The following is a 56586-nucleotide window of genomic DNA, read 5'->3' as shown; positions in this document are numbered from 1 at the left end:
CGTCACATGCAGGCCGAGGCGGTCGGCACAGGCCTGGCTGCGGCAGCCTTCTTCGAGATAGGTCGACAGCGTTTCCAGATAGGGCGTGCCGTTCTCCCGGTCGTGTTCGGCAATGGCGCCGATGCTTTCACGGACGAAACTGCGCACGTCACCCACATCGGCGGCGGAAACCAGCATCGGCAGCGGACCGAAATCCTGTGTGGAGAGCGCGCCCGTCAGCCCGAACGAACGGCCGATGCGGATCATCCGGCTGCACCGCTCCCAGGCGGCGGGGTAGTCCTCCAGTCCGGCGCAGCGGTTTCCGGCAACGATGACCGGCGCCTCGTCGAAATAGCGGCCCAGTTCATCGGCCATGCGGCGCATGAGTTTTGTTGTGCGCTCCTGCTTTCGCCCCGCCTCATGCGGCACGAGGCAGACGACACCGCCATCGATGGCGACGAGGCTCGCTTCCAGCGACGCCTGCCGCAGGATGCGCGACAGCGTGTGCTCGACATCGACGGAACCGCCGCCGAAGGCCTTCGCCTTCTCCGGAAAATCGACGACGATCATCTGCTGCGGTGCGGAAAAATCGAGCCCGAGACGCGTAGCGCGCTGGGTGACATCCCCAGCATCGCGCCAGCGCCGCTCGACGACTTCAAAAAACAGTTCGCTTTGCGTGCGCGTCTCGAAACGAAAGCGCAGGAAGGAACGCATCATCTGCACGCTCAGCGCAAACTTGGCGCTGTCGAGCATCAACTGATCCAGCTCGCCCTCGGCGACCGCGCCGGGAAAGATGACGAGCGCGCCGACCAGCTGCCGGTCGACCGTCAGGGCTTCGATCCGCGCGGAGGCACGCAGCCGTCGCGTGCCGTCATCCAGCAGGATTGCCGCCGTTTCGAGGGTGCCGCGCTCGACGGCATCGCGGGCCGCCTTGATGAGCGTGCGGGAAAAGACCGTCGGGGCCGCGGCCTGCCATGCCGCATCGTCGAAGTCTGCGGTAAGCGGCGAGCGCCCGGCGATCACCTGGTTGACGGTGAAATCGACGACGACCAGCGGATTGGGCAGCAGCCTGCCGACCATGGCGGCAAGCGAGGAGACGGAGCCGTCGCTGAGCACATGTTCCAGCAGCGAGGTATGCGCCGTAAGCGCCCGGTCCAGCCGATCGGACGCCCGTTTTTCCGCAGCGAGGCGGTGCTGCTTTTCCACCGCGATCGCGCCGAGATGGATGATCGTTCCGAGAAAGGCGAGATCGTCTTCGGTGACCTCCGTCACCGTGCGGGCGATGACGCTCAGCACCATCGGCCGGCCTTCGGCGTCGGCGCAGTTCATCGGCATGACGAGCACGGTGCGGTAATCCCGCTCGAAGGCCTCCTTGCGGTAGCCGGGAAACTCGGCGCTTTCGCGCGCATCGCGCAGATAGACCGGCTCGTTGCGCTGGAGCGCGATCAGCGACGGGCTGGTCGCCAGTTCCCAGCGGTCGGGCAGGTCGCGCTGGATGAGCGTGGGATCATGCCGCACGATGACATGGGCATAACCATGCGCGGCATCGATGCCCATGATGGAGCCGAGCGCCCAGTTCGCATGCCGGCAGGCCGCGGCAATCAGATGCTGCAACACGGTCGTCAGGTCGCCGCCGCTGTTGATCTGGCTGGCAACGTCGCGAAGCGAAAGTATCCGTGATTTCTGGTCCAACCGGCCGCGCACTCCCATCCTAGGCTCGCGATAATGCGGCGCAAAGCCCGCGAATGCTACTTGTTTTCAGAGGAGCGGTGCCGCCCCGTTTCCTAGGAACGATAGGAAGATCGCGAGCCGCTGCACGCTAGGTTGAGCAAACGGTCAACAGACGGCGGAAAAGACATGGCGCTCGGCATCAGAAAGATCTGCACCTTCCTCGAGGAAACCCACATCGAGGGCGGCAAGGCCGCGCCGCGCCCCCTCAACATCGTCGTCGTCGCCGCCATCATCCAAAATCCCTGGGCCGGCAAGGGCTTCGTCGAGAACCTGCGGCCCGAGATCATCGACATTGCAGGGCCGTTGAGCGAGGAGATGACCCGGCGCCTGCTGGCGCAAATGCCCGCCGAAAAAATCGAGGCTTGCGGCAAGGCGGCCGCGGTCGGCGTCAACGGCGAAATCGAGCATGCCTCGGCGATGATCCACACGCTGCGTTTCGGCAATCCCTTCCGCAATGCGATCGGCGGCACGAACTATCTGGAATTCGCCAATACGCGCAACGCGCCCGGTGCCCTGCTCTCCCTGCCGATGATGCACAAGAGCGAGAACGGCAAGCGTTCCCACTTCCTCACCGCCAATTTCCAGATTGCCGACGCGCCGCATCCCGACGAGATCGTCATTGCCATCGCCGCCGCCGACGGCGGCCGCCCGCACGCCCGCATCGCCGACCGGTTCCAGGACATTGCGGAAATGGAGGCAGAGCTCGCACAGGGCTAAGGCTTGCGGCTTGAAACATGTAGTGTCGGAATCTCGTTTGGCTGATCGTCTTCAAGACGAACAGACCAGGGAGAACGACAATGACGATCACCATCACCGCCTTTGAAAGCTCGCCCGATCGCGGCAGGGGCCTGGCGCGCGACATGCGCGTTCGTTGGGCGCTTGAGGAAGTGGGCCTGCCTTACGAGGTGCGCCTTGTTTCGTTCAAGGCGATGAAGCAGCCTGCGCACTTGGCACTTCAGCCCTTCGGACAGATCCCGACCTATGAGGAAGGCGACCTGGCGCTGTTCGAATCCGGCGGTATCGTGCTCCACATCGCAGAGAACCATCCGGGCCTGCTGCCAGCAGATGCGGATGCCCGGGCGCGCGCCATCACATGGATGTTTGCCGCGCTCAGCACGGTGGAGCCGCCCATTGTCGAGCGTGAAGCCGCCCACTTTGCGGAGCGCGACAAGGCCTGGCACGAGGCGCGTCAGCCCATCCTCAAGGGCCGCATCCGTGAGCGGCTGGACCAGCTTTCCGACCGGCTCGGCGATGCCGACTGGCTCGACGGCGCATTCAGCGCCGCCGACCTCCTGATGGTGACGGTGCTGCGCCGGTTGGAAGGCTCGGATATCCTGGGCGCCTACCCAACCCTCTCCGCCTATATCGCCCGCGGCCAGGCGCGACCCGCCTACAAACGCGCTTTCGACGCTCAGTTGGCGGTGTTCACCGCCACGCAGAAATGACCTCACGCGGATAGCATATCCCTTACGCCTTGATCCCGCCGCAAAATCCCCTATAAACCGAATCGGTCTGCTTCCTACCGATTCGGTAGGCATGCAAAACGAGGGTCGGCCATGGGGCAAGGCAAAGGAATGACGATCTTACACGGCTCACTCTGTGCTGTCGGAAGGCACCTCCATGTCGCCGTCTCCGCGACGTTCGTGCCAGGCACGGGCGCCACGATGCGCCAACCCGAAATATAGTCCAATCTCGTCTGGCATTCGGCGCGCCCGCCCAGACGCATCCCCCAAAACCCACGAGGTCACCAAGCACATGGCCTGTGCTTGCGATGACGCGCGCCTATGAAAGGAACTTCCATGCAATCAAGACCCCTTCTCGCCCTCACACTTGCTGCGGCGGTGTTCGCTTCCGGCTGCCAGTCCAGATCCCAGTCCATGGACGAAGCCTACAATATCTGCGCCGACAGCGGCATGCGGCCGGGCGGCTGGCAGCACCAGCGCTGCACGCGCAACATCTATTCCGAAAATCGTCGCAAGTCCGATCAGGCGGCGGCCGCGGTTGCCGTCGGCGTTGCGGCAACGGCTGTCGGCGCCTATTCGATTTCGCAGGCCAACAAGGATAAACACAAGGATCGCGATCGCAGGGATCGTGGCTGGCAGCGGGATCGGCACGACCCATATTGGCCGAAGCGCGCCCGGTAATCGCCCTCGCCCGCACCATCGATTTTCTCTAGCCTCGGCCGGAAAACTCCGGCCGGGGTACTACGGCTGCCGATGGCCCAGCGCATCCATCGTTGCGGCGACCATGGAGGCGCGCCATTCCTTCGTCTGTTTCGTGCGCACCGCGAGATTGGCCGTAATCCCGAGGCCCGAAAAGGCGCAGGTCACGCGAATGATCCTGTCCAGTTCCAGTTTCTGAAGGTCGATGCCGATCGCCTCATACATGATGAAGCCGATCTCGTTCATCTCCTGATCGTTGGGATCGGGATCGAGCGCGATACGGTTGCCCAGCGCCGAAATGCCCGGCTGCTCGAAGGCGAAAGTGACGGAGGCCTCGACCACCGCGAGATCCCGCTCGCGCCCGACCGGCAATCCCTTCACGCTTTCCAGCATTTCTTCGGCATGCTCGCGCAGCGTCCGGATGCCGGCATCATAGATGGCCTGCTTGCTCGGGAAATGATGCAGCAGCCCGGCTTTCGAATAGCCGACGGCTTCGGCGATCTGCGAGAGCGAGGCATGCGCAAATCCGTGCTGGGCGAACAGGGCGGCCGCCCGGTCGATGATTCCGGCCTCTATTTCGGATTTTGTCGGCCTGAGCATGAACGGACCCAACGTTGATTGCCTCGTGCGGCGAGCTCTAGGCCTGCGGCACCCTCGCCCGCTATACGAAATGCGGCGATGTTTGTCTGTCTGCTTTTCGACGCAGGGCCGGGCGCAAGCCTCTCCACGCACAGATTTGGACAGGCTTACCCGGCGCGCTCGGTGGCGTCTCCCGCCGTCACCGGGGTTTCTTCCGGAGAGCGCGTGTTCCTGAAGAACTCCCACATGCGGCCGGTGGCGTCCCGTTCGGAGGTCACCTTGCCGTTCGCGTCGAAGGTTCGGAACAGCACACTACGGGCCGGCCAGTCGTGGGTGTTTTCCTTGAGAAGATAGGACGTGATGCGCGCACCGCTAGCGCAGGTGTCGAACGACAGCGCCGTCATCGCCGCATCGGTGAGGACGTCGCCCTTGGCCTCGCACTTGTCCAGCTCCGCCCAGCGCCGAAGCGCAGCTTCGCCACCATATTGCCAATAGGGCCTGCCGCCGCCAACGAAGGGGTTGGTGACGTCCTTCATGCCGGAGAAGGCGATGATTGAGATCGGATTGCCGGGATTGCAGGATGCGACGTCCGGCTGCCAGACACCATCGCGCTCCACCGGATAGCCGGCGCGCAGGCCCATGACGAAGCCGGCGGCTGCGAAGTCCGGATGGCCATTGCAGATATATTGGGAGAGCATGCGGCCGCCGCCGGAATAGCCGGAGGCGTAGATACGTGTCGGGTCGACGCAGAAGGTGTCCTTCACCGTCTTGATGGCATCCTTGATGTAGCGCTCGTCGTCGTGCGTGCCGCCCTTCGTCACGCCCGGCACGTTCCAGGCATGCGTGCCCTTGTACTGCCCGTCGAGGCTTCCCTGCAGCGCGATCGCCACGAAGCCTTCACGCTCGGCGACGGCATCCCAGCCGCTGCGGCGAAACTGGCCGGCCGGACCGGAATTGCTGCCGTGAAAATCGAAGACGACGGCGAGCTTTTTCTTCCCATCATAGGCAGCCGGAACATGGGCCAGCGCCGGCCGCTCGATGCCGCCAGTCTTTACCGTGAACTCCATCTGACCCGGCGCGATGGGCTGGCCGCAGCCTGCTGCAAAACCGGGGCCGGCAAGGCCGAGAGCGAGAAGCAGTCCCATCGCTGTCACGCGGATAGAACCTTCAGGCCGCACGCGGCCAAGCAGACGAAGTATATCCATCAAAACGCCCTGTGAGTGCTGGTCTGTATCGGCTGGCACTGTCGTTCCTAATACAGGAACAGTTTACGCAAGGTATTGATGGTGCTGCCGTTGCATGTGGATGCCGTGTCACCTCCGGCATGTCAAGGCGTTGACCTAGAATTCACTAGTGCGACCCCGCCCTCCTCTACGCATCCTTGCGCTTCAGCCTGATCGAGACAAGCAAACCGAGCACCAGGCCGAAGACGACGAGGTTGATCAGCGTCGAGAGCGCATAGAGTTCCGGCTTGACCCCGTATCGCAAGGCGCCCCAGGCGACGGACGGCATCGTTGGCGTTGCGCCCAGCAGATAGAAGGAGATGTCGAGACCGTTGAGCGACAGCACGAAGGCAGTGATGAGGCTGCCCATGATGGCCGGCCAGGTGATCGGCAGCATGATCTCCAGGAAGGAGCGCACGGGCGACGCGCCGCAGACGATGGCCGCCTCGTTCATCCGCCAATCATATTTGTAGAGCATGGCCGCCATGATGAGGAAGCAGAAGCTGAAACAATGCACGGCATTGGCGATGATCGCCGTCACCATGTTCCCCTGCAATTCGAACAGCAGATAGTAGAGCGCCATGCTGGAAATGCCGAGCATGATTTCCGACACGAAGAGCGGCGCGGCAAACAGGATGGCGTAGAACAGCGCCCTGCGGCCGCCGAACCGGAGCACGCCGATCGTGGCGAGGAACCCCAGCACCGTCGACAGCACCGCCGTGCAGGAGGCGAGCAGCAGGCTGTTCAGGAAGGCGCTCTGGTAGACGGTGTTGTTGGACAGCCGCACATAGCTCGCGAAGTTGAACTCCGGCGGATAGGGGAAGTTCGGCCGGCTCGACAGCGACGCGAAGAGGATGTGGACGATCGGCATATACAGGAAGGCGAAGACCAGGATCACGAAGGCTGCGAGCAGCCATTTGGCGATGGCATCGGAAACATGCGGGCTCATCTTACTGCCTCCCCATTCCGGTAAATCCGGTCCTTCGCAGATCGACGCCGAAGCTGAGGATCGCAAGCGCAAGCGCCGAAAACAAAAACAACACGACGCCCATGGCCGCACCCAGCGCCCAGGTGCCGGACTCGCCGAATTGCTGTGACATCGACATGCCGTAGAGGGTGCCGTTGGGTCCGCCGAGGAACCGGGGCACCAGCGAGGCCGACAGCGTCGGGATGAAGGCCAGCATAAAGCCGACGAGCGTGCCGGACAGGTTGAGCGGCCAGACGACCTCGGTGAACACCCGCAAGCGGTTTGCGCCGCAGGCATTGGCGGCGTGAGCGAGGCGGAAATCGAAATTGATCAGCGAAAGATAGACCGTTGTGACGACCAGCGGCAGGTAGAGATAAATGAAGGCGATGAACGAGGCGACATTCGAATACATGATGAGCCGCAGCGGCGCCGCCCCCATCCGCACCAGCATGCCGTTCACGAGGCCAGCCGGCCCCAGCATGCCCTGAAGCGCGATCAGCCGCAGCACTTCGCCGGAGAGGAACGGGATGACAAGCAGCAGCGACAGGATGATCCGGTAGCGGCCGCCATAACGCACGATGAAATAGGCGATCGGCCAGGCCATGACGACAAGGGTGACCGAAACGCCGACCGCCATCGCGAGCGACCGCAGGAAGAAGGTGATGTAGGCCCCCTCCGCCGCCAGCGTGACATAGTTGTTGAGCGTCAGTTCGCGCACGATCTTGTAGTTCTCGGTCTGCCAGAAGCTGAGCACGACGAGCGCGATGAGCGGGAAGACGAAGAAGAACAGCAGGAAGCCGCTCGGAACATAGAGCAGCAGGCGCTGGCGCAGCGAAACGTTTGGCATCGTCAGCTCCCCGCCTTGAAGATGTGGCAATCGGACGGCGCCCAGGAGAGCAAGACACGCTCCTGAATGGGCAGCGGGTCGTTGCGCTTCGGCTTGACGACGATCACCGTATCGCCGCGATCGGTCTCGAGGATATATTCGAGAAACGGCCCGCGCAGCACGATATCGGACACCGTGCAGACGATGCCGCTGCCGCCCTCGGATTTCGGGTTCAGGTCGAAGCGTTCGTTCTTCACGAACACGTCGAGCGCATCGCCGGGCTGGAAGCGGTTCTGCGGAGGCAGCGGGAATTCATGGTCGTAGCGGGCAAGCCGCACCGTCTTGCCGTCCGGCGTCACGGTGCCCTGGAATTTCGTCGACTTGCCGACGAAGCGGGCGACGAAGGGCGTCGGCGGATTGTCGTAGATCGCCTGGCGCACATCGAGCGCCTCCAGCCGGCCATTGTGGATGACCGCGATCCGGTCGCTCATGCTGAGCGCTTCTTCCTGGTTGTGCGTGACATAGATGAAGGGGATGCCGAGCTGCTTCTGGTAGCGGCGGATCTCGACCTCCATTTCCTGGCGCAGTTCACGGTCGAGATTGGCCAGCGGCTCGTCGAGCAGCAGCAAGGTCGGCCGGGCGATTAGGCCGCGGCCGAGCGCGACGCGCTGCTGCTGGCCGCCGGAAAGCTGGCTCGGATAACGATCGAGCAGCGTCGTCAGCGACAGGACGCCGGCCACCCATTCGAGCCGCTCGTCGATCACCGTTTGAGGTTCCCTGCGCATACGCAGCGGAAAGGCGAGGTTCTCGCGCACCGTCCGGTGCGGGAAGAGCAGGAACTCCTGGAACACCATGCCGATGCCGCGCTTGTGCGGCGGTAGCCCGGTGACGTCCTTGCCTTCGAAACTGATGTGCCCCTCGGTCGGCCGGTCGAGGCCGGCGATCAACCGGAGCAGCGTGCTCTTGCCCGAACCGCTCGGCCCGAGGATGGCGATGAACTCCTCCTTGGCGATGTCGAGGGTGACGCTGTCCAGCGCCTTTACCGCGCCGTAGCGGCGCGAAACATTGTCAATCCGGATATAGGAATCGCTTTGTCGCATGAAATGGACCTGTGCTCATGAGATGGGGGCCAGGGCGTGAAAGCCGCCCCGGCCGCCGTATCTGGGAGGATGGAATACGGGCAGGTCACGCCGCCTGTACGTTCGACCATACGCGTTCCCACTTTTCAGGGGAGGACGGCTGGTCGAACATGAAGAGGTCGGCGATCTCGCTCGAACGGTCCATGAGGAAGAGCTTGCGCTCGTCCTCCGTCGATATGGCGCGCAGGTCGACCGTGGTCGAGCAACCCGCCACTTCGCCGATCTTCTTCATCACCGGCGCCGAGATCATGATGTCGATGAAGTTGTAGCAGAGGTCGAGCTTCGGCCCGTCCTCGACACCGGACGTGACCAGCCAGGTATCGACCCAGCCGAGCCCGCCTTCCTTCATCTTCAAGGCATGCCGGAAGTCGACGGCCGGAGCGCCCTGGCTTTCCGCCGTCAGCAACTGGCGGAAGACCTGCGCGAATTCGGTCGCGGCAACCACGGCGCCGCTTTGCAGCAACTGGAAGAGCGTTGGGTTGTCCTGGTAGCGGGTGAGCAGCAAGGCCTTCTGCTGGACGAGCAGCTTCTCGATCTCGGCGAGCTCCTCGTCGGTCAGCACATAAGGATTGAACGGCTTGCCATCTGGCCGGGGCTTGGTGCGGCTGCCCAGGCGATCGGTGACCAGGAGAGCGGCAAGCGCGATGTTTTCCTCGAAGCGGGAGCTGGTCGACAGCATGCCGGAATAATCGGCATTGAACATGCATTCGAGCGTCTCGGTCTTCTCCGGCGCGACCTTGCCGGCATCGTAGGTGATGCCATAGGCGCCCCAGCAGAACGGAAAGCCGATCTTCCCGCCCGCTTCCGGCTCGGAGAGCACGTCGAAGGCCGCGGCCTGGAATTCCGGCAGGTAGCCGCCGGCATTCGGCACCTTGGCGTAATCGACCGTGCGCAGCAGTTTTTCGCGGTAGTAGAGCTGCGGCCAGAAACCGTCGGCCTGGACGAGGTCGAATTCCTTGGAGCCGCCGACGCGCAGCTTGTTATAGGCCTCGGAATTGCCGTCGAAGAAGGTCGGAACGAACTTGACCTTGTTGGTCTCCTCGAAGGCGGTGATCTGGTCGGGCAGAAGATAGGCCTCCCACATCAGCGCGCGAACCTGGTCGGGTGCCGCCCAGGACGGCCGGATGAAAGGCATGGCAAGCGCCGCCGTGGTGCCGGCGGCGAGAATGGATCGGCGTGTGAACTTCTTGTCGAACATTGTCGTGATCCCCTTTGTTGGTCTTGCTGAACAGCGTCGCGTGCTTTGGCACGTCTTGTCATTCCCAGTGTTTCTTACTTTCGGTGCTTCCGGCGGGCTTACCGCCGGAAGCTTTTGCGGGCTGCTCGCTCAGGCGATGCCATCCGCTTCGATCGAGCCCAGCACTTCGTCGAGAACGTCGAGCGCGTGGGCCATGTCCTCCATGGAGCAATCCAGCGGAGGCTTGACCTTGATCAGGTTGCCGAGGCCGGCATAGCGGCTTTCGCCGAACAGCACACCACGGTCGACACCGCGACGGTAGACCTCTGCGGCGGCAGCGCGCGCCGGCTCCTTGCTGTCGCGATCCTTGACCAGCTCGATCGACACGAAGAGGCCTGGCCCCCGGACATCGCCGATCAGCTTGCGGCGCCCTGCCATCTCGTGCAGGCGACCGGTGGCATATTCGCCGAGCGTATGCGCCTTGTCGCAGAGCCCGTCGCCGATGATCGCATCCACCGTGGCGACCGCGGCGGCCATCGCCACCGGGAAGGAGCCGAAGGTGAGCGCGTCCTCACCGGAATCGAACTTTTGCAGCTTGTCGCTGGCGAAGATGCCGGCCAGCGGGAAGCCGCCGCCGATGCCTTTGCCAAAGGTCATGATGTCGGGAACGATGCCGTAGAAATCGGCCGCGAACATCTTGCCGGTGCGGCCGAAGCAGCTCTGGATTTCATCCCAGATCAGCAGGATGCCACGACGGTCGCAGATCTCGCGAACGCCCTTCAGGTAGGAGTGCGGCAGCACGATATGGCCGCCATTGCCCATGATCGGCTCCATCATGATCGCAGCGACGCCGCCGTCGACGCCCCTGTCGATCGCATCTTCGAGCAGCGACAGGCAGAGCTGGACATCGGTCTCGGGATCGAGCCCGAGGCGCGGCCGGTAGGGATCGGGATGCGGCACGCGGGTGAAGCGCGGCGAAATCGGCAGGAAGGGATTGTTCGGATGCGGCCAGCTTGCCGCCATCGTGGTGATCGAGCGGCCGTGATAGGCATCCTGCAGGACGATCAGGTTCTGGGCGCCGGGGCGGTTCTTGAAGGCAAGCTTCATCGCCATTTCGACCGCGAGGCTGCCGTGAAGCGCATAACCGATGCGGTTGAGGTCGCCGGGCGAGATCTCGCGCAGCTTCGACGTCAGCGTCAAGAGCGGCCTGGTGTTGAAGTTCGGCCGCGCATGGGTGATTTCCCGGAGCTGGGCGATCGCCGCTTCGACGACGCGGGGATCGTTGGCGCCAAGATTGTTCGACCAGGCCTGCGAGGTGCAATCGAGGTAACGATTGCCCTTGTCGTCCCAGACATGGGAGCCGCGTGCCCGAACGAGCATGATCTTGGTGTTGTCCCCTTCGACCGGATCGTGGATCAGCGAGCGCTTTCCCTCCTCGATCCGATATTCGTCCGATTTTACAGCGGTTTGTGCGACATTCATGGGATGTTTCCTCTCACCTTCGATGAGCGCGATTACCCCATGAAAGCGCGTTGACAACAAGGACGATTAGCGAAAGGATTAATTCATGGCGCTTATGAATATCCAGCTTCGGCACGTCCGCTGCCTGCTTGCCGTCGCGGGCGAGAAGAGCTTTGCGCGCGCTGCCGAAAAGCTGGCGGTCTCGCAGCCGGCGCTCTCCCAAACCATCAGCCAGCTAGAGGAGACGCTGGGCTTCGAAATCTTCCAGCGGACGACGCGCAGCGTCACCCTAACGAAAGATGGCGAGGCGCTCTGCGAATATGCCCAGAAGCTCAACCGGGCGATGGAAAGTTTTTACCGGGATGTGAAGTCGCTCCAGCTCTCCGTGCACAATTCCCTGCGCGTCGGCTATCTCATTGGCACGGCTGTGGAATTCATCCCGAAGATCACCCAGGAGTTCGAGCGCCGTTTTCCCAATGCCACGCTGGAATTCATCGAATACGACTTCAACAATCCGGATGCGGGCCTTGCCACCGGCAGCGTGGATTGCGGCATCTTCCGCCCGCCGGTCGACACGACCAACATCAACATCGTCGAGATCGCGCGGGAACGGTGCGTCGCCTGCCTGCCCGACGGCCATCCGCTCAGCCTGCAGGAGACTGTCGAGGTGGAGCAGCTGCTCGACGAGCCCTTCATCGCGGCTCCAGGCTCAGGCATCTGGCGCGACTACTGGCTGGCCGGCCAGTACCGCAACGGGCGCGAGGCCCGCGTTGTTTTCGAAGCGGCGACGGTGGATTCAGAATTGCAGGCGGTCGCCATGCGCAAGGGCATCAGCATCACGGCGGAAAGCACCGCCCGCTTCTACGCCCGCCCCGGCGTCGCCTTCCGCACCATCACCAATATGGACGAATGCGTCATCGCCATCGGCTACAAACATCCGGCAAACCCGCTCGTCAGGGAACTTATCGACGTCGCGCGATCGGTCGCCCGCTAAGCCCAAATACGCGCAGCAATTCCCTATCTCGGAGCGAGGCCGTCGAGCAGGAAATCGAGTCCCTTGCGGAAAACGCCGTCCCAGTCGTCGTCCAACAGCAGGCCCGAGCGCTCGATCGTCGGGTAGTGATGCTCAACGCGCTGCTGGCCGGTCGCCCTGTCTGCATCCGAGAGGTCGAAGCTCGACCGGGTGATGGTGGCGCCCATCACATAGTTCCAGAGCGACCATATCGCGACGTTCAGGTCCGCGTCCGCCACACCGGCTCCGGAGAGCGTCTTGCTCAGCAGTTCGAGGCGGGCGAGGATGTTCGGCCCGAGTGCGCGGCGCGGCAGAAGCGACGCCGACCAGGGGTGGCGCAGCATGCTGGCGCGCCAGTCTTCGAGCATGTGGAGCACGTCCCCGCGCCAGTCTTCCGACCCGACTGTTCCGCGATATTCGAGCACGGAGTCGAGCGCCAGATCGAAGACATCCTCCTTGTTGTCGACGTGCCAATAGAGGCTCATCACGCCCGAGCCGAGGCGGTCGGCGAGCCGGCGCATCTTCAAGCCGTCGAGCCCTTCGGCATCCAGCAGCTCCACCGCCGTCGCCACGATCCGCTCCAGGGAGAGCGGCGGCTCTCCGCGTGGTTCGGGCACGGACGCACCCGTCCGTTGAGATCGTTTGCTGGATTTGGCTGCCATCCGTCTTCCCTGCTGATCAGAGCGCCGACTTAACCCGACGACGCGGCGAATGTCGATCCTGACCGGTTGACTCGTACGACGTACGATGCAATGAAATCGTACGTCGTACGAGTCAAAATATGAGCGGCACGTCGAAGTTCAACCCTGCGGCCGCGAGGACACGTTGCTCGCCGTCCCCGGAGCCGAGAGAAACCATGTCACGCGCAATCCAGCACCTGCTTATCGGAGGGCTCATCATCATGACCACGGGAGTTTCCACTGTGACGAAAGCGAGCGATCTCAAGCTGACCACCGTCAATCCGCAAAACCTCTACGACCCGACGCCGAATGGCTACAGCACCGCGGTGATCGTGCCGAGCAATGCGCGAATAGCCTACATTTCCGGACAGGGCGGGCAGGACGCCACGGGAGCCTTGTCGCCCGATTTCGCCGTCCAGGTGAAGCAGGCTTACGCCAATTTGCGCGCCGCCCTCGATGGTCTCGGCGCCAGGCCGGACCAGGTCGCCAAGCTCACGATCTTCGTGGTCGACCACGACATGTCCAAGCTTGAAGTGCTGACGCGGAACGTCAAGGAGATGTTCGGCGAGGCGCTGCCGGCGCAGACGCTTGTTCCCGTTCCCAAGCTTGCCATCGACCCCATGCTCTGCGAGGTCGAAGCCATCGTCATGCTGGAATAGCGGTTTCCGCTAGAACAAGAACTCGCCGATAGAGAGCTTCCTAAGTGCCACGGCGATATTGGCGACCAGCGCCTCCTTCTTCGGACCATGATCCGGATAGCGGGTCATGTTGTCGCCATTGTGCATGAAGACATAGCCGCCCCGGCCCGTTACCGTCGGATATTGCCAGATCCAGTCCGCCGGCTTCGGGTCGTGCGCGGGGCCGATGTCGGTGAGCCAGATCGCTCCGGGCGGCGGGTCGGTCCAGCCGCGGGCATACTGGCCGAAAACGCCTTGCCACCCGTCGAACCCCTCGCCGAGATCGGAGAAGATCCCGAAACGATCGTCGCGCAGGCGCACCTTGATGTTCGTGAAGGGACGCGGAGAGACGGCATGGAACGGCGCCATGAAGGGGAGCCATGGTTGGCACGGCTCCGCACACAGGATCAGGTTTCCGCCGTACTCCAGAAATGCCAGCAAGTCGTCGGCTCGGCTCTTCAGGAAAAACTCGTCATGGCTGCTGGGAATGTAGAGCGTGTCCGTCGCGCCGAGCAATTCCGGGCCGAGCTGGTAGAGGGGAGTGAACTGGGTCTCGAAACCCGCCTGCCCGAGGCTTTCCCCGATCCATTCGGGGCGCCACTCCGAGGGCACATGCGAGCATTGCAGATAGGTGAACCGGTTGCGCAGGGGCCGCTCGATGCCGAGTTCGCGGTTGAGCCAGGGATAGAAGGACTGCAAGAAACGCGTGGTGGCCGGCATGAAGCGCTGGCCGTTGTGCGAGTGCGGGTCCAGCGTCGTCAGCAGCAGGCGCCCGCCGCCCGGCAGCGATGGAAAGTCGAGGAACAGGCTGCCGCGTCCATCGTCGATCTCCAGTATCGAGCGCGCGCCGTCCGGAACATTGTAGGAGCCGCCCCAATGCCAGCTCATATGCGAAAGCGGCATGCTTTCGGTGATGGGATGGTGCGGCTCGGAGAACCGGACCTCCAGCTTTTCGCCCTTCGTCCACCACAGCCAGTCTCGGCAGTTGCCGGGCGTCCATTCCAGGCCCGGAATGTCGAGCCAGTCGGCGTGACCCTGGAGGCACACGACAAGAAACCCGCCGCCGTAGAGATAACCGTTCAACTGTTGCGCATGGGGGAGCGCTGCGGCCGCATCCATCGCGTCCGGCATGACCACCGCCGCATAGGACGACAGGTCGACCTTCGGCAGGTCGTGGATGTAGATGAGATCGTCGATATAGTGGCGAAAATCCTGGAAGCTCCTGAGCTGCCAGCTGTTGCCCCAGTGGATATAGGCGATGCGTTTGCCGGTCGCTTCAGCCATCGATCACCACTCCCTCATGGCGGAACACCGGTGCGTAGGTATGCTTGGCAAGCCCGGAAAAGTCCGCGCGCGCGATCGGCAGGTCGTAGAGCGCCGTCAGGTTTTCCGCATTGAGCGCATCCGCCGTCGGCCCGCAGACATAGCTGCTCCCGCTGGTCATCAGCAGCACGTCGCTGGCGATCTCCACCGCATGCTGCGGCATATGGGTGGAAAAGACGATCGTCATGGCGTGGCTGTCGCGCAGGTGTTCGAGCAGGCTCAAGACCTTGTCCTGGTTCTTGTAGTCGAGCGCGGCACACGGTTCGTCAAGCACCAGCAACTCACATTCCGAGGCGAGCGCCTGGGCGATCATCACCAGCTGGCGCTGGCCGCCGCTCAGCGAATTGAAAGTCTGCGGCTCGAACTCCTCGATGCCGAGCATGTGGAAATAGTGCCGCACGATCTCGTAGTCCCGCTTGCCGGGGGCGCCGAACAGGCCGAGATGGCGCGCCCTTCCCATGAGCGCGATATCGAGGGCGGAATAGGAGAACGGCACTTCGAAGAGCTGCGGCACGAAGCCCACCTGCCCGCCGATCGACAGCCGTCCGGACCTCGGTTTTATCAGGCCGATCAGCGTGTTGATGAGCGTGGTCTTGCCGACACCGTTGGCGCCGAGCACGGCCAGCGTCCGGCCGCGCTCCAGGCGGAGGCTGTAATCCCGAAGGATGATCCTGCCGCCGCGCTCGACGGTAAGGTCGCTTGCCTCAATCACTGGACCAGCCTCCCTTCGCATGCAACCGGCGCAGGATCACGGCGAAGACCGGAACGCCGATCAGCGCGGTGATGATGCCGAGCGGAATTTCGGCGGTCGTCACCGTGCGCGCCAGATTGTCGACCATCAGCAGGTAGATCGCGCCGAGCACGCCGGAGACCGGCAAGAGCCGCTGGTGATCGGCCCCGACAAGCGCGCGGGCGACATGCGGAATGACGAGGCCGACCCAGCCGATAATGCCGGACGTCGCGACCACACCCGCCGAGATGAGCGCCGAAGCGACCAGGATGATCCATTGCACCAGCACGACCCTCGTGCCGAGCGCGCGCGCCTTCTCCTCGCCAAGCGACATGATGTTGATCTGGAAGCGCAGCAGGTAGATCGCGATGGCGGACGGCACCACCGCCGCGGCGACCAGCAGCACGTCCAGATAGTTGCTGGAGGCGATGCTGCCCATCAGCCAGTAGGTAATCGCGGGCAGTTTCTGGAAGGGATCGGCCAGCAGCTTGGCAATCGAAATCGCCGCCGAAAAGAAGGCCGAGATGACGACACCCGCCAGAACCAGCGTCAGCATGCTGGTGCGGCCCCGCACCGTCGACAGCAGCTTGACGAGAAAGACGCTGCCGATGCCGAAGAAGAATGCCATGGCCAGCAGGAGATACCCCTGCCAGCCGATGAGGATCGCCAGCGTGCCGCCGAAGCCGGCGCCCGAGGTGACGCCGATGATGCCGGGATCGACCAGCGGATTGCGGAACAGCCCCTGGAGGGCAGCCCCCGAAACGGACAGGCCGAAACCGATGATGACGGCCGCCATGATGCGCGGCAGGCGGACCTGCTCGACGACCACCTCATGCACCGGATCCCAATAGGGCGCGACCAGCGGATGGACGTTGCCGATGAGGATATAGGTGACGTCGCGCACCGACAGGTCGTAGCGCCCGATCGTCACCGAATAGAGCACGACGGCAACCAGCAGGGTGATCAGCGCTGGAAGGATGGAAACCGAAGCCAGTTTCCGGCCAAGCCAGCCGGTTCTCACCTTGCCGGCCGGCGCCTCAGCCGAAGAGTTCGGCATATTTGTTCGCCGCGGCGTTGCTGTCGGATTCGAGGATCGCCTTCACCTGGTCGTCCGTCAGCTTGGCGCCGTAAAGGAGCTCATAGATGCCGGCGATCTGCTTCTTGAAATCCGGTGCGAAGTCGGCGCCATGCGCGATGGCCGCAAGCCATTCCGAGGTCAGGAAGATTTCCGGCGCATCCGGCGTGCGGGCGAAGACCGGCTGCTTATAGACCCGCTTTTCCTTGACCGCCTTCAAGCTCGCCAAAACCGGATTGTCGAAGAAATCCTTGGGGTTGAGGTCGTCGGCATAGGCGGGGATGATGATGATGTCGGGGTTCCAGACGAGCAGTTGCTCGAAATCGATGGTGCGCCACCATTCGCCGGTATTGTCCGCCGCCGGATTGCTCACTCCGCTCAGCGCAAGGTTCTGCGAGCCGTTGGCGATGACCTGAATCTGGTCAGCCACCTTGTCGATATGCAGGACGGTCGGAAGGGCTGCTGCATCGAGCTTGGCGACCTTACCGTCGAGCGTCTTCAACGTATCAGCCTGCGCCTTCAGGATCGCCTGCGCGCGGTCGTTGCGGCCGGTCATGTAGCCGGTAAGCGTGAGGTAGTCGAGGCGGTCCTGCTCCGTGCAGCATTGCCATCCGACCACAGTGAGGCCGACGCGCTCCAGCGGCTCGATGATCTTTTCGTCATGGGTCCACTGGATGACAGCATCCGGCTTCTGCGCGAGGATCGCCTCGACATTCGGCACGAAACCATCCTGGGCGGCGCTGGCATTGATCTTGGCCATTTCCGGCAGCATCTCGGCATAGATGCCCTTGGTGAAATAGCGCACCAGCGAATCCTTGTTCATGCCGGCAATGCTGTCCGCCTTCGCATCGACCGCGCGGTAGATGATCGGCGCGGAGCGGACGATCGTGACGACCCGTTCCGGGGGCTTTGCAAAGGTGATCGTCTTTCCGCGGTGATCGACGAACGAGCTTTCGGCGTGCGCGGTCGCCGGCAGGAGAAGCGCCAGGGACAAGGCCAGTGCGGAAAACGTCTTGGAACTGCGGGACATGGATCACTCCTCCGATAGGGCGCCGGCTCGCTCGCGGCGACGAAAATATCATGAGCGTGATAGTCATGTTATTACTGTCTGTCCAGCGCGCGGAAGGCCGGCAGCCCGCTATTTCGCGCTCTCGGTCGTCCGCCTCGAATTCTCCACAGCCAGCGCGCCGGCATCGCTGAGCCTGTAGACGCCCTTGTCGACCTTCTCGAACCAACCATAGTAGTTTTTGAGCAGGATCTGGCCGGCGGTGGGCACGATCGGCTTGAGGTCGCGCGGCCGTTGCGGGCCATCTGCCATGGCGGCGGCGCAGGCGAGCGCCTGCTGGCGGTAAGCCGTCATGATCGGCACCTTCGTCGAGCCGCCGAGCGCCGGGTCGCCGGCGCGCTTGCGGTGCTCCTTGACCAGCCGGGTGCGGCGCTTCGGGTTGCTGCGGGGCATGGGGGATACCGAGCTCACGATGATACTCACCTCGCCGGTATCCGACACGCCAAGCATGCCAAATCCGAGCCGGCGGCAGAGGTCGCGATACCGCTTGTCGCTCTCGCGCCCCCTGCCTTTGACGGAAATGCGGGCAGCAATCCACACCTCGTCGGCCATCGTGGCGCGGTCGACGGCCTGCAGGATTAGTTCGAGATTGAAGACGAGTTTCAGCTCGCCGATGACCACCACGGTCGGATCGCCCTCGCTCAATCCGACGAGATCGCAGCCTCCGATCTCGCCCTTGACCGTATAACCGGCATTCTCAAGAAAGGTTTTGATCGGGAGGTAAAGCGAAGTTTCCATGTCGGCCTGAAATCCATGTCGGCGATGCCCATTGGCACGGGTCTTGTCGGTCAATATCCCCGTCAGGACTGCGGCGCATCCCCCACCGGACGGATCGAGTACGGGATCGTGCGGCGCGTATTGTGCTCGATGACCAGGCGGCCCTTGAGGGGCGGCACGGCGCGGCTGGCGCATTGGGTCCGCTCGCAGATGCGGCAGGAAATGCCGATCGGGTCGTAGGCGCTCGCATTGGTGAGGTCCATGTCGTCGGCGTAGACGAAGTTTTCTGCGTAGGAAACCTCGCACCCCAAGGCCAGCACATAGTGCTGCTGCGGCTGGCGGAATCCGCGCCCGCCACGCGAGACCTGCATGGACAGACAGAGATAGCGCACGCCATCCGGCGTCTCGGCGAGCTGCCGGGTGATGCGGCCGGGGCTTTCGAAGGCCTGGTGTGCGTTCCACAGCGGACAGGCCGCGCCGAAGCGGGCGAATTGCAGACGGGTCGCGCTGTGGCGCTTGGTGATGTTGCCCGCCCGGTCGATGCGGGCGAAAAAGATCGGAACGCCTTTCTGGCCGGGCCGCTGAAGCGTCGACAGGCGATGGCAGACCTGTTCGAGGCTCGCGCCGAACCGCGCCGCGAGCAGATCGAGATCGTGCCGCACCTCGCGCGCCGCCGCCATGAACCTGCGATAGGGCAGCAGCAATGCACCGGCGAAGTAATTGTGCAGGCCGATGCGACAGATCTCATAGGCTTCCGTCGCGCGGAAACCGGCGCCGGTCGCAACGCTGTCGACGACCGTCTCCGCATGAAGCTGCGCGATCTGCAGGGCGATCTGGAAATGGCGGGTCGGCGCGGGCAGATAGGGATTAAGCGTGAGCACGCGCGCCTCGGGATCGTAGGCGCGTACGAGGTCGTCGTTCTGCGTTGCGCGCGCGAGCCTCACCCCATAGTGCCGTTCGAGATAGCCGGATAGAACCGGCCCCGGATCCGCATCGCCGATGCCGATCTCGACCGCCAGCGCTTCCGCAAGCAGATCCAGATCGCCGATATAGTTGTCGACGAAGTGGAAGAAGTCGCGCACCTCCTCGTAAGGCGTCGCTTCGACGGAGGCCAAGCTGCGGCCCAGCGTGTCGTTGATGCTGGCGAGCTGTTCTGAATTGTGGCGATAGGCCCGGTGTGCGGCAATGAGAGCGTGGGCGAAGCCGGGTGCATTCTGGGTGACGAGCTTCAGCTCCTGAAGGCTCGGCGTGTAGCCGTCGAAAAGCGTGTCCGTCAGCGTCTCCGACAGCGCCGAAACCAGCCGGTCGCCCTCCCCGCCGGAGAGTTCGGCAAGGTCGATGCGGAATTTTTCCGCGAGCGCCACCAGCACGCCCGCCGAAACCGGACGCTGGTTGTTCTCGATCTGGTTGAGGTAGGAGACGGAAATGCCGAGCCGCTCGGCGAATTGCGCCTGCGTGGCGCGGTTCGCCTGGCGCAGGTCCCGCACCTTGCGGCCGATATAGAGTTTGTTCGCAGCCATGTTTGCAACTTTGCAAATTCACTTTGTAAAATGTGTAACGCTTACATGTGCACCCGATCAAGCGTTCATTTCTGCCGGCATCCGCCCTAAGCAGGGTCAAGTTGACCCTTTCCATGGACGGACCGATGCACGCAATTCTCGACCAACTCGAAGCCCGCCGGCAGGCGGCGCGGCTCGGCGGCGGCCAACGCCGCATCGATGCCCAGCATGCCAAGGGCAAGCTGACCGCGCGCGAGCGCCTGGACGTGCTGCTCGATGAGGGCTCCTTCGAGGAATACGACATGTACGTCACCCACCGGGCGGTAGAATTCGGCATGGCCGAGCAGAAGGTGGCTGGCGATGGCGTCGTCACCGGCTGGGGCACGATCAACGGCCGGCAGGTCTATGTGTTCAGCCAGGACTTTACAGTGCTCGGCGGTTCGCTGTCGGAAACCCATGCGCAGAAAATCTGCAAGATCATGGACATGGCGGTGCGCAACGGCGCGCCGGTGATCGGGCTCAACGATTCGGGCGGCGCGCGCATCCAGGAGGGCGTGGATTCGCTCGCCGGCTATGCGGATGTCTTCAAGCGCAATGTCGAGGCGTCCGGCGTCATCCCGCAGATCTCCGTCATCATGGGGCCATGCGCGGGCGGCGCGGTCTATTCGCCGGCTATGACCGATTTCATCTTCATGGTGCGCGATTCATCCTACATGTTCGTCACCGGCCCGGATGTGGTGAAGACCGTCACCAACGAGATCGTCACCGCCGAGGAACTGGGCGGCGCGCGCACCCACACGCAAAAATCCTCCGTCGCCGACGGCGCCTATGAAAACGACATCGAGGTGCTGGAGCAGGTCCGCGCCCTGTTCGATTTCCTACCACTCAACAACCGCCAGAAACCGCCGCTGCGCCCGTTCCACGACGACCCGGCGCGGCTCGAGGCACGGCTCGACACGCTGGTCCCCGACAGTTCCAACAAGCCCTACGACATGAAGGAACTGATCACGGCGGTCGCCGACGAGGGCGATTTCTTCGAGATCCAGGAGGCTTTCGCCCGGAACATCATCACCGGCTTCGTGCGCATCGAGGGCGAGACGGTCGGCATCGTCGCCAACCAGCCGATGGTGCTGGCCGGCTGCCTCGACATCGATTCCTCGCGCAAGGCCGCCCGTTTCGTGCGCTTCTGCGATGCCTTCAACATCCCGATCCTGACCCTCGTCGACGTGCCGGGTTTCCTGCCGGGCACCGCACAGGAATATGGCGGCGTCATCAAGCATGGCGCCAAACTGCTCTTCGCCTATAGCCAGGCGACCGTGCCGATGGTGACGCTGATCACGCGAAAAGCCTATGGCGGCGCCTATGACGTGATGGCCTCCAAACATATCGGCGCGGACGTGAACTATGCCTGGCCAACCGCCGAGATCGCGGTGATGGGCGCCAAGGGCGCTGCCGAAATCCTCTACCGCTCGGAGCTTTCCGACCCGGAAAAGATTGCCACCCGCACGAAGGAATATGAGGAGCGCTTCGCCAATCCCTTCGTCGCAGCCGAGCGCGGTTTCATCGACGAGGTCATCATGCCGCACTCCTCGCGCCGCCGCATCGCCCGCGCCTTCGCTTCCCTGCGGGGCAAGCAGGTGGAAACGCGCTGGAAGAAGCACGACACGATTCCGTTGTAACCTCCCCTCCGTCATGCCCGGGCTTGACCCGGGCATCCACATTCTGATGCCCGCGGCCGTTATGGGTCCTCGGGTCAAGCCCGAGGATGACGGGCGGATAGGTAAGAGACTGCATGTTCAAGAAAATCCTGATCGCAAACCGCGGCGAAATCGCCTGCCGGGTCATCAAGACCGCGCGAAAACTCGGCATCGCCACCGTCGCCGTCTATTCCGACGCCGACCGAGGCGCGCTGCATGTCACCATGGCCGACGAGGCGGTTCATATCGGCCCCGCGCCGTCATCCCAGTCCTATATCGTCATCGACAGGATCATCGAGGCCATCCGCAAGACCGGCGCGGACGCGGTGCATCCGGGCTACGGCTTCCTGTCGGAAAACGCCGCTTTTGCCGAGGCGCTGGAAAAGGAGGGCGTCGCCTTCATCGGCCCGCCCGTGGGCGCGATCCAGGCGATGGGTGACAAGATCACCTCCAAGAAGCTCGCCGCCGAAGCCGGCGTCAGCACCGTGCCCGGCCATATGGGGCTGATAGAGGATGCCGACGAGGCGGTAAGAATCGCGTCTCGCATCGGCTATCCCGTGATGATCAAGGCCTCGGCCGGCGGCGGCGGCAAGGGCATGCGCATCGCCTGGAACGATGCCGAGGCGCGCGAGGGCTTCCAGTCCTCCAAGAACGAGGCGAAGAGCGCCTTCGGTGATGACCGCATCTTCATCGAGAAATTCGTGACACAGCCGCGCCATATCGAGATCCAGGTGCTCGGCGACAGACATAGCACCACGCTCTATCTCGGCGAGCGCGAATGCTCGATCCAGCGGCGCAACCAGAAGGTCGTGGAAGAGGCCCCCTCGCCCTTTCTAGACGCGGCAACACGCAAGGCGATGGGCGAACAGGCCGTGGCGCTCGCCAGGGCCGTCGGCTATCATTCCGCCGGCACGGTGGAATTCATCGTCGATGGCGACCGCAATTTCTATTTTCTCGAAATGAACACGCGGCTCCAGGTGGAACATCCGGTGACGGAACTCATCACCGGCATCGACCTCGTGGAGCAGATGATCCGCGTGGCGGCCGGCGAGAGGCTGGCCTTCGGGCAGGAAGACGTGCGCCTCGATGGCTGGGCCATCGAAAGCCGGCTTTATGCCGAAGACCCCTACCGCAATTTTCTGCCCTCCATCGGCCGCCTCACCCGCTACCGTCCTCCGGTGGAAGGCCGGCAGGCGGATGGCACCGTGGTGCGCAACGACACTGGCGTCTTCGAGGGCGGCGAGATCTCGATGTACTACGACCCGATGGTCGCAAAACTCTGCACCTGGGCGCCGGACCGGCTTTCCGCCATCGACGCCATGGCGCGCGCGCTCGATGATTTCGAGGTGGAAGGCATCGGCCACAACCTGCCCTTCCTCTCCGCCGTGATGGGCAATGAGCGTTTTCGCGCAGGGCGGCTCACCACCGCCTTTATCGCCGAAGAATTCCCGGATGGTTTCCACGGCGTCGCTCCGGATGCAGCGGCCGCCCGCCAGCTTGCCGCCGTCGCCGCTTTCGTGCAGCAGGCTTTGCAGGAACGTGCCGCGAAGATTTCCGGCACGATCGGCAACCACCGCCGCATCGTCGGCCGGGAATGGGTTGCAAGCCTTGCCGGCAGCGCGCATGCGCTGACACTGGAAACCGGCCAGGACGGCCTTGCCGTGCACTTCGACGATGGCGAAACGCTGGGCGTTGCGGGTAACTGGACGCCCGGCCGCCGCCATGCGGTCTTTACCGTGGCGGGCATGCGCATGGGCGTGAAGGTGGACCTCGTCGGTTCGGCGATCCGCCTGCGCTGGCGCGGCATGGACGTGACGGCGCATATGCGAGAGCCGCGCGTGGCCGCGCTCGCCCGGCTGATGCCGCAAAAACTGCCGCCCGATACGTCGAAGCTGCTGCTCTGCCCGATGCCGGGCGTCATCACCACGCTTCTCGTTGCGGAAGGAGAGATGGTCGAGGCCGGACAGACGCTCGCCACCATCGAGGCGATGAAGATGGAAAACGCGATGAAGGCCGAGCGCCGCGGCACGGTCAGGCGCATCGCCGTCACGATCGGGCAAAGCCTTGCCGTGGACGAAACGATCCTGGAGTTCGAATGATGGCCGGCAAGACTTTTGCGGACTGGGAAGCGCTGGCGGAAAAGGAATTGCGCGCCTCGCCCGAGACGCTGACCTGGCAGACACCCGAGGGCATCGCGGTCAAGCCAGTCTATACGCAGGATGACCTCGCCGGCACCGGCCATCTCGGCTCCGTGCCGGGTTTTGCGCCCTTCGTGCGCGGCCCGCGCGCCACCATGTATGCCGGCCGGCCCTGGACGATCCGGCAATATGCCGGCTTCTCGACCGCTGAAGCCTCCAACGCCTTCTACCGCAAGGCGCTCGCCGCCGGCCAGCAGGGCGTCTCCGTCGCCTTCGACCTTGCCACCCATCGAGGCTATGACAGCGACCACCCGCGCGTCGTCGGCGATGTCGGCAAGGCGGGCGTCGCCATCGACAGCGTGGAGGACATGAAGATCCTCTTCTCCAACATTCCGCTGGAAAAGGTCTCCGTTTCCATGACGATGAACGGCGCGGTGATCCCGATCCTTGCGAATTTCATCGTCGCTGGCGAAGAACAGGGCGTCGCGCGCGAAAACCTGTCCGGCACCATCCAGAACGACATCCTCAAGGAGTTCATGGTCCGAAACACCTACATCTACCCCCCGCAGCCCTCGATGCGGATCATCGCCGACATTATCGACTATACGGCGCGGGAAATGCCGAAGTTCAATTCGATCTCGATCTCCGGCTACCACATGCAGGAGGCCGGCGCGACGCTGGTGCAGGAGCTCGCCTTCACCATCGCCGACGGGCGCGAATATGTGCGCGCCGCCATCGCCAAGGGGCTTTCCGTCGACGAGTTCGCCGGCCGCCTCTCCTTCTTCTTCGCGATCGGCATGAACTTCTTCATGGAGGCGGCCAAGCTGCGCGCCGCGCGCCTGCTCTGGGACCGCGTCATGGACGAGTTCCAGCCGAAGAAAGCCTCCTCGCGCATGCTGCGCACCCATTGCCAGACCTCCGGCGTCTCGCTGCAGGAGCAGGATCCCTACAACAACATCGTGCGCACCGCCTTCGAGGCGATGTCGGCCGTGCTTGGCGGCACGCAGTCGCTGCACACCAATTCCTTCGACGAGGCGATTGCGCTGCCGACGGAATTTTCCGCCCGCATCGCGCGCAACACCCAGCTCATCCTCCAGCACGAGACGGGCGTGACCAAGGTGGTCGACCCACTGGCCGGCTCCTACTATGTCGAAAGCCTCACCCATGAGCTTGCCGAAAAGGCCTGGGCGCTGATCGAAGAGGTGGAGGCGATGGGCGGCATGACGAAGGCTGTGATCGAGGGCCTGCCGAAGCGCCTGATCGAGGAGGCCGCGACCCGCCGGCAGGCCGCTGTCGACCGGGGCGACGAGGTGATCGTCGGCGTCAACAAATACAGGCTGGAGGACGAACAGCCGATCGACATCCTCGAAATCGACAACAGCGCCGTGCGCGCCTCGCAGATCAAGCGGCTGGAAGACATCCGCCGTCGGCGCGACAGGGCGGCCGTGGCCGCAGCGCTCGGGGCACTGGAAACGGCCGCGAAAACCGGCGAAGGCAACCTTCTGGAAGCGGCCGTCGCCGCGGCGCGGGCGCGCGCAACGGTGGGCGAGATTTCCGATGCCATGCGCCGCGCCTTCGGTGACCACGCCGCCGTGCCCGACGTGGTCGGCGACATCTACGGTCCAGCCTATGGCGACGACCCGGAATACAGCACGCTCGCCGCGCGCATTGCCGCGCACGGCGCAAGGCCGAAGATCATGGTGGCGAAACTCGGACAGGATGGCCACGACCGCGGGGCGAAGGTGATCGCTTCGGCCTTCGGCGACCTCGGCTTCGATGTGTTGATGGGGCCGCTCTTCCAGACGCCGGAGGAGGCCGCCGACCTTGCCGTCGGCGCGAAGGTGCAGGTCGTCGGCATGTCCTCGCTTGCCGCCGGACACAAGACGCTTGCGCCGGCGCTGGTGGCGGCTTTGCGCGAACGCGGGGCGCAGAACGTCGTCGTGGTCGTCGGCGGTGTCATTCCGCGCCAGGACTACGACTTCCTGCTAGAGCATGGCGTATCGGCCGTGTTCGGCCCCGGCACCAACGTGCTCGACGCAGCCAATGCCGTGCTCGACCTCGTCGAGGGCCGCATCCGGAACCAATAGGAGAGAGCCATGCTCGGAGCGCTCAACCACGTCGCCATCGCCGTCCCGGACCTTGCGGCCGCCGCCGACCGCTATGCCCAGTTGGGGGCGAAGGTCTCCCCACCCCAGCATCTGCCCGAGCACGGTGTCACCATCGTCTTCGTGGAACTGCCCAACACCAAGATCGAATTGCTCCACCCTCTGGGCGACGCCTCGCCGATCGCCGGCTTCCTGGAGAAGAACCCGGCTGGCGGCATTCATCACCTCTGCTTCGAGGTGGCGGATATCGGCGCCGCAGCCGAGACCGTTCGCACCACCGGCGCCCGCATCCTCGGCGACGGAACGCCCAAGATTGGCGCTCATGGCAAGCCCGTGCTCTTCGCCCATCCGAAGGATTTTCACGGCGCGCTCGTCGAATTCGAAGAAAGCTAGGTTCGACCAGCAAGGGGCTCTATCTTTACAATCGGCGCTTCGGGCGATTGCCTGCGGCGCTGCGCACCTTTATCGATCTTGCTTGACGGGCGCTTCGCGCTTGGCTCTCACCTTCGGAGTGTGTCCTTGGATCAGCAAGAGATCGGCAATATCGTGGACTGGCTCGTGCAGCAGGGGCTGGACGGGACGGACCCGGCCGAGCTGCTCGCGGGCTTCTGCCGCCGCCTCCGCCTGCTGGGCATCGAGCTCGAACAGGCAGTAATTTTCATCGATACGCTCCATCCCGTTCTCGAATCGCAAGGTTATTTCTGGGATATCAAGGAAGAGGCCAATGCCGGGCGGCGGGATTTTCTGCGGCTGGAGGCAACACGCTACGAACAGCAATGGCTCGACAGCCCCTTCCACCACCTTCTGGAAAACGGGCTCGATGAAGTGCGCGTGCTGCTCTCCAACTACGGGAACTATACGTTCCCCGTGCTGGACGACATGCGGGAGGCAGGCCACACCGACTATTTCGTCCAGCTCCACCGGCTGGGAACCACGGCCTCGATCGGCGAGATCGACGGCCTTTTTTCGCGATGGTCGACAAAACGGCCTGACGGCTTCAGCGAAGAAAATCTCGCATGTCTGCGGCGCATTGTGCCAGCTTTAGTGCTTGCCGTGAAATCCACAGCACTTCGCCAGATCACCGGCTCGCTTGCCGAGGTTTACCTCGGGCGCGATGCGGCGAGGCGCGTGCTCAAGGGACGCATCGAGCGGGGCAAGGTCGACAGCATCCACGCCGTGCTCTGGTTCTCGGACATGCGGAATTATACATCGCTGTCGGAAAGCGTGCCCGGCAACGAACTGATCGCCATGCTGGGCGATTATGCCGAGGCGGTCATTTCCGCAGTGCACGGGGCCGGCGGCGATGTCCTCAAATTGATCGGCGACGGCACGCTCGCCATCTTCAACCACGCCGATCCGCAGGAAGCCGCCGCCGCGAGCATCAAGGCGTGGCACGACCTCGCAGAGCGCATAGACGCGCTCAACGCGACACGGCAGGCCGCCGGGCTCGCCACCACGACGGTCCATGTCGGGCTCCATGTCGGCGAGGTGTTCTACGGCAATATCGGCAGCGACGAACGGCTGGATTTCACCGTCATCGGCCCGGCGGTCAACGAAGCCTCGCGCATCGTCGCCGCCACCCGAAAGGTCGATCGTCCGCTGCTGATCTCTGACGACCTGTTTGCCCTGCTCTCCGCGCCGGAGAGCGAGACGTTCGAAGATCTCGGCAAGTTTCGCCTGAAAGGCGTGACGCGCAAAAGGCGGCTGCACGCGCCACGGCGGCAGCAAGCCTGACTAGTCGGCGCTTGCCCCCTGGAATTCTTGTAAGCGGCGTCTGAGCTGCGGCAGGGCGAAATCCAGGAAGCTGCGCATTTTCAGCGGCATCTGGCCGCGCGCCACATGCACCACGTTCACCGGCGCCGGTTCCGGCTCGAACGGCGCGAAAACGATCCGCAGGCTTCCCGCCTTGACGGCATCCGCGACCTGATAGTGGAACAGCCGTATGATGCCGACATGGAGGAGCGCTGCGCGAATGGCAGCCTCGACGGTCGTAACCGAAAGGCGCGGCGTCATCGGGACCAGCACAGATGTCTTCGTCTGCGGATCGGTGAGCCGCCAGTTGGCGGAGGAGCCCGGGCCATCGAGGACGATACAGGGCATCTCCTGCAACGCTGCCACCGTCTGCGGCACACTGTGGACGGCCAGCAGCTCCGGGCTGGCACAGATGACCGTGCGCATCGAACCGACCGTCGTCGCAATCATCGCACTGTCGGGAAGCCTGCCGATGCGCACCGCCATGTCGACGTGGTCTTCCACGAGCTGGACGTTTCGATCGAGCAGCAGCAACCGGATGTTGATGTTGGGAAACAGGCCGAGGAAGTCGGCCACGATCGGCAAGACATGGAGCTGGCCGAACTGCACCGGCGCCGTGATGACGAGTTCGCCTTTGGGCGCGGTAAATTCGCCCGAAACCTCGCGCTCCGCTTCATCCACCTGATCGATGATCCGCCGGGCGGCCGCAAGGTAGGTGATACCGGCATCGGTCAGGCTCAGCTTGCGCGTGGTGCGGACCAGGAGTTTTGCCCCGAGCGCCGCCTCAAGGTCGGAAATCTTTCTGGCGACGGTTGTCAGCGGCACGCCCAGCCGTCTTGCCGCCGCCGAAAAGCTGCCGCTGTCGACGACGTCGATCAGCAGGGACATGGCACCGAGACGATCCATCCATATTCCCATTTTCCGGTTAGGTTATAACCAGAAATAGCCGATTATCCCAAAAACCGAAATGACTAAATTGACGCCATCGAAGTCAATCGTCGGAGCGGGACCATGGGCTATGGATTTATGGACATTGCAGTGACGCCGAGCGTGCGGGCGGTGCAGGCCGAAATGGGCGCCGACGGCATCTGGTCGGACTTTCGGGGGCACCGGGAGTTCGACCGGTTCAGCGAGAACGAAAAAGCCTTCATCGCCGAACGCGACAGCGTCTACATCGCCTCGGTGTCGGAGACCGGCTGGCCCTATGTCCAGCACCGGGGCGGCCCGCGCGGTTTCCTCAAGGTGATCGATGACCAGACCCTGGCCTTCGCGGACTACCGCGGCAACCGGCAGTACATCAGCACCGGGAACTTCGCGGCCAACGACCGCGCCTGCCTCTTCCTGATGGATTACCCGAGACGCGCGCGCCTGAAGATCTATGCCCATGTCGAAAGGCTGGAGCTCGACGAGGATCCGGCGCTGACCGAACTGGTCACGGATGGCCCGTACCGGGCAAAGCTCGAACGCATCTTCCGTCTCCGGCTCGAAGCCTTTGACTGGAACTGCCCGCAGCACATCGTCCCGCGGTTTACCGAAGACGAAATCACCAAGGCCGTCCAGCCGCTGCGCGATCGTCTCGCGCAACTGGAAGCGGAAAATGCCGAACTGAAGGCCCGGTCCGGCTGAATTGCACCGGCTTCATCTCCACCGAAATCACCCTACTGGAGCATAACCATGACACATCCCACTTACCGCAGCGTCGATGTCGACGGCTTCGAAATTTTCTACCGCGAGGCCGGCGATCCGGCGAAGCCGTCTCTCCTGCTGCTGCATGGCTTTCCGACATCCGGCCACATGTTCCGCGACCTCATCCCGCTGCTGGCGAAGGATTTCCATCTCGTGGCGCCGGATCTTCCGGGCTTCGGCCGCTCGGCGCTCCCCTCGCGTGATCAGTTCGCCTATACGTTCGACAACCTCGCCAAGGTGATCGGCCGCTTCACCGAGGTCGTCGGCCTCGAAAAGTTCGCCGTCTATGTTTTCGACTACGGCGCACCGACCGGCTTGCGCCTGGCGATGGCCCATCCGGAACGGATAACGGCCATCATTTCCCAGAACGGCAACGCCTATACGGAAGGGCTGAGCGACGGGTGGAACCCGATCGAGCGCTACTGGCGCGATCCGACGGCGGAGAACCGCGAGGCGCTGCGGGGGATGCTGGGCGAGGACGCCATTCGCTGGCAATACGAACACGGCGTTTCCGATCCCACGCAGGTCTCGCCCGACGGCATCGCGCTCGATCTCTTCTACCTGCAGCGTCCGGAGGCCGACGAGATCCAGCTCGACCTGATGCTGGATTATGCGAGCAACGTCGCCCTCTACCCCGCCTTCCACGCCTATTTCCGGGAACATCAGCCGAGGCTTCTGGCGATCTGGGGCGACAAGGACCCCTTCTTCCTGCCGCCTGGCGCCGAGGCCTACAAGCGCGACCTCCCGAAGGCCCAGGTGCAGTTCCTCGACACCGGCCACTTCGCGCTTGAAACCCATGCCAACGAGATCGCTGACGCGATCAGGGTCTTTCTCAAAGCCTGAGACAGCGGCGAGCGCCGGCCGATCTTCCGGCCGGCGCTCGATGCCCATCAAAGGCCGAGCGCGATGCCGTCCTTGCGCGATTCGGATCCGCCGGTCAGCGTTCCGTTCTCCCAGTCGATGCGGATCGCCTGCGCGCCGCCGATCGGGTCCTCCGCTGGGACGATCGCGAAGCCGCGCCGGCGGAGCTCGTCGGCGGTCGCCGTCGGCAACGTGTGTTCGGCTTCGACCTGCGTGCCGTCGGATTTCGGGATCAAGCGCGGCAGGTCGATCGCCTCCTGCAAATCCATGCCGTAGTCGAACGCCTTGGAAATCAGGTGCGCGTGGCCCATGGCCTGGTAGTAGCCGCCCATCACGCCGAAGGGCATCTCGACCCTGCCGGCGCGCGTGACCATGCCCGGGATGATCGTGTGCAGCGGCCGCTTCAGCGGCGCCACCACGTTCCGATGGCCGGGTTTCAGCGAGAAACTCTGGCCGCGATTGTGCAGGACCACGCCCGAGCGCGGCGCGACGAGACCCGTGCCGAAACTGTCGAAGACCGAGTTGATGAAGCTGACGGCGTTGCGATCGCGGTCGACCACGGAGATGTAGACCGTATCGCGATGCAGCGGCATGTCGAAGGGCGGCAGGTCGGTGAGCGCGCGGCGAAGGTCGATCATGCCGGCAAGCCGGTCGGCGAGCGCATCCGACAGGAACTCCTCCACCGGCACGTCCGCCTTGTCCGGATCGGCAAGCCAGACGTCGCGCGCGGCATAGGCGAGCCGTGTCGCCTCGATCTCGATATGCAGCCGATCGGGCGATTGCGGATCGCCCTTTGCCTCGAAGCGGCTCAGGATGTTGAGGATCAGGAGCGCGACGATGCCCTGGCCGTTCGGTGGGCATTCATGGATCGTGTATCCGCGAAAATCGGTGGTGACCGGCGTGACATAGGCCCCGCGCGCCGTCGCAAAATCTTCCATCGTGTGCAGCCCGCCGAGCGAGCGGAGATAGGACACCATGTCTTCCGCGACGGGGCCGGTGTAGAAGCCGTCACGGCCATCGACCGCGATCCGCTTCAGCGTTTCGGCGAGTTCCGGCTGGCGGTGGACCTCGCCGATTTTCGGCGCGCGACCGGCGGGCAGGAAGATGCGTGCGGCGGTCGGATCGGCCGCCAGCAACCCCTCCTCCAGCGACCAGTCGCGGTGCACGCGCGGCGTGATCGCATAGCCTTCCGCGGCAAAGCGGATTGCCGGCGCCAGGACATCGGCGAACGGAAGTCGGCCATGATCGGCATGGAGTTGCACCCAGGCATCGATCGCGCCGGGAATGGTCACCGCCGCCGGCGACTGGCGGGGCACTTCGGTCAGGCCGCGCTCGGTAAACCAGTCGAGCGTCAGCGCCGCCGGCGTGCGGCCGGAGCCGTTATAGGCGACGACCTTGTCGGAGCCCTCCGGCGCGAAAAGCACGAAACAGTCGCCGCCGATGCCAGTCGAACCCGGTTCGACGGCGCATTGCACGGCGGACGCCGCGATGGCCGCGTCCATGGCATTGCCGCCGGCCTCCATGATCTGCAGGGCCGTCAGCGTCGCGGACGGATGCGATGTCGCCGCCATTGCCTGGCGGGATACGGCGACGGACCGTGTCGGCTTCTCGAAATTGCGCATGCTGTTCCTCTCTTCGTAGCCAGCCGCCGGAATCAGCGCCGGCTCGGGGTCGCGGAATCGGCCAGCAGGGGTGCCGTGCCGAGAATATGCTCCTGCATCACCTGCTCGGCGTGGCGCGCATCGCCCGAGCGCAGCGCCGCAATCAACGCCGCATGCTCTTCCCGGGCGGAGAGCGGCTTGTCGACATAGTCGAACCAGATGCGCATGTAGGGCTCGATGACCACATGCAGCGCCGAGATCTGGTGAATGAGCTTCGGCCGGGCGCTCAGCGCGTAGATCCGGCCGTGAAACTCTTGGTGGCGCACGACCCAGTCGCTGCTGCCGCTCTGGCCGGCGCGCTCCATGCGCGCGAGCAGCCGCTCAAGCTCGTCCAGCACGTCCTCGTCGATGCGGGGAACCGCGAGGCGCACGGCAAGCCCCTCCAGCACGGAGCGCATCTCGAAGGCCTCGTACAGTTCATCGAGCGTGAGGCCGGCGACGATGCAGCCGCGGTTGGGGCGCAGCACCACGAGACCATCCGAGGCAAGCCGCCGGAAGGCCTCGCGAACCGGCATGCGGCTCATGCCGATTTCGGCGGCGATGTCCTCGGGAATCAGTCGTTCGCCCGCCTTGTAGCGGCCGAGACGAAGCGCCTGCTGGATATGGCGATAGGCTTCCTCCTCCGCGGTCGCGGCGGAATTCGGCTGGCTGGAGAAACCTGCGGACATGGCGAGGACCAAAAAAAGTATTTTTGTATCCACTTATCCAATCATCCGCGGATATGCGCCGTCAAGCCGGGGTGCGGCGAAATCGTCAGTCGGGGCTGGACGTCGGGACGAACCCTTTGACGAACCGCTCCCGAACCCGGCGGGAGAAGGCCGAGACGGTGGCGCGATCGGCCGAAGCCGCGGTGACGAGCACGAACTCGACATCCTCCAGAACCGGCAGGTGGGGCGGGACGATCTCGCGAAGTCCGGCCGGGGCGAGGCTGCGCGGCTGGACAAGCACCCCCATGCCGGCCCGCGCCGCCGCGGTCAGCCCGCTGAGGCTGTGGCACGAGCAGACGATGCGCCACGGCGTGCCGCTGCGCTCCAGCGCTTCCATCAGGAGGATCCGGGTGAGGCTCGGCGGCGGGAAGACGATTAGCGGGAGGACGGGTTTCGCAAGCACCGCCTCGGGGTCACTCGCCAGCCAGACGAGCGGTTCGCGAAGCACCCCGTCGCCCCTTTTGTCGCCGATCCTGCGCTTGGCCATGACGAGATCGAGTTCGCCGCGGTCCTGCATTTCGGCGAGCGACTTCGACAGCGCGACCGAAAGCTGGAGATCGACCGAGGGATAATCGGCGATAAAGTCCTCCAGCAATCCCGGCAGCTGCCCGCTCACCAGGTCCTCCGAAACACCAAGCCGGAAGACGCCCCGCGGCGTGTCAGCCTCGAACTGGGCAACGGCCTGGCGCTCCAGCGCCAGAAGCTGCCGGGCGTGCGGCAGCAGGGCCTCGCCATCGGCGGTGAGCCGAACCGTGTGCGTGTCGCGGTGGACGAGCCGCCGGCGCAGGCTGCGCTCCAGGCGTTGCAGATGCTGACTGACGGTCGACTGGCCGAGGTCCAGCCTTTCGGCGGCAAGCGTAAAGCTCTTGAGCTGGGCCACCGTCACGAAGCTGCGCAACTGCACCATATCAAGCATATCGCGATCCTCGATAACTGTTATTCCTTGCATTGTGAATCAGGATATCAAAGATCGGTAGCCTGTCGAGACTGATGGATCCGGACCGCCCCCATGAAAAGCCTGCTCCCCGATACCTTCACCCTGCTTCTCATCGCCGCCGTGGGCCTCGCGTCCCTCCTGCCGATTTCCGGCGAGCCGGCGGCGTGGTTCGGCATTGCCACCAATATCGCGATCGCCGGCCTGTTCTTCCTGCATGGCGCGCGCCTTTCCACCGACGTGGTTATTGCCGGCTTCCTGCACTGGCGCTTACAGATCTTCATCCTGGCGACCACCTTCGTGGTGTTCCCGCTGCTCGGCCTCGGGCTCGGCGTCCTGTCGCCCTGGCTGATCCCGCAGCCGCTCTATCTCGGCCTGCTTTTCCTGTGTGTGCTGCCCTCGACGGTGCAGTCGTCGATCGCCTTCACGTCGATTGCCGGCGGCAATGTGCCGGCGGCGATCTGCGCCGCCTCGACCTCCAACATTCTCGGCATCTTCCTCACACCGGCCCTGGTCGCCATGCTGTTTTCCGCCGGTGGCCATGTCGGCGTGTCGTTCGACATGGTCTGGAAGATCATGCTCCAGCTCTTCCTGCCCTTCGTGGCCGGCCAGCTCTTGCAGCCCTTCATCGGCAAATGGGTGCGCGCGCGAAAATCATTGCTCACGCCCTTCGACCGCGGCTCGATCCTGATGGTCGTCTATCTCGCCTTCTCGGATGCGGTGACGGAGGGCGTCTGGCACCAGCTGGAGGCACAGGATCTGGCCATGCTCGTCGCGCTGGACGCCCTGCTGCTCGTGGTCGTGCTCCTCATCACCAGCCTTGGCGCAAAACTCTTCGGCTTCAACCGCGAGGACCGCATCACCGCCGTCTTCTGCGGCTCGAAGAAAAGCCTGGCGAGCGGCGTGCCGATGGCGGGCGTGATCTTCGCCGGCCAGCCGATCGGTGCAATCGTCCTGCCGCTGATGCTGTTTCACCAGATCCAGCTGATGGTCTGCGCCTGGCTGGCCCGGATCTACGCCGAGCGCAAGGCGGCCGCGATACCCGACGCCGCCTAGCGGATTTCGCGGCTCAGCGCTTGCAGCCGGGTGAAGGCATCGTATCGCTTGACGTGACGGGTGGCGGTTTCGCCGTCCGCCGGGTGATAGGTCCGATCGGTCTTGGAAAGCGCAGCCATCGCCGCACCGACATCCGGGAAAGCGCCGCCCGCGACGCTGCCGAGAATGGCGGCGCCGAGCAGGACGGGTTCTTCGGCGCGCGTTGCCAGCAGCGGTTTTCCGGTGGCGTCGGCCAGAAGCTGGCGGACGAGATCGAGCTGACCGGCGCCGCCGCTGATCACGATCTTGTCAACCGGTGCGCCGGCAGCCGTCTGTGTTTCGATGATCTGGCGCAGGCCGTAGCCGATACCGCAGAGGCCGGCGATGTAGAGCGAGACGAGGTTGTCGAGGTCACGTTCCATGCCGAGTCCGACGATCGCCGCGCGGGCATGCGGATCGGCGAAGGGCGCACGATTGCCGAGGAATTCAGGAACGACGTGTACGCCGTCGGCCAGTTCCACCACGGCGGACAGCGTTTTTGCCTTTTCGGCCGCCAGTTCGGCCAGCAGAACGGGCAGCGAGAGGCCGCGTGTCTTTGCCAGTGCGGTCGCGTCACCAGCCGCCGGATGAAAGGAGAGGAGCTGCTCGATCGCGGCGCCGGCCGCCGATTGCCCCCCCTCGTTCAGCCACATGCCGGGCACCATCGCGGAGAAGTAAGGCCCCCAGACGCCCGGCACGAAGACCGGCTCATGGGTCGAGGTCATGGTGCAGGAGGACGTGCCGAAGACGTAGCCGAGATTGTTTTCCGGCGGGCCATCGACGCCCACCGTGCCGATGCCGCCCGCATGGGCGTCGATCATGCCGGCACCGACCGGCGTGCCGGCGGCAAGCCCGAGCTCTTCTGCCGCGCGAGCGGTGAGGCCGTTGCCGAGCGGCGTGCCGGGCTCGACGACCTGTTGACCGATGCGGGAGAATTCCTCGTCCGCCAGAACACCGAGGCCGATTTCGCGGAAATAGCTCGGGTCCCAGCGTTTTTCATGCGCCAGATAGGTCCATTTACAGGTGACCGTACAGGTGGAGCGGGCGAGATCGCCCGTCGCGCGCCAGGTGAGGAAATCCGCCAGATCGAAGAACTGCCAGGCGGCGTCGAAAACCTGCGGGCGGTTTTCCTTGAGCCAAAGCAGTTTCGGCGTTTCCATCTCCGGTGAGATGCGGCCGCCGACATAGCGCAGCACCTCGTGCCCCAGCGCATTGATGCGCTCGACCTGATCGACGGCCCGGTGGTCCATCCAGACGATGATGTCGCGCTCGGGATTTTCCGATGGGCCGACGGGCAGCGGCGCCCCTTCCCTGCCGAGCACGACCAGCGAGCAGGTCGCATCGAAGCCGATGCCGGCGACCTGTTCCGGCGCAACACCCGCCTTGGCGATAGCATCGCGCACCGACGCGCAGACGGCGGCCCAGATTTCCGTGCTCGACTGCTCGACCATCGCGCCCGCCTCGCGAAACAGCGAAATGTCGCGCTTGCCCGAGGCCAGCATGCGGCCGGTGAGATCGAAGAGGCCGGCTCTGGCGCTTCCCGTGCCGACATCGACGCCGATCAGGTAGCGTTCGCCGCCCGCGGGGCGTGCGGAGGAAGGGGTGCTCATAGGGTCTACCGCCTGCAAATCGGGAACTTTCTTGGCGAGCGGCCTCATGCCGCCCGCCGCTTGTTTAGAGATCGACGCTGTTCGGCAGGATGACCAGATCGCGGATCGTGACATTGCGCGGCCGGGTCAGCATGAAGAGCACGGCATCCGCCACTTCCTTCGGCTGCATCAGGCTGCCATTGGCGAGCGCCTCGTCCATCTTCTCCTTCGGCCAGTCGTCGAGCAGCGCCGTCACCACCGGCCCCGGCAGGACCGCGCCGACGCGCACGCCATGCTGCGATACCTGGCGGCGCGTCGAGTGCACGAAGGCCTGCACGGCGAACTTGGAGGCCGTGTAGATCGGCTCCCAGATGACGGGCACGACACCGGCAATCGAGCTGGTGAACAGGATGTCGCCCGTCTTCTGCTCAATCATGTACGGCAGAACCGCATGGACGGAGCGGAAGGCGGCATTGATGTTGAGGTTCAGCATGCGGTCCCAGGCATCCGGATCGCCCTCCGCCACCGGGCCGCCGATATAGGCGCCGGCATTGGCGTGGAAGACGTCGAGCCCGCCGGCAATCTCCAGGATGCGCGGCAGCATGCCGGACACCTCGGCCGGCTTCAGCAGGTCCACGACGAGCGGCAGGGCGTTGGGACCAAGCTCTTTGCAAAGCTGTTCCAGCTTGTCCTGCGCCCGGTCGACGAGCACCACCTTCGCGCCTTCGGCAAGCAAGGTCCTGGCGCATTCGAGGCCGATGCCGGATGCGGCACCCGTGATGGCGGCAATCTTGCCCTTCATGAGGTCAGCCATGGTCTAAAACTCCATTCAATATGCGTTAGGCGCGACCGTGGCTGACACGGGAGCGACGGGCAAGCGAATCGACGATAACCGCAATGGCGAGAACGCCGCCGGTGATCATATAGCGCAGAGACGACGAGAGGTTGAGCAGGGTCAACCCGTTCGAGATCGCCTGGATGACGATGATGCCGAGCAGAGCCGAATAGGCGCTGCCGCGACCGCCGAACAGGCTGGTACCCCCGATGACCGCCGCGGCGATCGCGTTGAGGTTCACGTCGCCTGTGCCGGCCTGCTGGCTGGACGAGGCAAGCCGCGAGGCCGAGAGGATGCCGCCGAGCGCCGCGAGCGTCGAGCACAGCATGAAGGCGCTCATATAGATGCGGCGGACATTGATGCCGGAGCGGCGTGCGGCCTCCTTGTTGCCGCCGACGGCAAACATGGAGCGGCCCCATTTGGTGCGCGTCAGCGCATAGTTGAGGATCACGGCGAGCGCGATGAACAGCGCGAACATCCACGGAATGCCGCGGCCGAGATTGAGGTAGAAGACGGCGGCTTCCAGCACCACCGTCAGCACGACGGCCTTCAGGATCAGCGCCCGCATCGGCTGGGCGGAGAGGTTCGCGGCAAGACGCTGGGTGCGGGTGCGCAGTCCCCGGCCGATCATCACGAGGCCCGGCACGAGCGCCAGCGTATAGGACAGCCAGTCCGGCATGATCAGGATCTGACCGAAGCGCACGAGCGGCGAGGCATAGGGCAAGTTGATCGAGCCGGTCGGGCCGAGGATGTAGAGCTGCAGCCCGAGGAGCGCCAGCAGGCCGGCAAGCGTTGCCACGAAGCTCGGCATGCCGAGGCGGTTATAGAGCATGGCATAAAGCATGCCGACGCCCGCACCCACCACCAGCGCGACGATGATCGCGCCCGCGACCGGCCAGCCCATATTGACCCAGATGACGCCGACCAGGGCCGAGGCGAGCCCGCTCATGGAGCCGACGGAGAGGTCGATTTCGCCGAGCACCAGCACGCAGACGATTCCGAGCGAAATGACGCCGACCGTGGCGCAGTCGAACAGCAGGTTCACCAGGTTGTTCGGAGCCAGGAAGATCGGGTTCAGCGCGGAAAAGACGATGGAGATGACGACGAGGCCGACGGCGACCGGCAGCATGCCGAGGTCGCCGGAGCGCACGCGGTCGATGAAACCTTTCGCCATGGCGGAAAGGCTGTCGTCGTGGCGCACGCGCTCATCACTGCGGTCGAGCGTCGGCATGGATTTGTTGGAAGGGTTCTGGCTCATGCGGTTCCCCCGGTGCTTTCCTGCATGTGGCCGGACTTGCGGTCTGCGCGGCGCGAGACGGAATTGTCCGTGGCGCCCGTGATGGCGGAGACGAGCTCCTGGCTCGATGAATCCGGCGTGAAGATGCCGTTGTTGCGCCCCAGCCGCAGTACGACGATGCGGTCGGCGACGGCGCGCACGTCTTCCATGTTGTGGCTGATGATGATGACGCCGAGGCCGCGGTCGCGCACGCGCTCGATGAGGTTCAGCACCTCCGCGGTCTGCGCGACGCCGAGCGCCGCCGTCGGTTCGTCCAGCATGATGAGCCGCGGATTGAGCAGCAGCGAGCGGGCAATGGCGACCGTCTGCCGCTGGCCGCCGGAGAGCGAGGCGATGGGCTCGCGCACGGAAGGAATGCGCGCGGCAAGCTCGCGCAGCAAGGTCCAGGCCCGCACTTCCATGGCCACTTCGTCGAGCGCCCAGGGCGACATTTCGTGGCCGAGGAAGAGGTTCGCCACGACGTCGAGGTTTTCGCAGAGTGCCAGGTCCTGGAACACCGTGGCGATGCCGAGATCCAGCGCCTTGGCGGGGCTGTCGAGCGTCACCTGCTCGCCGCAGAACTCGATCGTGCCGGAGGATGCCTGGTGCACGCCGGCCAGCACCTTGACCAGCGTCGACTTGCCCGCACCGTTGTCGCCGACGAGGGCGACGACTTCGCCGGCCTTCACGTCGAGATCGATATCCGTCAAGGCGGATACGGCACCGAAATTCTTGGATATGCCGCTAAGGCGCAGCACGGATTCTCCCTTGGCGGGAATGTTTTGAAGCGTGGCTGTCATGGCCTCTGGAACCTCTAGGGCTGACCTCGACTGATCGGGTGTCCGGCCGCGTCAAACGGCCGGACACGGGAATGGGCAGATTAGTTGATGATGCCGAGTTTGCGGCAACCTTCAACATATTCGCCGGTGCAGACTTCTTCCGGCTTGTTGATGCCCTTGTCGAAGATTTCAGCCTTGATGTTCTCCGCCGTCACGACCGCCGGCACGAAAAGCTGCGAAGGCGTTTCGTAGAGCTTGTGGGTCGCTTCCGGGGTTTCGCCCTTGAGCAGCTTCACCGCAACGCCGGCCGCAGCCGCCGCAACGATTTCGGAGGGCTTGGAGATCGTGTTGTACTGGTCGCCCGAGATGATCAGCTGGAGCGCTGCGATCGTCGCGTCGTTGCCGGTGACCGGCGGCATTTCCTTCACGCCGGCCGCCTTCAGCGCCGCGATCGCACCGCCGCCCGTGCCGTCGTTCGCCGCTACGATGCCGACGATCTGGTCGCCGAAGCGGGTGATCTGGCCGGCCGCCCATTCCTGTGCCTTCGGCGGCGCCCAGTCCGGCGTGTCGAATTCGGCAAGCGTCTTGTAGGGCGAGGCGTCGAGCGCGGAATCGATGCCGTCGCGGATGAGGCCGGCGGCCGCGTCGGTCGGCGAGCCGTTGATCTGGAGCACGCCGGCACCGTCCGCAACGCCCTTGGCCTTCAGGTGGTCGACCAGCGACTGCGCGATGGCCTTGCCGATGCCCTGGTTGTCGAAGGAGACGTAGTAGTCGGCCGGCTTGTCGGGGATCGGGCGGTCATAGGCGATGACCTTGACGTCCTGCGACTGGGCGATCTCGACCAGCGCTGCGGCAGCGGCGGAATCGACCGGGTCGAGCACGACGACCTTGGCGCCCTGCGCGATCACCGAGTTGAACTGCTGCTGCTGGAGGGCGACGTCCGCATTGGCATTCTGGTAGATCACGGTGCAGCTCGGGCACAGCTTTTCCATCTCGGCCTTGAAGCCGGGATAGTCGTGCTGCTCGTAGCGGGTCGAGGCCTGGTCGGGCATCAGGAAGGCGACGGTTGCACCTTCCTGGGCAAGGGCGGCGCTGCCGAGCGACAGGACGAGACCGGTCGATGCGAGCAAAAGGGTAAGCGTCTTCATTGGGTTCCTCCACGGTTGATTTTTCAAGTTCACGTTCGCCGGCGTCCTCAAGCCGACAAGGGCGACAGGACCGACGCCTTCCGCGCACCAAAGCGCGCAGATCATCGTTCGCTGCGGGGATGCCGCAACGTCCGGTTCGTCGATGCTCCGTCTGACTCCTCCCTTGGGTCAGCCTTGCTGTTCAGGCAACTTCATCGATGGAGCATGCTTGCTCAATCGATGAAGCAAGAATTGCCACCAATCGCCATTGGTGTCAAGGTGGCTCTCGAAACGGAGATGAAATGTGAACCGGACGACGCAGACGAAAAGGACGACCATCTATGATCTGGCGGAGCTGGCGGGCACCTCGGCCAGCGCCGTGAGCGCCGTTCTGAACGGCAACTGGAAGAAGCGCCGTATCAGCGCCAAGCTTGCTGAAAAGATCACCAAGCTCGCCGAGGAGCAGGGCTACGCGCTCAACATGCAGGCAAGCGTGCTGCGCCGGGACCGGTCGAAAATCATCGGCATGATCGTGCCCAAATACGACAACCGCTATTTCGGCTCGATCGTCGAACAGTTCGAGGCGCTGGCGCGCGAACGCGGCCTGTTTCCGATCATCACCTGCACGATGCGCGACCCGGCGCTGGAGCTGGAAGCCGCGCGCGCCATGCTGTCCTACCAGGTCGACTGCCTGATCGCGACGGGCGCCACCGACCCGGACCGCGTCATGGAACTCTGCGCTTCCGCCGGCGTGCGCACCATCAACCTCGACCTGCCCGGCGCCCGCGCGCCCTCCGTCATCTCCGACAATTACGGCGGCGCGCTGGAGCTGACGCGCCGGGTGCTTGCCAATTGCGAGAAGGAATATGGCGAGAAGACCCCTCTCCTCTTCGTCGGCGGCCGCGGCACGGACCACAACACGATGGAGCGCGTGCGCGGCTTTCGCGACGCCCATGCGGAGGCCGGCGTCGCCGTCGACGACACGCTCGTGCAAACCGTCGGCTACGCCCCCGAAAAGGCGGAGAACGCCATGCGCCAGCTTGCCGAACGCATGAGCCCACTGCCGCGCGGCATGTTCGTCAACTCGACGATTTCGCTGGAAGGCGTGATGCGCTGGATCCGTCGTTCCGGCCACTATGCCGACCGCGTGCCGCAACTCGGCTGCTTCGACTGGGACCCCTTCGTCGCCATGCTCGGCGACCATATCGAGATGGTGCGCCAGGACGTGTCGAAAATGCTGGAAGCCGTCTTCGGCATCATCGATTCCGGCGCAACCGAGCTCACCGTGGTGCAGATCCCGCCGATCGTCGAGAAGATGGGGTGATCTGGCGGCTAGCCTTGCGCACCCATCGCGACAGGTCGATATCGAGGCAAAACAGCGCTCGCAAGAGATGCAATCAGCCTTTTATTTATGCAAAGAAAACAATTGACTACAAAGCAGCCGTATTCTAGCTTTTTCTTCGAAAACGGCAGACGCTGCCACGGCAAATGAGCCCCGATACCGCACGACCTGCGGTGCGGGGTTTTTTTGTTTCGGGCACTCGGCCGACCTCATGGATCGAGGTTGAAGCGTGGACGGGAACCGGGCGATGCAGCCATGGGAAATGCCGATGAACGCGAAACGGCGCGGGCAGCCAGTGCCGCGGGGGCAGTCGCGATGAAGCGCGAGACGGTGCCGGTTTCCATCCTCTATTCGACGACCGGGGCCTATGCGGATGTCGGCCGGCAAGCCGTCGCCGGCGCGTTTGCGGCCATATCCGAGATCAATGCGGATGGCGGCTTCTCCTTCCGCATCGAGCCGAAGATCGACGATCCGGCCGGACGGGCGGAACGCTACGCGCTCCTGTCCGAAGCGGCGATCCGCCAGCATGGCTGTCGCCATGTCATCGGCACCATCACCTCGTGGAGCCGCAAGGACGTGCTGCCGGCGATCGAGCGCCATGGCGCGCTGCTCTGGTATGCTTTTCCCTATGAGGGCTACGAGGCGAGCGACAGCGCCATCTATCTCGGCGCCTGTCCAAACCAGCACCTGCTGCCGCTGTTCGACCATGTGCTGCCGCGCTACGGACGCCGCCCCTTCATTGTCGGCTCGAACTACATCTGGGGCTGGGAAATCAGCCGCATTGCGCGCGAGATGACCGAGGCGGTCGGTGGGCAGGTGGTGTCCGAGCGCTTCGTCCCGCTCGGTTCCGTCGAGGTCGACCACCTGATTGCGGAAATCGCGCAAAAGAAGCCCGACTTCATCCTGAGCAACCTCGTCGGGGAATCGGCCACGGCTTTCCTGGCCGCCTATGACGTGCTGCGCGGCGGAGACCCGTCCGCCCCGCCGGTCGTGGCCTGCAACCTTTGTGAGATCGAGCTTGGCGGCCTTACTCCTTCCGCCTCTGCCGGGCACATTTCGGCATCGCCCTATTTCAACCGGCTGGACACCGCCGAAAACCGCGATTTCAAAGCGCGCATGGCGTTGCGCCACGGCAGTGACCACCGACTGACGACGCCTTTCGTGGCCGCCTATATGAGCGTGTCGATCCTTGCCCAGGCGATGCAGGACGCGGCAACAGATGCGCCGGACGCGATCCGCCGCGTCGTCACCTCCCGGCTCTTCGATACGCCGCTCGGCCCCATCGCCATCAATCCGCGCACCCACCATGCGGCGCTGCGCCCGCACCTGGCGATCTCGAATGCGGACGGCGAATTCGAGATCTTCCACAGCGCCGCAAGCCCGGTCGAGGCCGATCCCTATCTGGTGCATTCGCTCAGCCAGCCGCTTGCCGCCAGCGAAGCCACCGCTGACACCATGCTGAAGGTGATCAAATGAGCCGCGCGGACCGCCCTTCCCTGGCGACGTGGCGCGCCGTCATCCTGCACCGGGAGCACCCTTCCGTGGATGCCCTGAAGCGGCAGCTCGAAATGCTGCATATCCGCGTCACCGTCGTCTGGCCGCAGATCGACGAGGCCGATGTGGCAAGCGACATCGTCTTCTTCGATGCGGATATGGGCCATGACGGCCAGTTTCCCTGGCCACCCGGTTTTGCGCCCATGCCGATGATCGCGCTCATCGGCTCCGAGGCGCCCGGCCGCATCGAATGGGCGCTGGCGCAGGGCTCCAACGCGCATCTGCTCAAGCCGATCGGCTCCACCGGCGCCTACAGCGCGCTGCTGATTGCCACGCACGCCTATCAGGTCGCGCGCAGGCAGGCGGAGGATATCCGTGCGCTCGAAGACAGGCTGCGCCAGCGGCCGATCGTCGTGCGGGCGATCCTGCGGCTCATTCAGCAGGAGCGGCTCGACGAGGCCGGCGCGTGGAAGCGCCTGCGCAAGATCGCCATGGACTGGGGCATGACCATCGAGGAGACGGCGGACGCCATCTGCCGCGACGACCGGCGCACGAAAAGCGGCGCCTGAGGGACAATGGAGAAGGAGCATGACGCGTGTCGATCACTGAAGGCTACGCCCCCTATGGGGACTACAAGACCTGGTACCGCATCACGGGGGATCTGGCCTCCGGCAAGCCGCCGCTCATCGTCGCCCATGGCGGACCGGGCTGCACGCATGACTATGTCGACAGCTTCAAGGACATAGCCGCGACCGGCCGCGCCGTCATCCACTACGACCAGGTGGGCAACGGCAAATCGACCCACCTGCCGGAAAAGGGCGGGGATTTCTGGACGGTCGATTTCTTCCGCACCGAGCTGCACAACCTGATCGACCATCTCGGCATCCGTGACGCCTATTGCCTGCTCGGCCAGTCCTGGGGCGGCATGCTTGGGGCCGAGTTCGCGCAGGAACGCCCCGCGGGCCTGAAGGCGCTCATCATCGCCAATTCGCCGGCCGCTATGACCACCTGGGTATCGGAAGCCAACCGGCTGCGCGAGGCCCTGCCGCCGGAAGTACAGGCGACGCTGCTGCGCCATGAACAGGCCGAAACCACCGACAGCGCGGAATACATGGAGGCGACGGAGGTCTTCAACCAGCGCCATGTCTGCCGCGTCGTGCCCATGCCGCCGGAGGTCAAGCGCACCTTCGATGCCATTGCCGACGACCCGACCGTCTATCACACGATGAACGGCCCGAACGAGTTCCACGTCATCGGCACGATGAAGGACTGGTCGATCGTCGGCCGGCTTTCGACCATCGAAGCCCCGACGCTGCTGATCTCCGGCCATTTCGACGAGGCGACGAAAGCCTGCGTCCAGCCCTATGCCGAGGAGATCCCGGACGTGCGCTGGCGCATCTTCGAACAGTCGAGCCACATGCCGCATGTCGAGGAGCGCGAGGCCTGCATGGCCGAAGTCGCCGGCTTCCTCGACGAAAAGGCACCCTGACCATTCCAGAAGAAGAAACCGCGCCCTAACGGCGCGATCACCGACCACCAGAAAACCAGAGGGAAACCGTATCATGACGATATATCTGAAACCTTCCATCCGCCGCGCCGGCCTTCTCGCCGCCGGTATCCTGCTTGCGCAGACGGCGCTCTGCAGCACCGCACTCGCCGACGAGCGCGCCGACCTGATGGCCAAGCACCGCGGCGGCACGATGACGCTTGCAGCCGTTTCGGCCGCCGGCACGATCGATCCGATGATCAACTACACCGCCCAGTTCTGGCAGATCTACCAGATGACCTATGACGGCCTCGTCAAGTTCAAGCAGGCCGGCGGCACCGATGGCTTCGAGATCGTGCCCGCGATCGCGGAAGAAATCCCCCAGCCGACCAATGACGGCAAGACCTATGTCTTCAAGATCCGCAAGGGCATCAAGTTCTCCAACGGCAAGGACGTGACGCCGTCCGACGTCGTCGCCTCGTTCCAGCGCATCTTCAAGGTCAAGGGTCCGACCACCGGCAGCTTCTACAACGGCATCGTCGGCTCCGACAAATGCATCGCGGACGCCGCGACCTGCACGCTCGACGGCGGGGTCGTGGGCGACGATGCGGCCGGTACGGTGACGATCAACCTCACGGCGCCGGATTCGGAAATCTTCTCCAAGCTCGCCGTGCCGCACGCCTCCATCCTGCCGGCCGATGCGCCGCTGGCGGACGCCGGCACCACGCCGATTGCCGGCACGGGCGCCTATTATTTCGAGAGCTACAATCCCACCGAACAGCTCGTCATGAAGCGCAATCCGCACTTCAAGGAATGGAGCGCGGACGCGCAGCCGGACGGCTATGCCGACGAGATCATCTACAAGTTCGGCCTGACCGAAGAGGCGATGATCAACGCGATCATCAACGGCCAGATCGACTGGATGTACGACACGCCGCCCTCCGACCGCCTGCCGGAAATCGGCGCGAAATATGCCAGCCAGATCCATATCGACCCGCTGGCCGCCTTCTGGTACGCGCCGATGAACACCAACCTCGCGCCCTTCGACAACATCAAGGTGCGCCAGGCCGTGAACTATGCGCTCGACCGCGACGCGCTCGTCGGCCTGTTCGGCGGCGAAGTTCTCGCCCAGCCAACCTGCCAGATCCTGCCGCCGGACTTCCCGGGCCATGTGGATGATTGCCTCTACACCACGGAGGCAAGCCCGGAATGGATCGGTGCCGACATGGAGAAGGCCAAGCAGCTCGTCGAGGAATCCGGCACGAAGGGCCAGAAGGTTACGGTCATTGCCGAGGACAACGCCACTTCGCGCGGCGTCGGCACCTATATCCAGAGCGTGCTGTCGGAACTCGGCTACGATGCCTCGATGAAGGCCGTCTCGCCGAACATCCAGTTCACCTACATCCAGAACACCAGCAACAATGTCCAGATCAGCATCTCGCAATGGTACATGGACTATCCGGCGGCATCGAACTTCCTCAACGTGCTGCTCTCCTGCGCATCCTTCACGCCGGGCAGCGACGCTTCCATCAACATTTCGGGCTACTGCAACAAGGATCTCGATGCCAAGATGCAGGAAGCGATGACCCTTGCGCTGACCGATGCCGATGCGGCGAATGCCAAATGGGCGGAAGTCGACAAGGGCTTCATGGAACAGTCGCCGATCGCACCGCTCTTCACGCCGAAAAGCGTGAACTTCACCTCGGCACGGCTCGGCAACTATCTGTTCAACAAGCAGAACCGCTGGATCACCTCACAGTCCTGGGTGAAGTGAGGCTCACCTGAAAATGCCTCAGCGGGCGGCAAGACCCTCTGCCGCCCGCACGCCGCATTCAGCCGATCAGGAAACAGATGACCGATATTACCGAGGCCATACGCGTCGATGCGCCAGCCGTCTCCTCCCGCCCGTCCTCCGGCCCATGGCGACGCGCCTGGCATATCCTGAAGCGCGACCGCGCGACACTGCTCGCAGCCGCGGTCTTCGTGCTGATCATCCTGTCGGCGCTGGCGGCACCGCTCTACGCCCGCTACGTCTCCGGCACCGATCCGTTCCGTTCCAATCTCAGCGCGCGCATCATGGTCGACGGCAAGCGCGTGAAGGTGATGCAGGCTTCGACCGAGGGGCTTGGCCTCGGCGTCACGCCGATCGGGCCGACCTGGGGGGCGCAATATCTGCTCGGCGCCGACACGCAGGGCCGCGATGTCGCCGCGCGCCTGCTCTATGGCGGGCGCAACTCGCTGCTGATTGCCGCCTCCGCCACCGTCATCTGTCTCTGTCTTGCCGCCATCGTCGGCATTTCTGCCGGCTTCTTCGGCGGCTGGGTGGACAAGATCCTGTCGCGTATCCTCGATATCCTCTGGGCATTCCCGGTCTACCTGCTGGCGATCTCGCTCTCCATCGTGCTGATCTCGCAGGGCATCGTCATCGGGCCGATAGAGATCGGCTCGGATAGCTTGCTTCTGCCGATCTTCATCATCGGCATCATCTATGTGCCCTATGTCGCGCGCCCCTTACGCGGTCGCGTACTGTCCTTGAAGCAGAGCGAATTCGTGCTGGCTGCGCGCGGGCTCGGCATTCCGGCCTGGCGCATCCTGCTCTACGATATCCTGCCCAATGTCTCGACCATGCTCATCGTCTTCGTTCCGCTGATGATGGGGCTCAACATCATCACGGAATCCTCGCTGTCCTTCCTGTCGATCGGCGTGCAGGCGCCGGATGCGAGCTGGGGCACAATCATCCAGGACGGCCAGACCCTGCTCTACACGCGCCCGGTCGTGGCGCTGGCGCCCGGCATCGCCATCGTGCTGACGGTGCTGTCTCTCAACGTCTTGGGCGACAGCCTGCGTGACGCGCTCGATCCGCGCACCAAACTGATCTGAGGAGGCTTTTCATGTTTTTCGCCATCCTGCAGCGCCTCGGCCAGATGCTCTTCGTGATGTTCGGCATCTCCGCGCTCGTCTTCCTCATCTTCTTCGCCACCCCCGGCTCCGACCCCGCCGCCCGCCTTGCCGGCCGCAATGCCTCGCAGGAGACCGTCGAGGCCATCCGCAAGGAATTCGGCTTCGACCGGCCGCTGCCCGTTCAATACGTCGTCATGATGAAGCGGCTCTTCGTGACGCAGGACCTCACCTCCTTCGTCAACCGCGGCTATCGCATCGTGCCGGCGGTGGTCGCCGCCGCGCCCGTCACGATCTCGCTGGTTGCGGGTGCTGCGATACTCTGGATCGTCGGCGGCATTTTCGTCGGCGTGATCGCGGCGCTGACGCGCGACACGTTGATTGATCGCGGCCTGATGGCGCTCGCGCTGATCGGGGTGTCCATGCCGGTCTACTGGCTGGGCGAGGTGATGAACCTGATCAGCCAGAGCCGTTTTCACGACACCTGGATGTTCTCGTGGGTGCCGGCGCTCGGCTACAAGCCGCTGATGGAAGACCCCATCGGCTGGTTCAAGACGCTGGTCATTCCATGGTTCACGCTGGCGGCCCTCTATATCGGCATCTACGGCCGGGTACTCCGCGCCAACCTCGTCGAGGCCTATCAGGAAGACTTCATCCGCACCGCCCGCGCCAAGGGCCTGTCCCCGGCGCGCGTCATGGTGCGCCACGCGCTGCGCACGTCGCTCATACCCTTCGTCACCATGTTCGGGTTGGATTTCGGCGTGCTAGTCGGCGGCGCGGCCTTGCTGACGGAGGTCGTCTTCGGCCTCAACGGCGTCGGCCGCCTCACCTACCAGGCGCTGCTCAATCTCGACCTGCCGATGATCCTCGGCACCGTGATGTACGCCTCCTTCTTCGTCGTCGTCGCCAATGCGCTGGTCGACGTGGTCTATGTGCTGATCGACCCACGGGTCAGGGGAAACTGACGCATGGTGCAGCAGGACAAACCAATCCTCCTCGACGTCAATGGGCTGTCGGTCTCGTTTGCCAGCGACCGCGGCCTGGTGCAGGCCGTGCGTGATGTGTCGTTCCGCGTCCACGAGGGCGAAATCCTCTCCATCGTCGGTGAATCCGGCTCCGGCAAATCGGTGACTCTGCTCTCCCTGCTCGGCCTGCACGACAGGAAGGCCACGCGCGTGGAAGGCTCCGTCTCCTTCCGGGGCAAGCCGATCCTCGACCTGCCGGCGAGCCGGATGCGGGCGATCCGCGGCAAGGAAATCGGCCTGATCTCGCAGGACCCGATGACGGCGCTGACGCCGGTCTACACGATCGGCTGGCAGATCGCCGAGCAGATTCGCGCGCACGAAAACATATCGGCCCGCGCCGCCCGCCGCCGTGCCATCGAACTGCTCGGCGAGGTCGGCCTGTCCAATCCCGGCGAAGCGGTCGATCGCTATCCGCACCAGTTGTCCGGCGGCATGCGCCAGCGTGCCGTCATCGCCATGGCGCTCTCCTGCAATCCCGTCCTCCTCGTTGCGGACGAGCCGACCACGGCGCTGGACGTCACCGTGCAGGCCCAGGTGATCGACCTGCTTTTGCGCCTGCGCAAGGATTTCGGTTCCGCCATCATCCTTATCACCCACGACATGGGCGTCGTGGCCGAAGTCGCCGAACAGGTGGCGGTGATGTATGCCGGGCGCATCGTCGAGCGCGGACGCACCGAGGAAATCTTCTCGGCGCCGCTCCACCCCTATACCTGGGGCCTCATGGCCTCCATTCCGCCGCTCACCGGGCCGCGGCTCACCAAGCTGCGCTCGATCCCCGGCATGCCGCCGACGCCCGAGACGGTTCCGGACGGCTGCGGCTTTGCACCGCGCTGCGCCTTCGCCCGGCCCATCTGCGCCGAGCGGCCGCCCTTGCAAAAGGTGGGCGGACAGGCAGCGCTCTGCGTCATCGACGATGACGAGCGACCAGCGCTCCGCCGCGCCGCCCTTCCGCAGGAGGAACTTGCATGAATGCCGAAATGCTGGTCTCGAAGCCGCTGCTCACGGCGCACAAGCTCACCAAGAATTTCGTCGTCGGCAAGACCATCCGCCCCGGCTCGGGCCGCGTCCTGCATGCCGTCGATGCCATCGATCTCGACGTATATCCGACTGAGACGCTCGGCCTCGTCGGCGAATCCGGCAGCGGAAAGTCCACCCTCGGCCGCTGCCTCACCCGGCTCTACGACATCACGGCCGGCGACCTCACCTTCGACGGGCAGGACATCGCCAAGGCAGACGCGGCCGCCCTGAAGCCGGTCCGGCGCAAGATGCAGATGATCTTCCAGGATCCATCGGCCTCGCTCAATCCGCGCCGGCGCATCCGCGACATGCTGTCCGAAGTGCTGCACGTCCATCGCATCCGCGAAGGGGCTGCGGTCGAGGAACGGTTGCAGGAATTGATGGAGCTCGTCGGCCTGCGCCGGGAATATCTCGACCGCTACCCACACGAGTTTTCCGGCGGCCAGCGCCAGCGCATCGGCATTGCCCGCGCGCTTGCCGTGGAGCCGAAGCTGATCGTCGCCGACGAGCCGGTCTCTGCCCTCGACGTTTCGGTGCAGGCGCAGGTGGTGAACCTCTTCGACGAGCTGCGCGAGCGGCTGAACCTCACCTATGTCTTCATCGCGCATGACCTTGCGGTCGTGCGCCATGTCTCGACGCGGGTGGCGGTGATGTATCTCGGCTCGATTGCCGAGACGGGCGAGACGGACGCGCTCTATGCAAGGCCGCACCACCCCTATACGCGCGCCCTGCTTTCCGCCATTCCGCAGCCGCACAACCGGGGCAAGCGTGAGCGCATCCTGCTCACGGGCGAAATTCCAAGCCCGCTGTCGCCACCGCCCGGCTGCAAGTTCTCCACCCGCTGTCCCTATGCCAAGGACATCTGCCGCGAGCAGCGGCCGGAACTCGCCGCCATTGCGACGGGCCGCAAGGTCGCCTGCCATTTTCCGTTGGACTGACCTTCGGCATCCGGAAAGCCAGAAAGGATATCCGATGTGCATCACCTGCACCCACACCATCCACCGCGCCCGGCATCATTTCGGCTGGAACCGGGACTTTGAACCGGCAATCGTCGCGAAATCCGGCGAAACGATCCTGTTCGAATGCCTGGATTCTTCGGGTGGCCAGATCGGCCGCGATGCGACGCTCGAAACCCTGACGGCGCTCGATTTCGCCCGCATCAACCCGGTCACCGGGCCGGTCTACGTGGAAGGCGCCGCACCGGGGGATGCCTTGAAGATCACGCTTCGCGCCTTCCATCCCTCGGGCGCGGGCTGGACTGCCATCATCCCCGGTTTCGGCCTGCTGGCCGACCAGTTCACGGACCCCGCGCTGCATGTCTGGTCCTATGATTCCGGCACGATGGCGCCTGCCGCCTTCGGGCCGAAGGGGCGCGTGCCGCTAAAACCCTTCGCCGGCACCATCGGCGTCGCACTTGCCGAACCGGGCCTGCATTCCGTGGTGCCGCCGCGCCGGGTGGGCGGCAACCTGGATATCCGCGACCTTTCCGCCGGCGTGACGCTCTATCTGCCGGTCGAGGTGGAGGGCGCGCTGCTTTCCATCGGCGATACGCATGCCGCGCAGGGCGACGGCGAAGTCTGCGGCACAGCGATCGAAAGCCGCATGGATGTCGAGGCGACTGTCGAGCTCGTCAAGGATGCCCGCCTGCCCGCGCCGCGCTTCACCACGCCCGGCCCGGTCACCCGCCATCTCGACGGCGCCGGCTATGAAGTGACCACCGGCATCGGCCCCGACCTGATGACCGCCGCGCGCGAGGCTGTCATGCGCATGGTCGATCTGCTGGCCGCCGAACATGGGCTCGATCCGAACGACGCCTATATGCTGTGCTCGGTCTGCGCCGATCTCAGAATCAGCGAGATCGTCGACCTGCCCAACTGGGTGGTGAGCTTCTATTTCCCACGCATCATCTTCGACTAGAAGGAGGCGGCCGCCACCCTGGCGTCGAAACCCGTTATCGCCACATGCGCAACCGCTTCCAGCTCCGCGCGACCCGCTCCGTCGCGCGCCAGAATGGACATGCCGAACTGGACGGTCTGGATGAAACGCGCCAGTGCCGGAACGTCGGCGGCGATCGGAACTTCACCATCCGCCACGGCTTGTTCCAACCGCGCCTCGATACGCTCGAAGGTGACGGCACGGGCGGCGCGGACCAGTTCACCCAACTCCAGATGGCCCTGGCTACCGACAGACGACAGGGCCACCATGCAGCCGGTGGGAATGTCTTCGACACAGCCGGTCAAGACCGCGGCCGAATCCAGCAGGAACGCCGAGATCGCTTCACGCGCGGTGTCCGCTCGCTGGAATTTACCCCAGACGTAAGCCTCGTAGCTCTCACGATAAAACCCCACCGCTTCTACATAGAGCGCTTCCTTTGAACCGAAGGCGGCATAGAGGCTGGGTGAGCCGATCCCCATGGCCTCGGTCAGGTCCGTCATCGACGTGGCCTCGAAACCCTTGAGCCAGAAGAGCCGGGTCGCCTGCGCCAACGCGGCCTTTCGATCGAAGGCGCGCGGGCGCCCCCGTCCGCGGGTCGGCGCGGATTCAATGACTTCAGGGGTTTGGTCCGATTTCTGCATCGATCATTATATAAACCTCCCCAGCCATTTCGACAACTCTCCGAATTTATTGTGCTGATCGATACATAAATACCTTGACGTGCTGCACCCGCATCCCTAGCTAATTCTATGTCGATCACTACAGAAAGGTTTGATCCATGAGTGAATTGTCTGGAAAGCGCGCGCTCGTCACGGGCGGGTCGCGTGGCATCGGTGCCGCGATCGCATTGGCGCTGGCTGAAAAAGGGGCGGATGTAGCGATCACCTACGAACGTTCGGCTGACCGCGCCGCAGAGGTCGTGCGCGAAATCGAGGAGAAGGGCCGCAAAGGGCTGGCCATACAGGCGGATAGCGCCGATCCCGCAGCGGTGAAGCGCTCCGTACAGGAGGCGGCCGAAGCGCTGGGTGGCCTCGACATTCTCGTCAACAATGCCGCCATCGCGCTCTACGATACGATCGCCAATATCAGCGCTGAGCAAATCGATGCGCTGCTGGGCGTCAATGTGCGTTCGCCCATCCTCGCCTCGCAGGCCGCCATTCCCTATCTTCAGGCGGGCGGCCGGATCGTCACGATCGGCTCGGCCGGCGCAGAACGCATAGTCGGCGATACCGGGACCGTCTATTTCATGACGAAATCCGCGCTCCACTCGTTCAACCGGGGCCTTGCGCGCGAACTCGGACCAAGGGATATCACCGTCAACCTGGTGCAGCCTGGCTCGACGAACACGGACATGAACCCCTCCAACGGCGAATTTGCCGACTTTCAACGCGCCCTGATCCCGCTAGGCCGGTATGGCGCGCCGGAAGACGTGGCCGCCGCTGTGGCCTTCCTTGCAAGCCCCGCTGCCCGGCACATCACCGGAACGATCCTCACGGTGGATGGCGGCATGACCACCTGATCGGACAATCCCCCCGTCAACAAAACGGGGGGATTACCTTGGGAAACGGTGGCGCTTCATCAGGCTACTCGCCCGCGACCTTGACCGACTTAACCCCGTAGTATTTTGCGTAGCACTTGTTTTCCCAATAGTCCGGGTCGCCGGTAAGCTCCGGCTTGAAGAACAGGCGCGGAGGACGGGACAGCCTCTTGAAGGTGAGATCCGCGTCATCCGGTGCACTTCTAATCTCCACTTTGCGGGCCTCGATGACCGGGCGGTATTCGGCAAAATTGAACCGGAGATCGTTGATCGCGGCCGATGTATTCGGTGCCGCAATCAGGCTCATCGACAACAGGAGCAACGCGATTGCGGACGTCTGTTTGGGCCAGTTGGCGGGGCCCGCCGATCGACCGCTCAGCCATCTGAGCGCGGCGGGAAGCAGAAGGAAAACAGAGGCGATGAACACGGCAAAGAGCACGTTGGACACGCGGCCCGGCAGGATCGTGCCCTGCGCGAAGGACACGACGAACCTTCCGCAGAACCACGCGAGCAAGGCAACGCAAACAAGAACGGGAAGATTCAGGATCTTATGTTGTGCGCGCGACCCGTCCGGCGCCGAGCTTACCTGACTGCCTTCTCTCCCTATATGCGCCAGCAGTGCAATCGTCAGGAAAATCAGCGCCGGATTTATGATCCAGGCGATGAACGAGTGCTCTGGATCATAAAGAAACGCCAGAATTGCCGGCACCAGACGCATGGAATTTGGAAACTCGCCCGCCGAGCGCACGGCGTTTCCCGGCGCGGACACGGAAATGTACCAGGCGACGACAGCCGCTAAAAACACAGTAGCGAATAGAACCGTGGTACGCCTGTCGCTCCGGAGGATCGCCAGGATCAGTTGCAACGCGCAGAAGGCAACGAAGTAAAGCCCGAGAAGCTCGTTCAAGCCACTCAAAGCGACCGCGCTTACCATGGCAACGCCGGTGAGAAGCAGGTCCATGTTTTTCGAACAAAGACCTCTCGTGACTGCGAGAAGCGATGCCGACGCGATTACTAGGAGAAAAAACGGGAGCTGGTATTCGACGATGCCCGTCGCCCAATACCATAGTTCGCCGATGGACGGCATATAGGCCCAGAAGATTGCCGTGATCGCGAGCGAGATGAAAACGGACGTGGTTCTGTTGATGAGCGGTGACAGGATAACGCGCGCCATGATGTAAAATGAGACAACCGACATCAGGGGCGCGAGCAGCAAAAATACGCTGTAGTTTATCGTATCGATCCCGAGGCGTGGAAATACATAAGGGTAGATCGACATTGCGAGCCAGCGGCCCGTCCACTGCGAATATTGCAGCGTTGCATAGGAATACCAGAATCCCGCCGTCTGCGGCAAACCCGCGCTGCAATAGTCATCCGCAGCAGCCTCTGCCAAAAAAGTATAGGTGAGCGAAAGTATCATTACCAGAATGCAGGAACCTACGATTGCCACCACCGAAAACAGGTAGAAAAAATCCGTTTTCTTCGTTGAAAAATCACGCATTTTACGCCCCTTGCCACAGCCGGCTCACCGGTCAGACTTTTTGACGAAATCCTCCGGGGAAAACTGGTCCGCTTTGGTTTGTGGCCGACTTCCGCACGATGTATCGGGGCCGCATCTTCGTTTCCCGGTATATTCTGCCGATATACTCGCCGATAATGCCGATACCGAGGATCTGGACGCCGCCAAAAAACATGATCGCAGCAAAAATCGAGGGGTAGCCCGGCACGCTATTGCCGAAGAGAAGCTTGTCCAGAACGATCCATGTGCCGTAGATGAAGGCGAGCGTTGAGATGAACAGGCCGATATAGGTCCATATTCTCAAGGGCATGGTCGAAAAACTCGTGATGCCTTCGAGCGCCAGGTTCCACAGCTTCCAGCCATTGAACTTCGTCGTTCCGGCGACGCGCCGGGCTCGTCTGTATTCAACGACTTCGGTACGCCCGCCGACCCAGGAGAGAAGGCCCTTCATAAAGAGGTTTCGCTCCGGCAGGAGCAAGATTTCATCGACGATCGGACGGGATATCAGCCGGAAGTCACCGACATTCTCTTCGATCCTGGTGTCACTGATGAGGTTGTGAATGGCGTAGAATGCCTGCGCCGTTCTTCGTTTTACAAAATTGTCGCTGGACCTGTCCTGGCGCTTGGCAAGCACGACTTCCGCACCGTGCCTCCACTTTTCCAGCATTTTCGGGATGAGCTCGATAGGATCCTGCAGATCCACATCGATGGGGATCACCGCATCGCCTTTTGCGTAGGCTAGGCCCGCAAAGAGCGCCGGCTCCTTTCCAAAATTACGCGTGAAGTCGACGAGCTGGACCAGCGGATCGGTGCTCATGATCTGCTGGACGATTTCCGCAGAATGATCCCAACTCCCGTCATTGACGAAAACGATCTCGATCGACTCATTCTTCAACGCGTCTTGCGACCTTACGGCCGCGTAGAAGATCGGGATCGTCGCCTCTTCATTGTAGATCGGCACAATCAGGGAAATAGACACGCGCCACCTCATCTAAACACGAGAAAACGAGAACAGGCATAACCTGTGATCAGGCTTATTGCGGAGAACATCACCAGGGCTACGATGGCAGGCAACGCCAGATAGTCGGCAAGGCCACCGACCGAATAGGCAATCAGACCGAGGGAGCCGAAGTACAAAACAAACCTTGCGGGCGAAGATTCAGCATGGAAGGTCCACCGGGCATTCGCGAAGAAGCTGAAGGTGACTGCGATGGCGAACGCCGAGACATTCGACCAGCTCTGCGGCATTCCAACCCCCGCATGGAAGATAAAGAACGCCGTCCAGTGAATGGCCGTGTTCAGCACGCCAACGGATGCGTATTTCAAGAACGACGTCAGCATTTGCGACCAGCCTTTGTCATCCCTCACACCACACTTCGCGCGGTTCCGCGCCGTAAGCCGTAGTCGTTCGGGTTGTCCGGGCGTCCGTGCGCCGGTCGCATGCCGGCGTAGAGAAGGCCGGGGATGAGGAACACCGCCATATGCACCCAGGCGATGACGATCTCGTTTGTAAAATGCGTGATGACAAGCATCGCCGGCATGGCGGAGAGCATGTAGAGGATCTGCATGGAGGTGTTGCCCTGCATGGCGCAGGAATAGATCCAGCTCAGAATCCCCGCCACCAATGCAAACTTCAGGCAGCCAAAATAGGAGAACGACGCAAAGGAATCCATCATCCCGGTCGGCGTCGTGCCCGGCAAGGGATCGTAATCCTTCGAGTAGACCGAGGGCGTCTCGATGTAGAGGCTCTCCTTGATCTTGCTTCCGACCAGTTGCGCGGGGACATAGGTGAAGGCAAGTGAATTCCAGTGCGACACGCCAAAGTCATATTCCTGGCTCTCGGAGATCGACGATATGGAAAACACCAGGTTTCGAAACTCCGGCCCGCCCTGCTTCAGGAGCTTTTGCCAATTCTCGACGGGATTGATCTCGAGAACCGCGCGCCAATCGGGCGCGCTGTTGTAATAGGTCGCGGCGCGATACTCCCCGGCACTGACCAGGCCGACCATGGCGAAAACCAGACTTATGGACACGAAAAACCGCGGCACCGCCCATCCTCTGTGAAACCAGATGGCAAGGGAAACCATCA

The 56586-nt window shown here is 63.7% G+C and carries 53 protein-coding genes (2 of these 53 only partly in view); 24 read left to right on the top strand and 29 right to left on the bottom strand.

What is annotated here, in order from left to right; translation table 11 throughout:
* A protein-coding gene (locus AC1RWL_RS03110) for a helix-turn-helix domain-containing protein (protein ID WP_493093302.1) crosses the window boundary here: on the bottom strand, positions 1–1671 show its 5' portion. 135 nt of this gene lie to the left of the window's left edge; 1671 of the gene's 1806 nt are visible here — the first part of the coding sequence; it begins with the start codon at positions 1669–1671; its stop codon lies beyond the left edge, outside the window.
* A 165-nt stretch (positions 1672–1836) separates the two neighbouring features.
* Between AC1RWL_RS03110 and AC1RWL_RS03105 the strand changes: the two genes are divergently transcribed.
* From AC1RWL_RS03105 to AC1RWL_RS03095, 3 genes are all read left to right on the top strand, one after another.
* The gene (locus AC1RWL_RS03105) at positions 1837–2427 is read left to right on the top strand and encodes an amino acid synthesis family protein (RefSeq protein WP_435264600.1); all 591 of its coding nucleotides are present in this window, start codon (positions 1837–1839) and stop codon (positions 2425–2427) included.
* Between the two features lie 80 nt (positions 2428–2507).
* The gene (locus tag AC1RWL_RS03100; RefSeq protein ID WP_493093304.1) at positions 2508–3155 is read left to right on the top strand and encodes a glutathione S-transferase family protein; all 648 of its coding nucleotides are present in this window, start codon (positions 2508–2510) and stop codon (positions 3153–3155) included.
* 354 nt (positions 3156–3509) lie between these two features.
* Entirely contained in the window at positions 3510–3854 is a 345-nt protein-coding gene (locus tag AC1RWL_RS03095) for a hypothetical protein (RefSeq protein WP_493093306.1), read from the top strand.
* Positions 3855–3914: 60 nt separating this feature from the next.
* Here AC1RWL_RS03095 and AC1RWL_RS03090 read toward each other — a convergent pair whose 3' ends face one another.
* The 7 genes from AC1RWL_RS03090 to AC1RWL_RS03060 all read right to left on the bottom strand — a co-directional run bounded on the left by AC1RWL_RS03090 (position 3915) and on the right by AC1RWL_RS03060 (position 11265).
* A complete protein-coding gene (locus tag AC1RWL_RS03090) occupies positions 3915–4472 on the bottom strand; it encodes a TetR/AcrR family transcriptional regulator (RefSeq protein WP_493093307.1) in 558 nt (185 codons plus the stop codon).
* 146 nt (positions 4473–4618) lie between these two features.
* Positions 4619–5656: a CE1 family esterase gene (locus AC1RWL_RS03085; protein ID WP_493093308.1), complete on the bottom strand. Its 1038-nt coding sequence runs from the start codon at positions 5654–5656 to the stop codon at positions 4619–4621.
* 166 nt (positions 5657–5822) lie between these two features.
* Positions 5823–6623: an ABC transporter permease gene (locus AC1RWL_RS03080; RefSeq protein WP_256114975.1), complete on the bottom strand. Its 801-nt coding sequence runs from the start codon at positions 6621–6623 to the stop codon at positions 5823–5825.
* Position 6624: 1 nt separating this feature from the next.
* Positions 6625–7488, bottom strand: coding sequence for an ABC transporter permease (locus tag AC1RWL_RS03075; protein ID WP_493093309.1), 864 nt, complete (start codon positions 7486–7488; stop codon positions 6625–6627).
* Positions 7489–7490: 2 nt separating this feature from the next.
* The gene (locus tag AC1RWL_RS03070; RefSeq protein WP_493093310.1) at positions 7491–8567 is read right to left on the bottom strand and encodes an ABC transporter ATP-binding protein; all 1077 of its coding nucleotides are present in this window, start codon (positions 8565–8567) and stop codon (positions 7491–7493) included.
* 85 nt (positions 8568–8652) lie between these two features.
* A complete protein-coding gene (locus AC1RWL_RS03065; protein ID WP_493093311.1) occupies positions 8653–9804 on the bottom strand; it encodes an ABC transporter substrate-binding protein in 1152 nt (383 codons plus the stop codon).
* 129 nt (positions 9805–9933) lie between these two features.
* Positions 9934–11265 carry an aspartate aminotransferase family protein gene (locus AC1RWL_RS03060; RefSeq protein WP_493093312.1) on the bottom strand — a complete coding sequence of 444 codons (1332 nt, stop codon included), beginning with the start codon at positions 11263–11265 and terminating at the stop codon, positions 9934–9936.
* Positions 11266–11350: 85 nt separating this feature from the next.
* On the opposite strand from AC1RWL_RS03060, the gene AC1RWL_RS03055 reads away from it, so the two are divergent.
* Positions 11351–12238, top strand: coding sequence for a LysR family transcriptional regulator (locus tag AC1RWL_RS03055; protein ID WP_493093313.1), 888 nt, complete (start codon positions 11351–11353; stop codon positions 12236–12238).
* A 23-nt stretch (positions 12239–12261) separates the two neighbouring features.
* Here the strand turns inward: AC1RWL_RS03055 and AC1RWL_RS03050 are convergent, their stop codons facing one another.
* Positions 12262–12918 carry a TetR/AcrR family transcriptional regulator gene (locus tag AC1RWL_RS03050; RefSeq protein WP_493093314.1) on the bottom strand — a complete coding sequence of 219 codons (657 nt, stop codon included), beginning with the start codon at positions 12916–12918 and terminating at the stop codon, positions 12262–12264.
* A gap of 194 nt (positions 12919–13112) precedes the next feature.
* Here AC1RWL_RS03050 and AC1RWL_RS03045 point away from each other — a divergent pair, with 194 nt between their 5' ends.
* Complete coding sequence (locus AC1RWL_RS03045; RefSeq protein ID WP_493093315.1) at positions 13113–13595, top strand: RidA family protein; 483 nt, start codon at positions 13113–13115, stop codon at positions 13593–13595.
* Positions 13596–13604: 9 nt separating this feature from the next.
* Here AC1RWL_RS03045 and AC1RWL_RS03040 read toward each other — a convergent pair whose 3' ends face one another.
* The 6 genes from AC1RWL_RS03040 to AC1RWL_RS03015 all read right to left on the bottom strand — a co-directional run bounded on the left by AC1RWL_RS03040 (position 13605) and on the right by AC1RWL_RS03015 (position 20044).
* The gene (locus AC1RWL_RS03040; RefSeq protein WP_493093316.1) at positions 13605–14897 is read right to left on the bottom strand and encodes a hypothetical protein; all 1293 of its coding nucleotides are present in this window, start codon (positions 14895–14897) and stop codon (positions 13605–13607) included.
* Complete coding sequence (locus AC1RWL_RS03035) at positions 14890–15648, bottom strand: ABC transporter ATP-binding protein (protein ID WP_493093317.1); 759 nt, start codon at positions 15646–15648, stop codon at positions 14890–14892. The genes AC1RWL_RS03040 and AC1RWL_RS03035 overlap by 8 nt, the downstream gene beginning before the upstream one ends.
* Positions 15641–16723 carry a FecCD family ABC transporter permease gene (locus AC1RWL_RS03030; protein WP_493093318.1) on the bottom strand — a complete coding sequence of 361 codons (1083 nt, stop codon included), beginning with the start codon at positions 16721–16723 and terminating at the stop codon, positions 15641–15643. Before AC1RWL_RS03030 ends, AC1RWL_RS03035 begins: the two co-directional genes overlap by 8 nt.
* Complete coding sequence (locus tag AC1RWL_RS03025; protein ID WP_493093319.1) at positions 16704–17771, bottom strand: ABC transporter substrate-binding protein; 1068 nt, start codon at positions 17769–17771, stop codon at positions 16704–16706. The genes AC1RWL_RS03030 and AC1RWL_RS03025 overlap by 20 nt, the downstream gene beginning before the upstream one ends.
* A 108-nt stretch (positions 17772–17879) precedes the next feature.
* Positions 17880–18545 (bottom strand): DUF2161 domain-containing phosphodiesterase, encoded by a 666-nt coding sequence (locus AC1RWL_RS03020; protein ID WP_493093844.1) that lies wholly within the window; start codon positions 18543–18545, stop codon positions 17880–17882.
* 62 nt (positions 18546–18607) lie between these two features.
* Positions 18608–20044 carry a helix-turn-helix domain-containing protein gene (locus AC1RWL_RS03015; protein ID WP_493093320.1) on the bottom strand — a complete coding sequence of 479 codons (1437 nt, stop codon included), beginning with the start codon at positions 20042–20044 and terminating at the stop codon, positions 18608–18610.
* Between the two features lie 125 nt (positions 20045–20169).
* Between AC1RWL_RS03015 and AC1RWL_RS03010 the strand changes: the two genes are divergently transcribed.
* The 5 genes from AC1RWL_RS03010 (at position 20170) to AC1RWL_RS02990 (ending at position 27697) form a co-directional block, all read left to right on the top strand.
* Positions 20170–21702 carry an acyl-CoA carboxylase subunit beta gene (locus AC1RWL_RS03010; RefSeq protein WP_493093321.1) on the top strand — a complete coding sequence of 511 codons (1533 nt, stop codon included), beginning with the start codon at positions 20170–20172 and terminating at the stop codon, positions 21700–21702.
* 113 nt (positions 21703–21815) lie between these two features.
* Positions 21816–23819, top strand: coding sequence for an acetyl-CoA carboxylase biotin carboxylase subunit (locus AC1RWL_RS03005; protein ID WP_493093322.1), 2004 nt, complete (start codon positions 21816–21818; stop codon positions 23817–23819).
* The gene (gene scpA / locus AC1RWL_RS03000) at positions 23819–25945 is read left to right on the top strand and encodes a methylmalonyl-CoA mutase (protein ID WP_493093323.1); all 2127 of its coding nucleotides are present in this window, start codon (positions 23819–23821) and stop codon (positions 25943–25945) included. Before AC1RWL_RS03005 ends, scpA begins: the two co-directional genes overlap by 1 nt.
* A 9-nt stretch (positions 25946–25954) precedes the next feature.
* Positions 25955–26356 (top strand): methylmalonyl-CoA epimerase, encoded by a 402-nt coding sequence (gene mce, locus AC1RWL_RS02995; protein ID WP_493093324.1) that lies wholly within the window; start codon positions 25955–25957, stop codon positions 26354–26356.
* Positions 26357–26482: 126 nt separating this feature from the next.
* Positions 26483–27697 carry an adenylate/guanylate cyclase domain-containing protein gene (locus tag AC1RWL_RS02990; RefSeq protein WP_493093325.1) on the top strand — a complete coding sequence of 405 codons (1215 nt, stop codon included), beginning with the start codon at positions 26483–26485 and terminating at the stop codon, positions 27695–27697.
* Here the strand turns inward: AC1RWL_RS02990 and AC1RWL_RS02985 are convergent, their stop codons facing one another.
* Entirely contained in the window at positions 27698–28621 is a 924-nt protein-coding gene (locus tag AC1RWL_RS02985; RefSeq protein WP_493093326.1) for a LysR family transcriptional regulator, read from the bottom strand. It abuts the gene before it with no gap.
* A gap of 105 nt (positions 28622–28726) precedes the next feature.
* Between AC1RWL_RS02985 and AC1RWL_RS02980 the strand changes: the two genes are divergently transcribed.
* Both AC1RWL_RS02980 and AC1RWL_RS02975 read left to right on the top strand, forming a co-directional pair.
* The gene (locus AC1RWL_RS02980; protein WP_493093327.1) at positions 28727–29341 is read left to right on the top strand and encodes a pyridoxamine 5'-phosphate oxidase family protein; all 615 of its coding nucleotides are present in this window, start codon (positions 28727–28729) and stop codon (positions 29339–29341) included.
* Between the two features lie 48 nt (positions 29342–29389).
* Entirely contained in the window at positions 29390–30244 is an 855-nt protein-coding gene (locus tag AC1RWL_RS02975) for an alpha/beta fold hydrolase (protein ID WP_493093328.1), read from the top strand.
* Positions 30245–30291: 47 nt separating this feature from the next.
* On the opposite strand, the gene ggt is transcribed toward AC1RWL_RS02975, so the two are convergent.
* The 3 genes from ggt to AC1RWL_RS02960 form a co-directional block, all read right to left on the bottom strand.
* Positions 30292–31884: a gamma-glutamyltransferase gene (gene ggt, locus AC1RWL_RS02970; protein WP_493093329.1), complete on the bottom strand. Its 1593-nt coding sequence runs from the start codon at positions 31882–31884 to the stop codon at positions 30292–30294.
* Positions 31885–31916: 32 nt separating this feature from the next.
* Positions 31917–32591: a GntR family transcriptional regulator gene (locus AC1RWL_RS02965; protein ID WP_493093330.1), complete on the bottom strand. Its 675-nt coding sequence runs from the start codon at positions 32589–32591 to the stop codon at positions 31917–31919.
* A gap of 85 nt (positions 32592–32676) precedes the next feature.
* Positions 32677–33546 carry a LysR family transcriptional regulator gene (locus tag AC1RWL_RS02960; protein WP_493093331.1) on the bottom strand — a complete coding sequence of 290 codons (870 nt, stop codon included), beginning with the start codon at positions 33544–33546 and terminating at the stop codon, positions 32677–32679.
* 93 nt (positions 33547–33639) lie between these two features.
* Here AC1RWL_RS02960 and AC1RWL_RS02955 point away from each other — a divergent pair, with 93 nt between their 5' ends.
* Complete coding sequence (locus tag AC1RWL_RS02955) at positions 33640–34620, top strand: bile acid:sodium symporter family protein (protein ID WP_493093332.1); 981 nt, start codon at positions 33640–33642, stop codon at positions 34618–34620.
* Here AC1RWL_RS02955 and AC1RWL_RS02950 read toward each other — a convergent pair.
* From AC1RWL_RS02950 to AC1RWL_RS02930, 5 genes are all read right to left on the bottom strand, one after another.
* The gene (locus tag AC1RWL_RS02950) at positions 34617–36248 is read right to left on the bottom strand and encodes an FGGY-family carbohydrate kinase (RefSeq protein ID WP_493093333.1); all 1632 of its coding nucleotides are present in this window, start codon (positions 36246–36248) and stop codon (positions 34617–34619) included. The genes AC1RWL_RS02955 and AC1RWL_RS02950 overlap by 4 nt on opposite strands.
* 64 nt (positions 36249–36312) lie before the next feature.
* Entirely contained in the window at positions 36313–37041 is a 729-nt protein-coding gene (locus AC1RWL_RS02945) for an SDR family oxidoreductase (protein WP_256115010.1), read from the bottom strand.
* 25 nt (positions 37042–37066) lie between these two features.
* On the bottom strand, positions 37067–38320 hold the full coding sequence (locus AC1RWL_RS02940; RefSeq protein ID WP_439615510.1) for a sugar ABC transporter permease: 1254 nt from the start codon (positions 38318–38320) through the stop codon (positions 37067–37069).
* A complete protein-coding gene (locus tag AC1RWL_RS02935; protein ID WP_493093334.1) occupies positions 38317–39138 on the bottom strand; it encodes an ATP-binding cassette domain-containing protein in 822 nt (273 codons plus the stop codon). Before AC1RWL_RS02935 ends, AC1RWL_RS02940 begins: the two co-directional genes overlap by 4 nt.
* An 80-nt stretch (positions 39139–39218) precedes the next feature.
* On the bottom strand, positions 39219–40265 hold the full coding sequence (locus tag AC1RWL_RS02930) for an ABC transporter substrate-binding protein (RefSeq protein ID WP_439623028.1): 1047 nt from the start codon (positions 40263–40265) through the stop codon (positions 39219–39221).
* A gap of 283 nt (positions 40266–40548) precedes the next feature.
* Between AC1RWL_RS02930 and AC1RWL_RS02925 the strand changes: the two genes are divergently transcribed.
* The 10 genes from AC1RWL_RS02925 to AC1RWL_RS02880 all read left to right on the top strand — a co-directional run bounded on the left by AC1RWL_RS02925 (position 40549) and on the right by AC1RWL_RS02880 (position 51423).
* Complete coding sequence (locus tag AC1RWL_RS02925; protein WP_493093335.1) at positions 40549–41568, top strand: LacI family DNA-binding transcriptional regulator; 1020 nt, start codon at positions 40549–40551, stop codon at positions 41566–41568.
* Between the two features lie 273 nt (positions 41569–41841).
* On the top strand, positions 41842–43062 hold the full coding sequence (locus tag AC1RWL_RS02920; RefSeq protein ID WP_493093336.1) for a transporter substrate-binding domain-containing protein: 1221 nt from the start codon (positions 41842–41844) through the stop codon (positions 43060–43062).
* Entirely contained in the window at positions 43059–43649 is a 591-nt protein-coding gene (locus tag AC1RWL_RS02915; RefSeq protein ID WP_493093337.1) for an ANTAR domain-containing response regulator, read from the top strand. The genes AC1RWL_RS02920 and AC1RWL_RS02915 overlap by 4 nt, the downstream gene beginning before the upstream one ends.
* 26 nt (positions 43650–43675) lie before the next feature.
* The gene (locus AC1RWL_RS02910; protein WP_493093338.1) at positions 43676–44569 is read left to right on the top strand and encodes a proline iminopeptidase-family hydrolase; all 894 of its coding nucleotides are present in this window, start codon (positions 43676–43678) and stop codon (positions 44567–44569) included.
* A gap of 73 nt (positions 44570–44642) precedes the next feature.
* On the top strand, positions 44643–46340 hold the full coding sequence (locus AC1RWL_RS02905; protein WP_493093339.1) for an ABC transporter substrate-binding protein: 1698 nt from the start codon (positions 44643–44645) through the stop codon (positions 46338–46340).
* 77 nt (positions 46341–46417) lie between these two features.
* Positions 46418–47446 (top strand): ABC transporter permease, encoded by a 1029-nt coding sequence (locus tag AC1RWL_RS02900; RefSeq protein WP_493093340.1) that lies wholly within the window; start codon positions 46418–46420, stop codon positions 47444–47446.
* 11 nt (positions 47447–47457) lie between these two features.
* A complete protein-coding gene (locus tag AC1RWL_RS02895) occupies positions 47458–48429 on the top strand; it encodes an ABC transporter permease (protein WP_435264563.1) in 972 nt (323 codons plus the stop codon).
* 3 nt (positions 48430–48432) lie between these two features.
* A complete protein-coding gene (locus AC1RWL_RS02890) occupies positions 48433–49458 on the top strand; it encodes an ABC transporter ATP-binding protein (protein ID WP_493093341.1) in 1026 nt (341 codons plus the stop codon).
* A complete protein-coding gene (locus AC1RWL_RS02885; protein ID WP_493093342.1) occupies positions 49455–50444 on the top strand; it encodes an ABC transporter ATP-binding protein in 990 nt (329 codons plus the stop codon). The genes AC1RWL_RS02890 and AC1RWL_RS02885 overlap by 4 nt, the downstream gene beginning before the upstream one ends.
* 34 nt (positions 50445–50478) lie before the next feature.
* On the top strand, positions 50479–51423 hold the full coding sequence (locus AC1RWL_RS02880) for an acetamidase/formamidase family protein (protein ID WP_493093343.1): 945 nt from the start codon (positions 50479–50481) through the stop codon (positions 51421–51423).
* Here the strand turns inward: AC1RWL_RS02880 and AC1RWL_RS02875 are convergent.
* Positions 51420–52082: a TetR/AcrR family transcriptional regulator gene (locus tag AC1RWL_RS02875; RefSeq protein ID WP_493093344.1), complete on the bottom strand. Its 663-nt coding sequence runs from the start codon at positions 52080–52082 to the stop codon at positions 51420–51422. The genes AC1RWL_RS02880 and AC1RWL_RS02875 overlap by 4 nt on opposite strands.
* Before the next feature lie 137 nt (positions 52083–52219).
* On the opposite strand from AC1RWL_RS02875, the gene AC1RWL_RS02870 reads away from it, so the two are divergent.
* The gene (locus tag AC1RWL_RS02870; RefSeq protein ID WP_493093345.1) at positions 52220–52960 is read left to right on the top strand and encodes an SDR family NAD(P)-dependent oxidoreductase; all 741 of its coding nucleotides are present in this window, start codon (positions 52220–52222) and stop codon (positions 52958–52960) included.
* Between the two features lie 64 nt (positions 52961–53024).
* Here the strand turns inward: AC1RWL_RS02870 and AC1RWL_RS02865 are convergent, their stop codons facing one another.
* The 4 genes in view from AC1RWL_RS02865 to AC1RWL_RS02850 are tightly spaced (at most 31 nt apart) and all read right to left on the bottom strand, a layout consistent with a single transcriptional unit that may run on beyond the window.
* A complete protein-coding gene (locus AC1RWL_RS02865) occupies positions 53025–54479 on the bottom strand; it encodes a DUF6056 family protein (protein WP_493093346.1) in 1455 nt (484 codons plus the stop codon).
* 31 nt (positions 54480–54510) lie between these two features.
* A complete protein-coding gene (locus AC1RWL_RS02860; RefSeq protein WP_256115030.1) occupies positions 54511–55476 on the bottom strand; it encodes a glycosyltransferase family 2 protein in 966 nt (321 codons plus the stop codon).
* Between the two features lie 8 nt (positions 55477–55484).
* Positions 55485–55838, bottom strand: a complete 354-nt coding sequence (locus AC1RWL_RS02855; RefSeq protein ID WP_493093347.1) for a GtrA family protein — start codon at positions 55836–55838, stop codon at positions 55485–55487.
* A 23-nt stretch (positions 55839–55861) separates the two neighbouring features.
* Positions 55862–56586, bottom strand: the 3' portion of a protein-coding gene (locus tag AC1RWL_RS02850) for a hypothetical protein (protein ID WP_493093348.1). 445 nt of this gene lie beyond the right edge of the window; the window shows 725 of its 1170 coding nt (coding positions 446–1170); its start codon lies off the right edge, out of view — the gene reads right to left on this strand; it ends in the stop codon at positions 55862–55864.

The sequence above is a fragment of the Shinella sp. GW821-FHT10F02 genome, assembly GCF_058809275.1.
This window is presented reverse-complemented; position numbering and strand designations above follow the sequence as displayed.

Coding starts and splice junctions, on each gene's coding strand:
- AC1RWL_RS03105 (WP_435264600.1), top strand. CDS start 1,837: ATGGCGCTCGGCATCAGAAAGATCTGCACCTTCCTCGAGGAAACCCAC.
- AC1RWL_RS03100 (WP_493093304.1), top strand. CDS start 2,508: ATGACGATCACCATCACCGCCTTTGAAAGCTCGCCCGATCGCGGCAGG.
- AC1RWL_RS03095 (WP_493093306.1), top strand. CDS start 3,510: ATGCAATCAAGACCCCTTCTCGCCCTCACACTTGCTGCGGCGGTGTTC.
- AC1RWL_RS03090 (WP_493093307.1), bottom strand. CDS start 4,472: ATGCTCAGGCCGACAAAATCCGAAATAGAGGCCGGAATCATCGACCGG.
- AC1RWL_RS03085 (WP_493093308.1), bottom strand. CDS start 5,656: ATGGATATACTTCGTCTGCTTGGCCGCGTGCGGCCTGAAGGTTCTATC.
- AC1RWL_RS03080 (WP_256114975.1), bottom strand. CDS start 6,623: ATGAGCCCGCATGTTTCCGATGCCATCGCCAAATGGCTGCTCGCAGCC.
- AC1RWL_RS03075 (WP_493093309.1), bottom strand. CDS start 7,488: ATGCCAAACGTTTCGCTGCGCCAGCGCCTGCTGCTCTATGTTCCGAGC.
- AC1RWL_RS03070 (WP_493093310.1), bottom strand. CDS start 8,567: ATGCGACAAAGCGATTCCTATATCCGGATTGACAATGTTTCGCGCCGC.
- AC1RWL_RS03065 (WP_493093311.1), bottom strand. CDS start 9,804: ATGTTCGACAAGAAGTTCACACGCCGATCCATTCTCGCCGCCGGCACC.
- AC1RWL_RS03060 (WP_493093312.1), bottom strand. CDS start 11,265: ATGAATGTCGCACAAACCGCTGTAAAATCGGACGAATATCGGATCGAG.
- AC1RWL_RS03055 (WP_493093313.1), top strand. CDS start 11,351: ATGGCGCTTATGAATATCCAGCTTCGGCACGTCCGCTGCCTGCTTGCC.
- AC1RWL_RS03050 (WP_493093314.1), bottom strand. CDS start 12,918: ATGGCAGCCAAATCCAGCAAACGATCTCAACGGACGGGTGCGTCCGTG.
- AC1RWL_RS03045 (WP_493093315.1), top strand. CDS start 13,113: ATGTCACGCGCAATCCAGCACCTGCTTATCGGAGGGCTCATCATCATG.
- AC1RWL_RS03040 (WP_493093316.1), bottom strand. CDS start 14,897: ATGGCTGAAGCGACCGGCAAACGCATCGCCTATATCCACTGGGGCAAC.
- AC1RWL_RS03030 (WP_493093318.1), bottom strand. CDS start 16,723: ATGCCGAACTCTTCGGCTGAGGCGCCGGCCGGCAAGGTGAGAACCGGC.
- AC1RWL_RS03025 (WP_493093319.1), bottom strand. CDS start 17,771: ATGTCCCGCAGTTCCAAGACGTTTTCCGCACTGGCCTTGTCCCTGGCG.
- AC1RWL_RS03020 (WP_493093844.1), bottom strand. CDS start 18,545: ATGGAAACTTCGCTTTACCTCCCGATCAAAACCTTTCTTGAGAATGCC.
- AC1RWL_RS03015 (WP_493093320.1), bottom strand. CDS start 20,044: ATGGCTGCGAACAAACTCTATATCGGCCGCAAGGTGCGGGACCTGCGC.
- AC1RWL_RS03010 (WP_493093321.1), top strand. CDS start 20,170: ATGCACGCAATTCTCGACCAACTCGAAGCCCGCCGGCAGGCGGCGCGG.
- AC1RWL_RS03005 (WP_493093322.1), top strand. CDS start 21,816: ATGTTCAAGAAAATCCTGATCGCAAACCGCGGCGAAATCGCCTGCCGG.
- scpA (WP_493093323.1), top strand. CDS start 23,819: ATGGCCGGCAAGACTTTTGCGGACTGGGAAGCGCTGGCGGAAAAGGAA.
- mce (WP_493093324.1), top strand. CDS start 25,955: ATGCTCGGAGCGCTCAACCACGTCGCCATCGCCGTCCCGGACCTTGCG.
- AC1RWL_RS02985 (WP_493093326.1), bottom strand. CDS start 28,621: ATGGATCGTCTCGGTGCCATGTCCCTGCTGATCGACGTCGTCGACAGC.
- AC1RWL_RS02980 (WP_493093327.1), top strand. CDS start 28,727: ATGGGCTATGGATTTATGGACATTGCAGTGACGCCGAGCGTGCGGGCG.
- AC1RWL_RS02975 (WP_493093328.1), top strand. CDS start 29,390: ATGACACATCCCACTTACCGCAGCGTCGATGTCGACGGCTTCGAAATT.
- ggt (WP_493093329.1), bottom strand. CDS start 31,884: ATGCGCAATTTCGAGAAGCCGACACGGTCCGTCGCCGTATCCCGCCAG.
- AC1RWL_RS02965 (WP_493093330.1), bottom strand. CDS start 32,591: ATGTCCGCAGGTTTCTCCAGCCAGCCGAATTCCGCCGCGACCGCGGAG.
- AC1RWL_RS02960 (WP_493093331.1), bottom strand. CDS start 33,546: ATGCTTGATATGGTGCAGTTGCGCAGCTTCGTGACGGTGGCCCAGCTC.
- AC1RWL_RS02955 (WP_493093332.1), top strand. CDS start 33,640: ATGAAAAGCCTGCTCCCCGATACCTTCACCCTGCTTCTCATCGCCGCC.
- AC1RWL_RS02950 (WP_493093333.1), bottom strand. CDS start 36,248: ATGAGCACCCCTTCCTCCGCACGCCCCGCGGGCGGCGAACGCTACCTG.
- AC1RWL_RS02945 (WP_256115010.1), bottom strand. CDS start 37,041: ATGGCTGACCTCATGAAGGGCAAGATTGCCGCCATCACGGGTGCCGCA.
- AC1RWL_RS02940 (WP_439615510.1), bottom strand. CDS start 38,320: ATGAGCCAGAACCCTTCCAACAAATCCATGCCGACGCTCGACCGCAGT.
- AC1RWL_RS02935 (WP_493093334.1), bottom strand. CDS start 39,138: ATGACAGCCACGCTTCAAAACATTCCCGCCAAGGGAGAATCCGTGCTG.
- AC1RWL_RS02930 (WP_439623028.1), bottom strand. CDS start 40,265: ATGAAGACGCTTACCCTTTTGCTCGCATCGACCGGTCTCGTCCTGTCG.
- AC1RWL_RS02920 (WP_493093336.1), top strand. CDS start 41,842: ATGGGAAATGCCGATGAACGCGAAACGGCGCGGGCAGCCAGTGCCGCG.
- AC1RWL_RS02915 (WP_493093337.1), top strand. CDS start 43,059: ATGAGCCGCGCGGACCGCCCTTCCCTGGCGACGTGGCGCGCCGTCATC.
- AC1RWL_RS02905 (WP_493093339.1), top strand. CDS start 44,643: ATGACGATATATCTGAAACCTTCCATCCGCCGCGCCGGCCTTCTCGCC.
- AC1RWL_RS02900 (WP_493093340.1), top strand. CDS start 46,418: ATGACCGATATTACCGAGGCCATACGCGTCGATGCGCCAGCCGTCTCC.
- AC1RWL_RS02895 (WP_435264563.1), top strand. CDS start 47,458: ATGTTTTTCGCCATCCTGCAGCGCCTCGGCCAGATGCTCTTCGTGATG.
- AC1RWL_RS02890 (WP_493093341.1), top strand. CDS start 48,433: ATGGTGCAGCAGGACAAACCAATCCTCCTCGACGTCAATGGGCTGTCG.
- AC1RWL_RS02885 (WP_493093342.1), top strand. CDS start 49,455: ATGAATGCCGAAATGCTGGTCTCGAAGCCGCTGCTCACGGCGCACAAG.
- AC1RWL_RS02880 (WP_493093343.1), top strand. CDS start 50,479: ATGTGCATCACCTGCACCCACACCATCCACCGCGCCCGGCATCATTTC.
- AC1RWL_RS02875 (WP_493093344.1), bottom strand. CDS start 52,082: ATGCAGAAATCGGACCAAACCCCTGAAGTCATTGAATCCGCGCCGACC.
- AC1RWL_RS02870 (WP_493093345.1), top strand. CDS start 52,220: ATGAGTGAATTGTCTGGAAAGCGCGCGCTCGTCACGGGCGGGTCGCGT.
- AC1RWL_RS02865 (WP_493093346.1), bottom strand. CDS start 54,479: ATGCGTGATTTTTCAACGAAGAAAACGGATTTTTTCTACCTGTTTTCG.
- AC1RWL_RS02855 (WP_493093347.1), bottom strand. CDS start 55,838: ATGCTGACGTCGTTCTTGAAATACGCATCCGTTGGCGTGCTGAACACG.